52 protein-coding genes and 2 pseudogenes (2 of these 54 only partly in view) are annotated in these 57,671 nt (G+C 49.1%); 40 read left to right on the top strand and 14 right to left on the bottom strand.

All coding sequences use genetic code 11. The features are described 5' to 3' along the window. The 13 genes from C7W93_RS04630 to C7W93_RS04565 form a co-directional block, all read left to right on the top strand. Positions 1–464, top strand: the 3' end of a protein-coding gene (locus C7W93_RS04630; protein ID WP_108438968.1) for a DUF1329 domain-containing protein. 889 nt of this gene lie to the left of the window's left edge; 464 of the gene's 1,353 nt are visible here — the last part of the coding sequence; its start codon lies off the left edge, out of view; the stop codon is at positions 462–464. Next, entirely contained in the window at positions 436–1,644 is a 1,209-nt protein-coding gene (locus C7W93_RS04625; protein ID WP_108438967.1) for a YCF48-related protein, read from the top strand. The genes C7W93_RS04630 and C7W93_RS04625 overlap by 29 nt, the downstream gene beginning before the upstream one ends. Next, positions 1,644–4,109, top strand: a complete 2,466-nt coding sequence (locus tag C7W93_RS04620) for an RND family transporter (protein WP_108440479.1) — start codon at positions 1,644–1,646, stop codon at positions 4,107–4,109. The genes C7W93_RS04625 and C7W93_RS04620 overlap by 1 nt, the downstream gene beginning before the upstream one ends. Positions 4,110–4,321: 212 nt before the next feature. Beyond that, positions 4,322–5,299: a PDR/VanB family oxidoreductase gene (locus C7W93_RS04615; protein WP_108438966.1), complete on the top strand. Its 978-nt coding sequence runs from the start codon at positions 4,322–4,324 to the stop codon at positions 5,297–5,299. A gap of 100 nt (positions 5,300–5,399) precedes the next feature. Continuing rightward, positions 5,400–6,485 (top strand): aromatic ring-hydroxylating dioxygenase subunit alpha, encoded by a 1,086-nt coding sequence (locus tag C7W93_RS04610; protein WP_108438965.1) that lies wholly within the window; start codon positions 5,400–5,402, stop codon positions 6,483–6,485. A 220-nt stretch (positions 6,486–6,705) separates the two neighbouring features. Continuing rightward, positions 6,706–7,740, top strand: a complete 1,035-nt coding sequence (locus C7W93_RS04605; RefSeq protein WP_108440478.1) for an SMP-30/gluconolactonase/LRE family protein — start codon at positions 6,706–6,708, stop codon at positions 7,738–7,740. Between the two features lie 225 nt (positions 7,741–7,965). Next, positions 7,966–8,562: a nitroreductase family protein gene (locus C7W93_RS04600; protein ID WP_108438964.1), complete on the top strand. Its 597-nt coding sequence runs from the start codon at positions 7,966–7,968 to the stop codon at positions 8,560–8,562. A gap of 272 nt (positions 8,563–8,834) precedes the next feature. Further along, complete coding sequence (locus tag C7W93_RS04595; RefSeq protein WP_108438963.1) at positions 8,835–9,536, top strand: glutathione S-transferase family protein; 702 nt, start codon at positions 8,835–8,837, stop codon at positions 9,534–9,536. Positions 9,537–9,657: 121 nt separating this feature from the next. Continuing rightward, positions 9,658–10,437 carry an SDR family oxidoreductase gene (locus C7W93_RS04590; protein WP_108438962.1) on the top strand — a complete coding sequence of 260 codons (780 nt, stop codon included), beginning with the start codon at positions 9,658–9,660 and terminating at the stop codon, positions 10,435–10,437. A gap of 468 nt (positions 10,438–10,905) precedes the next feature. Then, positions 10,906–11,343, top strand: a complete 438-nt coding sequence (locus C7W93_RS04580; protein WP_108440477.1) for a MarR family winged helix-turn-helix transcriptional regulator — start codon at positions 10,906–10,908, stop codon at positions 11,341–11,343. Between the two features lie 49 nt (positions 11,344–11,392). Next, positions 11,393–12,889, top strand: coding sequence for an efflux transporter outer membrane subunit (locus tag C7W93_RS04575; RefSeq protein ID WP_108438960.1), 1,497 nt, complete (start codon positions 11,393–11,395; stop codon positions 12,887–12,889). Between the two features lie 41 nt (positions 12,890–12,930). After that, positions 12,931–14,124 (top strand): HlyD family efflux transporter periplasmic adaptor subunit, encoded by a 1,194-nt coding sequence (locus C7W93_RS04570; protein ID WP_108438959.1) that lies wholly within the window; start codon positions 12,931–12,933, stop codon positions 14,122–14,124. A 14-nt stretch (positions 14,125–14,138) separates the two neighbouring features. Further along, a complete protein-coding gene (locus C7W93_RS04565; RefSeq protein ID WP_108438958.1) occupies positions 14,139–15,698 on the top strand; it encodes a DHA2 family efflux MFS transporter permease subunit in 1,560 nt (519 codons plus the stop codon). Positions 15,699–16,050: 352 nt separating this feature from the next. Here C7W93_RS04565 and C7W93_RS04560 read toward each other — a convergent pair whose 3' ends face one another. Then, positions 16,051–16,659, bottom strand: a complete 609-nt coding sequence (locus tag C7W93_RS04560) for a hypothetical protein (RefSeq protein ID WP_108438957.1) — start codon at positions 16,657–16,659, stop codon at positions 16,051–16,053. A 507-nt stretch (positions 16,660–17,166) separates the two neighbouring features. Between C7W93_RS04560 and C7W93_RS04555 the strand changes: the two genes are divergently transcribed. Next, positions 17,167–18,417, top strand: a complete 1,251-nt coding sequence (locus tag C7W93_RS04555) for an IS256 family transposase (protein ID WP_108438557.1) — start codon at positions 17,167–17,169, stop codon at positions 18,415–18,417. 34 nt (positions 18,418–18,451) lie between these two features. On the opposite strand, the gene C7W93_RS04550 is transcribed toward C7W93_RS04555, so the two are convergent. Beyond that, the gene (locus tag C7W93_RS04550) at positions 18,452–19,378 is read right to left on the bottom strand and encodes a 3-keto-5-aminohexanoate cleavage protein (protein ID WP_108438956.1); all 927 of its coding nucleotides are present in this window, start codon (positions 19,376–19,378) and stop codon (positions 18,452–18,454) included. 70 nt (positions 19,379–19,448) lie between these two features. Then, positions 19,449–20,588 carry an FAD-dependent oxidoreductase gene (locus tag C7W93_RS04545; protein ID WP_108438955.1) on the bottom strand — a complete coding sequence of 380 codons (1,140 nt, stop codon included), beginning with the start codon at positions 20,586–20,588 and terminating at the stop codon, positions 19,449–19,451. 567 nt (positions 20,589–21,155) lie between these two features. Here C7W93_RS04545 and C7W93_RS24780 point away from each other — a divergent pair. Next, on the top strand, positions 21,156–21,314 hold the full coding sequence (locus tag C7W93_RS24780; protein ID WP_201747163.1) for a hypothetical protein: 159 nt from the start codon (positions 21,156–21,158) through the stop codon (positions 21,312–21,314). A 64-nt stretch (positions 21,315–21,378) separates the two neighbouring features. Continuing rightward, positions 21,379–21,909 (top strand): annotated as a pseudogene (locus C7W93_RS24935) (diguanylate cyclase). 778 nt (positions 21,910–22,687) lie between these two features. Here the strand turns inward: C7W93_RS24935 and C7W93_RS04535 are convergent. Continuing rightward, positions 22,688–24,013, bottom strand: coding sequence for a toxin-antitoxin system YwqK family antitoxin (locus C7W93_RS04535; protein ID WP_161539878.1), 1,326 nt, complete (start codon positions 24,011–24,013; stop codon positions 22,688–22,690). 87 nt (positions 24,014–24,100) lie between these two features. On the opposite strand from C7W93_RS04535, the gene C7W93_RS24570 reads away from it, so the two are divergent. Further along, complete coding sequence (locus C7W93_RS24570) at positions 24,101–24,523, top strand: hypothetical protein (RefSeq protein ID WP_161539877.1); 423 nt, start codon at positions 24,101–24,103, stop codon at positions 24,521–24,523. Here the strand turns inward: C7W93_RS24570 and C7W93_RS24765 are convergent. Next, a complete protein-coding gene (locus C7W93_RS24765; RefSeq protein ID WP_108438952.1) occupies positions 24,520–24,867 on the bottom strand; it encodes a hypothetical protein in 348 nt (115 codons plus the stop codon). The genes C7W93_RS24570 and C7W93_RS24765 overlap by 4 nt on opposite strands. 259 nt (positions 24,868–25,126) lie before the next feature. Between C7W93_RS24765 and C7W93_RS04520 the strand changes: the two genes are divergently transcribed. Then, complete coding sequence (locus C7W93_RS04520) at positions 25,127–25,345, top strand: helix-turn-helix domain-containing protein (protein ID WP_108438951.1); 219 nt, start codon at positions 25,127–25,129, stop codon at positions 25,343–25,345. A gap of 78 nt (positions 25,346–25,423) precedes the next feature. On the opposite strand, the gene C7W93_RS04515 is transcribed toward C7W93_RS04520, so the two are convergent. The 6 genes from C7W93_RS04515 to C7W93_RS24390 all read right to left on the bottom strand — a co-directional run bounded on the left by C7W93_RS04515 (position 25,424) and on the right by C7W93_RS24390 (position 29,707). Continuing rightward, positions 25,424–26,362 carry a hydrolase or metal-binding protein gene (locus C7W93_RS04515; protein ID WP_108438950.1) on the bottom strand — a complete coding sequence of 313 codons (939 nt, stop codon included), beginning with the start codon at positions 26,360–26,362 and terminating at the stop codon, positions 25,424–25,426. Positions 26,363–26,476: 114 nt separating this feature from the next. After that, positions 26,477–27,478, bottom strand: a complete 1,002-nt coding sequence (locus C7W93_RS04510; RefSeq protein ID WP_108438949.1) for a YqaJ viral recombinase family protein — start codon at positions 27,476–27,478, stop codon at positions 26,477–26,479. Positions 27,479–27,551: 73 nt separating this feature from the next. Then, positions 27,552–28,511 carry a DUF932 domain-containing protein gene (locus tag C7W93_RS04505; RefSeq protein ID WP_108438948.1) on the bottom strand — a complete coding sequence of 320 codons (960 nt, stop codon included), beginning with the start codon at positions 28,509–28,511 and terminating at the stop codon, positions 27,552–27,554. Positions 28,512–28,620: 109 nt separating this feature from the next. Next, a complete protein-coding gene (locus C7W93_RS04500) occupies positions 28,621–29,082 on the bottom strand; it encodes a hypothetical protein (protein WP_201747160.1) in 462 nt (153 codons plus the stop codon). A 59-nt stretch (positions 29,083–29,141) separates the two neighbouring features. After that, entirely contained in the window at positions 29,142–29,273 is a 132-nt protein-coding gene (locus C7W93_RS25230; protein WP_255419109.1) for a hypothetical protein, read from the bottom strand. A 77-nt stretch (positions 29,274–29,350) separates the two neighbouring features. Beyond that, the gene (locus C7W93_RS24390; RefSeq protein ID WP_146177518.1) at positions 29,351–29,707 is read right to left on the bottom strand and encodes a hypothetical protein; all 357 of its coding nucleotides are present in this window, start codon (positions 29,705–29,707) and stop codon (positions 29,351–29,353) included. Between the two features lie 328 nt (positions 29,708–30,035). Here C7W93_RS24390 and C7W93_RS04495 point away from each other — a divergent pair, with 328 nt between their 5' ends. The 9 genes and pseudogenes from C7W93_RS04495 to C7W93_RS04450 all read left to right on the top strand — a co-directional run bounded on the left by C7W93_RS04495 (position 30,036) and on the right by C7W93_RS04450 (position 39,323). Then, on the top strand, positions 30,036–31,343 hold the full coding sequence (locus C7W93_RS04495) for a phospholipase D-like domain-containing protein (protein WP_108438947.1): 1,308 nt from the start codon (positions 30,036–30,038) through the stop codon (positions 31,341–31,343). Between the two features lie 20 nt (positions 31,344–31,363). Then, a complete protein-coding gene (locus C7W93_RS04490; RefSeq protein WP_108438946.1) occupies positions 31,364–31,723 on the top strand; it encodes a hypothetical protein in 360 nt (119 codons plus the stop codon). 95 nt (positions 31,724–31,818) lie between these two features. After that, on the top strand, positions 31,819–32,064 hold the full coding sequence (locus C7W93_RS24760; protein ID WP_201747159.1) for a hypothetical protein: 246 nt from the start codon (positions 31,819–31,821) through the stop codon (positions 32,062–32,064). Beyond that, positions 32,061–33,827 carry a DUF262 domain-containing protein gene (locus tag C7W93_RS04480; RefSeq protein WP_108438945.1) on the top strand — a complete coding sequence of 589 codons (1,767 nt, stop codon included), beginning with the start codon at positions 32,061–32,063 and terminating at the stop codon, positions 33,825–33,827. The genes C7W93_RS24760 and C7W93_RS04480 overlap by 4 nt, the downstream gene beginning before the upstream one ends. Further along, entirely contained in the window at positions 33,820–36,243 is a 2,424-nt protein-coding gene (locus tag C7W93_RS04475) for a DUF262 domain-containing protein (protein ID WP_108438944.1), read from the top strand. The genes C7W93_RS04480 and C7W93_RS04475 overlap by 8 nt, the downstream gene beginning before the upstream one ends. A gap of 125 nt (positions 36,244–36,368) precedes the next feature. Then, a pseudogene (locus C7W93_RS04470) lies at positions 36,369–36,812 on the top strand (transposase); the annotation flags it as partial. Then, the gene (locus C7W93_RS24565) at positions 36,703–37,740 is read left to right on the top strand and encodes a type ISP restriction/modification enzyme (protein ID WP_201747158.1); all 1,038 of its coding nucleotides are present in this window, start codon (positions 36,703–36,705) and stop codon (positions 37,738–37,740) included. The pseudogene C7W93_RS04470 and the gene C7W93_RS24565, both read left to right, overlap by 110 nt. Positions 37,741–37,788: 48 nt before the next feature. After that, positions 37,789–38,751 carry a hypothetical protein gene (locus C7W93_RS04455; RefSeq protein WP_108438942.1) on the top strand — a complete coding sequence of 321 codons (963 nt, stop codon included), beginning with the start codon at positions 37,789–37,791 and terminating at the stop codon, positions 38,749–38,751. After that, entirely contained in the window at positions 38,751–39,323 is a 573-nt protein-coding gene (locus C7W93_RS04450; protein WP_108438941.1) for a hypothetical protein, read from the top strand. Before C7W93_RS04455 ends, C7W93_RS04450 begins: the two co-directional genes overlap by 1 nt. A 284-nt stretch (positions 39,324–39,607) precedes the next feature. On the opposite strand, the gene C7W93_RS04445 is transcribed toward C7W93_RS04450, so the two are convergent. Further along, positions 39,608–40,759 carry a hypothetical protein gene (locus C7W93_RS04445; RefSeq protein ID WP_108438940.1) on the bottom strand — a complete coding sequence of 384 codons (1,152 nt, stop codon included), beginning with the start codon at positions 40,757–40,759 and terminating at the stop codon, positions 39,608–39,610. After that, positions 40,756–41,313, bottom strand: a complete 558-nt coding sequence (locus C7W93_RS04440) for a DUF4365 domain-containing protein (RefSeq protein ID WP_108438939.1) — start codon at positions 41,311–41,313, stop codon at positions 40,756–40,758. The genes C7W93_RS04445 and C7W93_RS04440 overlap by 4 nt, the downstream gene beginning before the upstream one ends. A 470-nt stretch (positions 41,314–41,783) precedes the next feature. Here C7W93_RS04440 and C7W93_RS25225 point away from each other — a divergent pair, with 470 nt between their 5' ends. Then, a complete protein-coding gene (locus C7W93_RS25225) occupies positions 41,784–41,918 on the top strand; it encodes a hypothetical protein (protein ID WP_255419108.1) in 135 nt (44 codons plus the stop codon). Positions 41,919–41,976: 58 nt separating this feature from the next. Here the strand turns inward: C7W93_RS25225 and C7W93_RS04430 are convergent, their stop codons facing one another. After that, positions 41,977–43,182 carry a site-specific integrase gene (locus C7W93_RS04430; RefSeq protein ID WP_108438937.1) on the bottom strand — a complete coding sequence of 402 codons (1,206 nt, stop codon included), beginning with the start codon at positions 43,180–43,182 and terminating at the stop codon, positions 41,977–41,979. 687 nt (positions 43,183–43,869) lie between these two features. Here C7W93_RS04430 and C7W93_RS04425 point away from each other — a divergent pair. From C7W93_RS04425 to C7W93_RS04370, 12 genes are all read left to right on the top strand, one after another. Then, a complete protein-coding gene (locus C7W93_RS04425; RefSeq protein ID WP_108438936.1) occupies positions 43,870–46,074 on the top strand; it encodes an OsmC domain/YcaO domain-containing protein in 2,205 nt (734 codons plus the stop codon). Between the two features lie 407 nt (positions 46,075–46,481). Continuing rightward, entirely contained in the window at positions 46,482–47,423 is a 942-nt protein-coding gene (locus C7W93_RS04420) for a bestrophin family protein (RefSeq protein WP_108438935.1), read from the top strand. Between the two features lie 67 nt (positions 47,424–47,490). Continuing rightward, positions 47,491–49,041 (top strand): acetyl-CoA hydrolase/transferase family protein, encoded by a 1,551-nt coding sequence (locus C7W93_RS04415; RefSeq protein WP_108438934.1) that lies wholly within the window; start codon positions 47,491–47,493, stop codon positions 49,039–49,041. Positions 49,042–49,054: 13 nt separating this feature from the next. After that, the gene (gene hpaR, locus C7W93_RS04410) at positions 49,055–49,609 is read left to right on the top strand and encodes a homoprotocatechuate degradation operon regulator HpaR (protein WP_108438933.1); all 555 of its coding nucleotides are present in this window, start codon (positions 49,055–49,057) and stop codon (positions 49,607–49,609) included. 750 nt (positions 49,610–50,359) lie between these two features. Continuing rightward, a complete protein-coding gene (locus C7W93_RS04405; protein WP_161539876.1) occupies positions 50,360–51,241 on the top strand; it encodes a nickel transporter in 882 nt (293 codons plus the stop codon). Positions 51,242–51,251: 10 nt separating this feature from the next. Beyond that, on the top strand, positions 51,252–51,719 hold the full coding sequence (locus tag C7W93_RS24930; RefSeq protein ID WP_108438931.1) for a TonB-dependent receptor plug domain-containing protein: 468 nt from the start codon (positions 51,252–51,254) through the stop codon (positions 51,717–51,719). A 9-nt stretch (positions 51,720–51,728) separates the two neighbouring features. Then, positions 51,729–51,956, top strand: a complete 228-nt coding sequence (locus C7W93_RS04395; RefSeq protein ID WP_108438930.1) for a TonB-dependent receptor — start codon at positions 51,729–51,731, stop codon at positions 51,954–51,956. Between the two features lie 607 nt (positions 51,957–52,563). Continuing rightward, entirely contained in the window at positions 52,564–54,375 is a 1,812-nt protein-coding gene (locus C7W93_RS04390; RefSeq protein WP_148666471.1) for an NAD(P)H-dependent oxidoreductase subunit E, read from the top strand. Continuing rightward, positions 54,372–55,073, top strand: coding sequence for a 2Fe-2S iron-sulfur cluster-binding protein (locus tag C7W93_RS04385; protein ID WP_304598516.1), 702 nt, complete (start codon positions 54,372–54,374; stop codon positions 55,071–55,073). Before C7W93_RS04390 ends, C7W93_RS04385 begins: the two co-directional genes overlap by 4 nt. Beyond that, positions 55,070–55,720, top strand: coding sequence for an NADP oxidoreductase (locus C7W93_RS04380; RefSeq protein ID WP_108438927.1), 651 nt, complete (start codon positions 55,070–55,072; stop codon positions 55,718–55,720). Before C7W93_RS04385 ends, C7W93_RS04380 begins: the two co-directional genes overlap by 4 nt. Positions 55,721–55,733: 13 nt before the next feature. Next, positions 55,734–57,200: a Ni/Fe hydrogenase subunit alpha gene (locus C7W93_RS04375; RefSeq protein WP_108438926.1), complete on the top strand. Its 1,467-nt coding sequence runs from the start codon at positions 55,734–55,736 to the stop codon at positions 57,198–57,200. Beyond that, positions 57,184–57,671, top strand: partial view of a hydrogenase maturation protease gene (locus C7W93_RS04370; protein ID WP_108438925.1) — the 5' portion only. The gene runs 55 nt beyond the window's last position; the window shows 488 of its 543 coding nt (coding positions 1–488); it begins with the start codon at positions 57,184–57,186; its stop codon lies off the right edge, out of view. The genes C7W93_RS04375 and C7W93_RS04370 overlap by 17 nt, the downstream gene beginning before the upstream one ends.

Raw genomic sequence — 57,671 nt, 5'->3', positions numbered from 1 at the left:
ACTGGAAGATCATAGGTAAGAAGGAAATATATATCCCCTATAACGATAACAAGATGTTGCAGGCGAAGACGAGTGAACTGATAGGCAAAAACCATTTGAATCCGGATTACATCCGCTGGGAGCTTCATCGAGTGTGGGTGGTTGAAGCCACACTCGCTCCAGGCAAGCGTCACCAGGCACCCAAGGGGCGTTATTACCTCGATGAAGACACTTGGCTTGCTGTGTTGGCAGACCGCTGGGATGCAAATGGGCAGCTGTGGAAGACGATGTTTACGAATCCTATCGTTATGCCGGATTTGCCCGCCACTGCCCCGACTCAGCAATTCGGATTTTACGATTTGTTGTCTGGTGCGTGGTACGACAATGGCGTATTAAACGACAAGGCCGAGCAATATAAAATCATGCCGCGTTACGCCGATACGGTATTCACGCCGGATGCGATGGCTGGCGAAGGTCAGCGATAAAACTTATTCGCGCAACAATGAGAAGCCGGGGACACCGGCTCATCTGCAACATGACGGAGCACATCAGATGTTTGCAAGATATTCGATTTTTGTATTATTTGTAGCGACCACACTTTTCAACGTGCACTTTGTAATGGCACAGAGTAAAGGGTTGCTTTCTCCCCTTGATCGACCCGCGCTGATGGTGCGGCTGCCCGCCAAGTCGTATCTCTTAAGCGTAGCGGAAGCTGGTTATCGACTGGTTGCAGTCGGAGAGCGCGGGGTCATCGTCCTATCGGACGACGACGGCATGACTTGGCGACAAGCGAAGGTGCCGGTGAGCGTCACTCTAACTGCAGTCCAATTTCTTACGGCCCGGCTAGGATGGGCAGTTGGCCATTACGGCATCGTGCTGCACACCGAAGACGGCGGAGAAACTTGGGTACGTCAGTTTGAGGGCGTGACTGCCGCCAGGATCGTTCTGGAGGCAGCTAAGATAAAGTCTAAGGAAGCCGGATCTGATGGCCCCACCAATAAAAAAGCTTTGTCGGATGCAGAACTTCTAGTGAAGGATGGGGCGGACAAGCCGTTCTTAGATTTACATTTTGACAGTGCCAAGAGTGGTGTCATTGTAGGTGCCTACAATTTAATTCTTCACACCGAAGACGGCGGCAAAACATGGCTTCCCTGGCTTGATCGTTTAGATAATCCCCAAAATTTCCATCTCTATGCGATTGCCGCCTCGGGAAGTCAACTCTATATTGCCGGAGAAAAAGGGGTTTTGTTTCGATCGGATGATTGTGGCAAGAGCTTTACGCGATTAGACACCCCGTACAAGGGAAGCTACTTTGCGCTCTCCCTATTTCCATCAGGCGAGGTGGTCGTCGCAGGGCTGCGTGGGAATGCATTCCGCTCCGCAGATCAGGGAGCGAGCTGGAAGAAGATAGCGGTTGCGGCACCGATATCTTTCACCGCCGCAAAATTAACAAGGAAAGGCTCTCTCATTCTTGCTAATCAGGCTGGCCAGTTATTCATGAGCAACGACTTGGGGGTTTCATTGAAACCGATTCATACGTCACCATTGCCGCCGATAAATGACCTGCTGATCACACAAGATGGCGCGTTAGTTGTTGTCGGTGCAAATGGGGTAACGCGTTTGACTATCCCCGGGGATACAACTAGCACCGGAGTTAAAAAGTGATACCGTCAAGCAATCCAAGGCAACCAATTGTTCAGAATCTGGATGATTTTGACAAACAATCGGGGACCATCGTCGAGCGACTGTTATTTAATCATCGACTGATCGTCATTTTTCTGTGCATCATCGTCACCGCATTACTCGGCTTTCAAGCAAGCAAACTGCGTCTCAACGCAAGTTTCGAAAAGACGATACCGACCGGCCACCCTTATATCGTTAATTATCTAACGTATAAAAAAGAGCTGAGTGGACTTGGTAACGCCGTGCGCATCACCGTTGAAAATAAGCGAGGGTCGATCTACGACGCAACCTATCTGGATACGTTGCGCAAGATAAACGATCAAGTATTTTTACTTCCCGGTGTGGATCGTCCGTTCATGAAGTCTCTGTGGACGCCAAATACACGATGGGTAGGTGTCACTGAAGAGGGCCTTGAAGGCGGGCCGGTCATTCCCGAAGACTACGATGGCTCCTCCAAAAGCCTGGCGAAGCTGAACGCCAACATTGCCCGTTCGGGCGAAATTGGGCAGATCGTTTCGTTGAACGCCAAATCGAGTGCTCTCTACGTTCCTCTGCTTGATAAGGGTGCGCAAGGCAAGCCAATCGACTATGTCAAGTTATCCTCCGACCTTGAAAAAATTCGTACTAAATATCAAGCGGAAAACGTCAATATTCAGATTACCGGCTTCGCCAAGCTTGTCGGCGATCTGATCGACGGATTGAAGCAGATTCTGCTATTTTTTGGGATCGCCATCGCCATTGCGGCCGGTATGGTGTATTGGTACACCCGCTGTATACGCAGCACGGCTTTGGTTGTAGTCAGTTCGTTGATTGCTGTGGTATGGCAATTGGGACTTTTGCCGACGTTAGGGTATGCATTGGATCCTTACTCGATGTTGGTGCCGTTTCTGGTATTTGCCATTGGCATGAGTCATGGTGCGCAAAAGATGAACGGGATCATGCAAGACGTCGGACGAGGCACGCACAGGCTGGTCGCCGCACGCTACACATTCCGACGACTTTTTTTAGCGGGCCTGACGGCGCTGCTGGCCGATGCAGTGGGATTCGCGGTGCTATTGGTGATTCATATTCAAGTCATACAGGAACTCGCAATCGCGGCCAGTATCGGGGTAGCCGTTCTCATTTTTACCAATCTCATTCTGCTGCCGATTCTACTTTCGTACACCGGCGTAAGTGCCAAGGCTGCAGCACGAAGTCTGCGCGCGGAGAGTGCCGAGATGTCAGGTGAGGGCAAGCATCCCATGTGGTGCTTTCTCGATCTTTTCACGCAACGCAAATGGGCGACGGTTGCAGTCGTTGTGAGCGGAATACTTGGAGTGGCGGGATTTGCCATGAGTCTGAATCTGAAGATTGGTGATTTAGATCCTGGAGCACCCGAACTACGACCTGACTCGCGCTACAACCAAAGCGTAGCATTCATGAACGCGAACTATGGCGCCAGCAGCGATGTCTTTGCGGTCATGGTTAAGACGCCGGATAATGGTGGTTGCTCTTCCTATGATGTGTTGATGCGGGTTGATGCACTTGAATGGGAGCTGCGTCAACTTGAGGGCGTGGAATCGACGAATACACTGGCTCTTTTGAATCGTCGGGTATTAACGGGCCTAAACGAAGGCAACCCGAAGTGGTATGACCTTGTGCAAAACCAGGACATGCTAAACACCGTCACAGCCGGGGCGCCGCGCGGTCTTTACAATGATTCGTGCGGACTGCTCACCATGTATGTTTATCTCAAGGATCACAAGGCCGATACGCTCGCCCGTGTTGCGAACCGGGTTGAAGAATTTTCCGCTGCAAACAATACTAAGGACGTTCAATTTCTGCTGGCGGCGGGGAACGCCGGCATTGAAACGGCTACCAACATTGTCGTAAAACAGGCATGGCATGAAATGTTATTTCTGGTCTATGGTGCAGTGATCATACTTTGCTTCATTACGTTTCGCTCATGGCGTGCGGTGGTCGTTGCCGTGGTGCCGCTGATGCTTACTTCTGTGCTGGCAGAGGCCCTGATGGTAGCGCTTGGAATGGGAGTCAAGGTGGCCATGCTGCCAGTGATTGCGCTCGGAGTGGGCATCGGTGTGGATTATGCGCTCTACATCTTGTCGGTGATGCTGGCACGTATGCGTGAAGGGATGAGCTTGTCCGAGGCCTACTACCGTGCCTTGCTGTTCACCGGTAAAGTCGTCATGTTGACTGGCGTGACGCTGGCTATAGGCGTGATTACCTGGGTTGCCAGTCCCATCAAGTTCCAGGCAGACATGGGTTTATTGCTTGCCTTCATGTTCCTGTGGAATATGGTTGGTGCAATGGTATTACTGCCAGCGCTCGCACATTTTCTGCTCAAGCCTTCTACCAGTAATTTACGCGGCAAAAAGGCTACCTTGACGGCGCCTGCCACGACTTTTGAAAAAGTATCTGAGGTTCCTGTGTTAAGGCGAACAACGTGAGTGGACATATTTTTGAGAGTAGAAAATGTTTGAAATTTTCTGCGCTAACTATGTTTAAAACTTATCTACGCATCTGCCGTCGGGGATTTTTCCTCTGATAGGAAGTGTGCGTCCGTGAAAAGTGAGTCATGGAGTGAAGTGCATTTGGGGACAACATCGGCAACGTCGGTTCCACTGTTGTCGACATCAAATCCCCAGGGCAGGAAAGTTAAATGAAGGAAGTCAAAATGCGCGTTAAAGTTCAAGCAAAAGACGTCGAAGCAGAAGATGTATGTTCATTTTATCTGGTTGAACCTGACGGCGACCAGCTTCCTTCTTTCAGTGCAGGTTCGCATATTGACGTCTTTATTAAGGACGGACTGGTTCGGCAATATTCGCTGTGTAACAACCCGATAGAACAGCATCAGTACCAGATCGCAGTTTTAAAAGAAGCATCATCGCGTGGAGGTTCCATGCATATGCACGAACATATACAGGCAGGTGACTTTATAGAAATCAGCGAACCTCGAAATCACTTCGCTTTGCATCCGGGAAATCACTCTAGCCTGTTGATGGGCGGGGGTATCGGTATCACACCCATATTGTGTATGGCTGAAAGACTGGCGAACAGTGTTTCGGATTTCGAATTTCATTATTTCACCAGGAGCAGAAGTCGTACGGCGTTTTTAAATCGGATAGATCAATCTGGATTTTCCGCGAAAGCGCGCATTCATTTCAACGACGAGCCAGAGCAACCTCCTGCCGACCTTGAGAAAATCATTCAATCGCAAACTAAAGACACACATATTTATGTTTGCGGTCCACCTGGTTTCATTGATGCTGTCTTGAACGCGGCATCTAACATCGGTTGGCCTAACAGCCATTTGCATCGTGAATTTTTTAATGCAAGATTGCCCGAACACTCCGATCAAGAGGTTGCATCAGAACAATTTACGGTCAAGCTCGCAAGTACCGGTCGGGAATACCTGATCCCTTCCGATCAATCCGTACTTCAAGTACTTGCCGCCAACGGTATCAACATTTCGTCATCGTGCGAACAAGGCGTTTGTGGCTCATGTCTGACCAAAATTCTGGAAGGGGAGCCAGACCATCGTGACATGTTTCTCATGGCCGATGAACGCGCGCGTAACGACCAGTTCACGCCCTGTTGCTCGCGTTCCAAAAGCCCGGTGCTGGTGCTTGATATCTAAAAATTTGCTATTGATCAGCATGGGATTTTTAAAAAGAAATGCAGAGTCAAATCGGACTTGCGCATAATTTTCATTAATGCAATCTACGGAGACGCAAAAAATGTATCCTTTATCAGATGGACTATTTGCCGCCAAAAACCAGTGGTATATCGCGGCCTGGTCCGACGAGGTGAGTCGGGAGCCGATGGAGCGATGGATCCTGGAGGAACCAATTGCCCTTTATCGCAAAGAAAACGGGGAGGCTGTTGCGTTGGAAGGGCGGTGTCCGCATCGCGGCTTTCCGTTAGGTAAAAGTCGTGTGGCGGGAGACAACATTCAGTGCGGGTATCATGGCATCACTTTCCAACCTGATGGAAACTGTGCCGGGATCCCGACTCAACTGGCTATTCCACAAGCATGCAAAGTTAAATCCTATCCGCTGGTAGAACAATGGAAATGGCTATGGATTTGGATGGGCGACCCGACACTAGCCGACACGCGCTTAATTCCTACTGAGGAGGAATTGGGCGTTAGTGCAAATGAGCACTTAATGGCTATCGGCGGCTATACCCTTGTTTCTGGACGCTATATGCTGCTACACGACAATCTCTTTGATCTTACGCACATCGGCTATCTCCATATGCCGAATATCGGTGCCGGCGGTGGCGAGCAAAATACCGTGCCTGCCATCGAAACCGGCGAAAATTGGATTTCGAGCCTCTACACCCAGCGTGATGTCAACATTCCTCAATATTTCTCAGAAATGCTGAAATACACCGGCAAGGTTGATCGTATTCAAGGACTCAAATTGTTTCTTCCGTGTCTGCATGTCGGTGGCACCCAAATCTTTTTACCAAGAAATGAAGATGGGACGCAGGGCAAACCCTTAGGTTCTCTTCGCGTATTGCACGGTATAACGCCTGCGACCCATCACTGCGCCCATTACTTCTTCGCTAGTGGTCAGTCATGGAGCGATGATCCTGCCGTGTCGCGTCAGATATTCGACAATAACAGACGAACCACGGGCGCCGAGGACGTGATGGCGACGGAATATATTGAACAAATGATTCAAAAAAACGGAGGTCGCCTATCCGAAGTACTGGTTAAGGCCGACGTTGTCTGCATGACCGGGCGGCGCATGTTTGAAAAAATTATCCGAGCCGAAATGCGTCCTGAAACTGTGGCACGTGAGTCATTGGTGCTGTGACGCGGTAGTTACGTTGCAGGAAAATAAAACGATGCAGAACAGGCTAATCGCATAGTCGTTTCTGTTTAAAACTTGTCCACGAATCTTGCGATACAAATGGGTACGACGTTAGTTTAGCGACGGTTCCGCCAAGCGCCAGGGATTCCGCTGGCGGAACTGAACCGAAGTTCCGGCTCCCCCTCCTGGGGAATACTGGACAAAGAAATTTATGGTGAAAAAAATGAACGTAGATAAAGGTGTTAATCCCCTTAATGGTTGGAAAGTAGACAAGTCCAAGATAAAAACTGTTGGGCGAGACCTTCAACGGCCGGAGTGTATTCTTGCCGAACGTGACGGCACATTATGGGCCGCTGACGCACGTGGAGGGGTGACCAAGATAGCGCCCGACGGTCATCAAGAGTTGGTTGTTCAAAGCGCCAACAATCATTTCGATCTTGCCGAAAATCCAGAGAGCAGTCTCTTGACCGGTACATTGCCTAATGGCCTTGCATTTGCAAAAAACGGTGATCTTCTGATCGCAAATTTTGGAACGGATCGTCTGGAACGCATGACGCGCGATGGTATCAGTGAAATATTGTGCGACAGCATCAACGGTCTTCCGATGGGTAAAGTCAACTTTGTCCTGCGAGACAGTCTGGATCGCATATGGATCACTGTGTCCACTCGGATAAACCCATGGAGTGATGCAATCTGCTCCGGTCTGGCTGACGGCTATATTGCTCTGCTTGACGAGAAGGGTCTGCGCGTCGTTGCGGACAGCTTCCATTTCACCAACGAAATTCGTATGGATGCGAATAACGAATGGTTGTACGTTGCGGAAACGACTGCCAAACGAGTGACGCGCCTGCGTGTTCAGGCCGACGGCTCTTTAACTGATCGCGAGGTTTACGGACCTGACAACTTAGGTGATGGCGTGATTGACGGGATAGCTTTTGATAGTTATGGAAATCTTTGGGCTACGATGATCTTTGCCGACAGGATCGTGGCAATCACACCGGAAGGCGAGCTGCTAGAACTATTTTCCGATGGAGATCCCGTGCGCACTGCGCAGTTCGAGGCAGAATTTGCGACCGGCAATCCCGTCTCTCTTGAGACACTCCTGGCGACGGGTGGTCAAACGTGTCGCTGGCTGGCCAGCATCACGTTCGGCGGGCCGGATCTCAAAACTGTCTATCTTGGCGGGTTGCGCACCGATACCATTCCTTATTTCACCAGCCCTGTCGCGGGATTGCCAATGTCGCATTGGGAAGAGTGATTTTTATCTTTCGATTTTGAATGTTAGTAATGACGGCGCTTACCGAGCACGAAGAAAAGAAGGGTGGCAGCAGCGGTGTCTTGCCGAAATGTTACGCACAATTCGACGCCGTTGCGCTGGTGAAATACGTAGTCGACTGACATCAACTATTTTAAAAACGGCCACGGTATAAGTGCCCTGGTCGATTGCATTCTTAATGACATTATCTTATCTGGAGCTCTAAAAATGACCCAATTTATGCCCCGCGTAGCTGATCATGCTATCGATCCACAATTCCTGAATCGCTGGTCACCACGTGCGTATGCCGACGAAGATATTTCCGAAGCCACTGTGCATACTTTTATGGAGGCCGCGCGCTGGGCGCCATCCTCTTACAATTCGCAGCCATGGCGCTTCGTGTACGCGCGCAGAGGCACCGCACACTGGGACAGCCTGCTTAGTTTATTAAACGAATTCAATCAAAATTGGGCGAAGAACGCGTCTTTGCTAATCGTGGTGGTTTCCAAAGCCACGTTCTTGCCACTGGGCGGTAAGGACGAAGTACCCGCAGTCTCCCATAGCTTTGACGCAGGTTCAGCCTGGGCTTATTTAGCCCTGCAAGCAAGTTTGTCCGGATGGCACGCGCACGCGATGGTCGGCTTCGATAAGGAGAAATCGGTTCGGTTACTTGATATTCCCATCGGTTTCACCGTTGAAGCCGTTGTCGCAGTTGGAAAAATTGGTGATAAAGCCATGCTGCCGGAAGCGCTCCAGGCCCGAGAAACCCCGAGCACGCGCATGCCGATAACCGCATTCGCGTTTGAAGGAAAATTCAAAGCGTAATCAATATAAAGCCCCCATTCATTTATGCCGATGCTGGCACTGTTTTCAGTGGGAAAAATGTGTGATCGTTTCGTCGAAAAAAATTGATAAATGGGAACTTGAGGAATGGCCAGGATTCATCATTCGAATATTAAACCAGGTCAAATTTTAGCCAGAGCGACCGAAAGTTTACTGGAGGAGTATTCATCGTCGCGGCCGAACATTAGCGATTTTTTGTCGGCGCTAGTGATCGTGTCGCATGTACAAATGGAACTGAAATTTTAGGAATTGAAATGGACATTACACTGCATTTTGCTCCGAACACATGTGCCCGCGTTCCAATGATCGCGTTGGAAGAAATTGGTTGCGAGTATCACACAGAACTTGTCGCTTTTATGAGGGGTGATCATCAGTCACCGCAATACCTCGCTCTAAATCCTAAAGGAAGAGTGCCTCTGTTAGTCGTCGATGGCAAAGTATTGACGGAAAATGTAGCGATCCTCCATTGGCTTTCGAGTGAGTTTCCAGAGGCAAAATTACTGCCAGTCTATCAAAATAACTTCGATAACGCGCTTGTCATCGCTGACCTGGCATTCTGCGCATCGACCCTGCATGGACTTGTGACAAGGTTGCGCATTCCACATTTTTTCTGTGACACCGTCGAAGCAATACCACGTGTATTCCAGATGGCAGAACAAGCCATGCGGCCAAATTTTGCCTTGATGGATGAGCGGCTTTCGAAGGGCCTTTGGTGGTACGGAGATCAGTGGTCAATTGTAGATGTTTATATTAACTGGATATGGTTTCGTGTTGCGGGCACCGCTTTCGATACTTCACCCTATCCACATTTGGCACGGCATAGCATGACCTTGTCGCAACGTCCTTCGGTTCAACGCGTTTTGCGGCGCCACGAAGAGGCCGCCGAGTGGCTCGCTTCACGCGGACTTGAAGTCAAATTCGATGGTGCGGGAGCCGTAAAGGCCGCGGCTTCTTAATTTAGCCGGAAATAAAAAGTTTCATTTTTTAAAGGTCAAACGACCAAAATTCTGTGAATCCGTCGAAGTCGGGAAACAGGATTTTGAAAAAAGTTATATCAACATTAAGAGGAGTATATAAATGAATTTAGACATAAAAGGGCGTCATGCGCTTGTTTGCGCGGCTAGTCAGGGACTCGGGCGCGCTGTGGCGTTAGCGTTAGCTCGAGAAGGAGTTAACCTGACAATCGTGGCGCGACGCCAAAATATTCTTGAGGAAACGGCTCAAATGATTCGCGACGAGACTGGGGTATTGGTCACCACGGTGGCGACTGATATTACGTCAGAGGCAGGCCGTCTGCTGGCAGTCAATGCTAATCCGGTTGTAGATATTCTTGTGAATGGTGCGGGCGGCATTCCCCCAGGAGATTTTCGAAATTTTAATCGTGACGAGTGGATGACCGCCATTGAGGGACTTATGCTAACCCCCATCGAACTCATTAAAGCAACTATTGACGGCATGGTTGAACGTCGATTTGGCCGGATTATCAACATTACGTCGAAGGGTATGCGTGTGCCAAGTCAGTTACATCCATTGGCTAATGGCGCACGGGGAGGCCTCACCGCGTTCGTTTCGACAATTGCATCGGAGTATTCGCAACATAATGTGACGATCAATAATCTCCTTCCTGGGCCTTTTGATACGGATCGCATGAAGGTGATGACGCAAGTAAAAGCAGAAGCCAGCAACCGAACTTTTGAAGAGCAGTTTAAGATCGGAGTGGATGAAAATCCAGCGCGTCGATGGGGGCGGCCAGAGGAGTTCGGTGCAGTTTGTACGTTTTTATGTAGTGCATTCTCGGGCTTTATCACAGGGCAAAATATTTTGATCGACGGTGGCTCCGCACCAACAACATTCTAGAAAACTTCGTGTTGTGGATAGATGATTTTTTTCTCACCGTTTATTCAGCTGTATATATTTTGAAAGTAAGCCATATAAAAATGCTTCGGTTAATCTTGGGGGCTGGCCTGATTAACCTGGTTGTCAATTTTTCTCAAGCTTGGATATGGCTTGCCCTCCAAACAAGCCATATAACGGCTGCATCGAGATGAATAGATGCGAGGAAATTGCGGGCCGTTTTGTCGTGGCGTGTTGCAGTTGGTTGCGTCGCGAAGAAGGAAGGTGCCGCGACCAGCGGCGCGGCGCATCTTTAGCACCGGAAAGCGTTGAGCTTTGCGGGGATGGATCGGATTGCTGATCATCAAGAAGGCCGAAAGAACATTTTTTAACTCCTATTGACCTTTTAATAACAGCCAATAAATTCAATAATCTGCCTTGACAGTATCTGATATGTCAGATATATTGAATTCATCCAAAGCGAGGGTTCAATTGAAACACTATACCAAAGATAATTATCACCCAACTACCAGCGTTGGCTTTTCCTTGATGAGGGCCAGAAACGAATTGCAGATTGAAATGGATGCTGCGCTGAAAGATCTGGATATTACCGGGCAGCAAATGGGCGTCATTTTGGGCATGGCACGCGGTATGGCCAGCACACCATTCGAATTGAGCAAATTGCTCAAAATCGATACCGGCCTGATGACACGCATGCTCGATAAACTTGAAAAACAAAACATTCTGACGCGCTCCCCGAGCGTTGACGATCGCCGTAGCGTGAACTTGCAATTGACTGCCAAAGGCCAACTGATAGCGAAAGAAAGTTCGAAAATTGCGCCGGAAGTGCTGAACCAGAAGCTGAAAAATTTCACGTCGGCCGAATTTATCGAATTTCATCGCCTACTTGTCAAATTTCTTGCGACATAAGTCATTGCGTCATCGCTTTTTTTTAATAATTTAACTGACAAGTCAGATAATGAAAAATCAGATATATACCTACCAAAAAACGGTGCGCTTTACACGCCTTTTATTGCCCCTGCTGATGGCGGCCTTACTGTCTTCGTGCGCCAATTTTTCTGGAATCAGCAGTGAAAAGCACATCACAGAACTGTCCGGCAAGCAGGACGTGAAGAGCTTGCCTTCTGAGCATGGGAATTGGCCATCATCCGACTGGGCTAACCAATTCGGCGACCAGCAGCTTTCCGAATTGCTCGCCGAAGCGTTAAAGTCGAATCCTTCGCTCGACGAAGCGCGTGCACGTGTCGCTGCTGCATCGGCTTTCAGCGAAGAGGCGCGCGCCAATACTTTGCCTAAGGTCGGTGCAGACTATTCATTGACACGGCAGCAGTATTCAAAGTCCGCGCTTATTCCTCCTCCGTATGCGGGTTCTTGGACAACGGAAAATAAGGCGGTCCTGGGCGCGTCGTACGATCTCGATTTGTGGGGCAAAAACAGTCAGGCCTTGAGTGCATCGGTATCGAAGCTTTGGGCCACAGAAGCCGAAAGCGAACAAGTCAAACTCTCACTGAGTTCGTCGATTGCGAGTGTGTACAACGAATTGGCGCGCCTGTATGCGCTGCGGGATCTGGCACAAGAGGAAGTGCAGCAGTGGCAAGGTATTAGTCGTATTTCCGAGCATCGCGTCGCTTCCGGCCTGGATACCGAGGTGGAACGCCAGACCGCGATTAGTAAGCTGGCGGCGAGCAAAGCGGCGCTGACGGCGCTTAACGGGCAGATGCTCGACACGCGTTATCAATTGGGCGCGTTGCTCGGTCAAGGACCTGATCGCGGCCTGTCCATTCGTCGACCGGCGTTGCGTATCGGTGACGTCGTTCTACTGCCCGACCAATTGCCGGCAGATTTGGTGGCACGGCGCCCCGATATTGTTGCCGCGCGCTGGCGCGTTGACGTCACTACCCATGACATCAAAAGTGCAAAAGCCGATTTTTATCCAAACATTAATTTGAGTGCAGCGATAGGCCTGGACGCCTTTGGTTTCGGTCGATTTTTGAGCGCCGCCAGCCGCACCGTAACGGCCGGCCCGGCGATTCATCTGCCGATATTCGACGGCGGTGCCTTGCGTGCCAGCCTTAAGGTGAGTTATGCCGACTTTGATATTGCCGTGGCGAACTACAACCGGACATTGGTTACAGCGTTGTCCGACGTTGCAACACAACTGTCGAGAATTCGCTCAAACGACGCGCAACAAGTCGACGCACAAGCCGCCGCCCATGCCGCCGATCGGGCTTTTCAGTTGGCCACGAGTCAATATCAGGCCGGCTTGATCACCCAATTGGCGGTATATCAGGCACGCGTTAATGCACTTTCCAGCGAGCAAACCATGATCAATTTGCGCATGAATCGCCGTACTCAGCAAATCGTACTGGCGGCGGCGTTGGGAGGCGGCTTTATCGACACTCATAACGCGGTGTCGAATGCGGCGTCCGACAGCCAGCCGCGACATGCGCAGTAATTTCGAAACTTCACATTATTTAAATTCACATAGGTGCTCTTATGACCGATAAATTCACCCCTGACCGCGTCACCCCAGACCACGCAACGGTAGAAGCCTCTCAAAAACCAAATGGAAAGCGCAAAACAATGCTTGCTTTGCTCGGTGGCGGCGTCGTTGTTGCGGCAATCGGGTATGCAGCTTATTACCTCGTGGTTTCGCGTCATCACGAAGTAACTGATGATGCGTACGTAGCTGGTAATTTGGTGCAGATTACGCCGCAGGTTTCAGGTTCCGTCATTCAAATCAATGCGGACGAGACGCAAATTGTGCAGGCTGGCGATCCTGTCATCAAACTCGACCCGGCCGACGCTAAAGTCGAATTAACTAAAGCCGAAGCGGCGCTGGCCCAAGCAGTTCAGCAAGTCAGCACGCTCTACGTCAACAATGGCGTCTACCAGGCACAGATTGAACAGCGTCAGGCTGACCTGGCACGCGTAGAAGACGATCTGCGTCGCCGTACCTCGGTCGGCGACGCAGGCGCCGTCTCTGCCGAAGATGTTGCACATGCACGCGATGCGGTTAATGTAGCAAAAGCGGCACTTCAGATGGCTCAGCGTCAGTTGGTATCGAATCGTGCGCAAACAGGTAAGACCTCCGTAGCGGAACATCCCAACGTGGCAAGTGCCGGTGCCCGGGTCAGGGATGCCTATCTGGCCGATGCCCGCACCACCTTGCCAGCTCCGGTGACCGGTTACGTGGCCAAGCGCTCGGTACAACTAGGTCAACGCGTCGCACCGGGAACGCCGTTGATGGCTATCGTCCCCCTCGACGGGGTGTGGGTGGAAGCCAATCTCAAAGAAAACCAAATCAAATTTGTGCGCATTGGTCAACCGGTCATGCTGAATGCCGATGTGTACGGTTCCGGCATCGTTTATCACGGTAAAGTCATCGGCTTTTCAGCCGGTACGGGTAGCGCTTTTTCAGTGTTGCCCGCGCAGAACGCAACCGGCAACTGGATCAAGGTGGTGCAACGCCTGCCAGTCCGTATTCAACTGGATCCCGCTGAACTACGGGCCCATCCTTTAAGGATTGGTTTATCGATGCAAGTAGACGTCGACATTCGCGATCAAAGTGGTTCGCAACTGAGTACCGCAACACAGACGTCGTATCGGACGCATGTCTACGACGCCTATGCTAAACAAGCGGATCAGGAGATCGCACAAATAATTGACAAAAATCGTATCGGCAACTAATTACCCAGGCAGGCATGAATACCTCAAATACTCCCAAGGAATTGGCACCGCTTTCAGGCGGCAAGTTAGTTCTGGCAACTCTCGCCGTGGCGTTAGCCACGTTCATGAATGTGTTGGATTCATCGATTGCAAACGTAGCGATTCCAACTATTTCCGGTAATCTCGGCGTGTCAATTGACGAAGGGACCTGGGTCATAACGTTGTTTGCTGCCGCCAATGCGATCTCGATCCCATTGACCGGATGGTTGACCCAGCGCGTAGGACAAGTACGTCTGTTCGTGATTGCGATCTTGTTGTTCACATTGTCGTCGTGGCTGTGCGGTATGGCACCTACCTTGCCGATACTACTGGCCGCGCGTATTCTACAAGGTGCAGTCGCCGGCCCCTTGATTCCCTTATCGCAATCCCTCCTGTTAAGTTCCTACCCCAAGGCAAAGAGTTCGCTCGCGCTTTCCTTATGGGCAATGACCGCTACGGTCGGCCCGATCGCAGGGCCCGCTCTGGGCGGATGGATGACCGATCGTTACTCATGGTCCTGGATATTTTACGTCAACATCCCGGTTGGCATTTTTGCGGCAGCCGTTACCTGGTTCATTTACCGCTCGCGTGAAACGCCGGTCAAGGCTATTCCGATGGACAAGGTAGGATTGATATCGCTGATCGCTTGGGTCGCATCCTTACAAATCTTGCTGGACAAAGGCAAAGATCTGGATTGGTTCCAGTCGCCGGTAATCGTGGCGCTCGGTGCTTTTGCATTGATCAGTTTCATCTTTTTTGTGATATGGGAATTGACTGAAAAGAATCCAATTATTAATTTGCGACTGTTTGCCGGCCGCAATTTCTTCGGCGGCACAGTCGCCATGTCGGTGGCTTACGGAGTTTTCTTTGCCAATCTGGTGATACTGCCGCAATGGATACAGCAATTTCTCGGCTATCGTTCGGTTGACGCCGGGTTGGTCACCGCGCCACTGGGTATCTTTGCCGTTATCCTGGCACCCGTCTTGGGTAAGTTCCTTCCGCGCTCAGACACACGGATATTGGCAACGATGGCCTTCGTCGGCTTTGCAATCGTATTTTTTATGCGCTCCTTCTATACAACTGAGGTCGATACCTGGACGCTAATATTGCCGACGTTGTTACAAGGCATTCCGACCGCATTATTCATGGTACCGCTGACCGTCATTATTTTGTCGGGATTGTCGCCGGATAAAATTCCAGCCGCAGCGGGGTTGTCTAATTTTGTCCGGATTTTCTTTGGCGCTGCCGGTACGGCTATTGCCAGTACCGCTTGGAATGATCGGACAGTGCTGCATCATGCACGATTGGCTGAGCAAGCCAGTGTCAATAATCCTACCTTTGTCGAGAACATCGCTTCGCTGCACTCCACTCTCGGCTTGACCATGGACCAGGCTTATGCAAGCTTCGAAGCTACTTTGAACGCCCAAGCGACAATGCTCGGCCTCAACGATATTTTCTGGATATCAGCCGTCATCTTTGTCCTTATTATTCCGCTGATCTGGATTACAAAGCCAGTCAAAGGCGATGTATCGGCGGCGGCTGTAGCTGCACATTGATGCGTTACCGAGCTTTCCGGGCTTCATACTTTTGCGCGGTATGAGGCCCGGTTTTATGGGAAGGAGGTAGTTTTAAAGCGAAGGGGGGAGGGCTGAAGTCGGAAGAGTTCCTACTAAGCCTGGCGGCGTGCGTATGTGCGTATGCACGCCCCAAACCAGTCACAGGGTATCGATCAAAATCTTGAAACTGTTGTGTCAAATTTTGTGCTTACAGCCTGACCACAACCATCCAACCGTCGCGCAAGTGCAAATACTACCTAGACCGCTAGGGAGCGTATTGGCAAGTAAGATGACGTTGCTCTGCTTCACTACTGATAAACGCGCAGTGCCCGCGAGTGAGCATGGATACGTATCAGATACATGCCGCGCTTCCGCTGTAAATATTTTCGACTGTACGTTCCAGTGCAGCCCGAATCACGGTGATCGCTTGATGGCTCAACAGTACTTCATAATGATTGACCGCCACTTCGACCAGCCTGATATCGCTGCGGTGGCGCATCGATGCGGCAGTAACGACGCCGTCGTTGGCCGTCAGCATCAGCGACGAATGCCCTTTCGTGGTCACGATATTGGTCCACGGCAGCAGCAGCGGGATGCTATTAGCCTGCAGAATAGCCGCGCTGTAAGGTTGGATATCCTCCAGTAATTGGCTGAATGGCAGCAGCCATTTAATCCACTCGGCGGCCTTGCTGCCGCCATACGGTGTAGCCAGCGTCACGGCGCCCTGTACACGCCCGGCCAAGTGCTGCGCCAGGTGTGCGGCATAGATCCCGCCCAGGCTATGGGCAATAAAAAAGATATCCTCGATGCCATCTAGCTGTGCGCGCATCGACTTAAGGTTGTTGTGGAAGCCGTTGGCGCTGTCGTACTCTAGCACCAGGTCATTTCCGCCCAGGTTCATACGTATAAAATTGAAACTGTCTGGGCTGGCGTTGGCACCGTGGATATATACAAGATTCATTGAACAGGCTCTCTTTATATTGGGCGTGGGTGCTTCATCTTCTGCATCAGGGCTTTCAGCGCTTGCGGTTTGTGGGTGCTGTCTGGCGTCAAGCCCGTCATTCGCTATATAGGGGATGATAGGGGATGACCGCCGCATGTTCTCGCTGACGGTTTCGGCGCCGCCCCTCAGCTTCTCCGCGTCCGCGCTATTTATGCCTCGCTCGTAAGCATCGAAACCGCCAACGAGGGACGCAGCATACGAGGAACTTGAACTGGACGACCAAGTCTGGTTCAATCCAGAACGGATTCTATAAGAAGCATTAAAGCAAGCGCCTTGAGATGACGCGACAACTTATATGCGGTCGGAAAAACGGTGGATCAGCAATAACGACACTTTCAGGAAAAATCGAAAGGTCGATAGATTTCTTGGTAAAGACATGCTCCCAAAAAACTTAAAAGGCGGAGGGTGTATTAAGCTTTGTGTAAACGGTCATTTGGCAGGACACTGCCACCATAGAGGAAAAAAATGGCCTACATAAAACGAAGCGAGCGGGTTAAGCCCGATCCTGAACTGGTGAAGCTGGCGGATAGCCTGCTTGCCAATTACAAGAAACCTGAAGACCTGATTGGCGAAAACGGTTTGCTCAAACAGCTCACCAAGATGCTCGTTGAACGTGCTTTGGAAGTCGAAATGACTGATCATCTGGGTCACGACAAAAGTAGTTCAGTCACGAACGACACGTCCAACACCCGTAATGGTCACAGCCTCAAGACGCTCAAAGGCGATTTTGGTGCGCTCTCCCTGGATATTCCCCGGGACCGCCAAGGTGCCTTTGCCCCGCAAATCGTCAGCAAGCATCAGACCCGATGGACTGGCTTTGACGACAAGATCATCTCGCTTTACGCCCGTGGTCTGACGGTCAGAGAGATTCAGAGCCACCTGGAAGAAATTTATGGTGCCGAAGTATCGCCCAGTCTGATCTCGTCAGTGACCGATGCGGTAAGCGAAGAGGTCAAGATCTGGCAGGCCAGACCGCTCGATGCCTTGTATCCGATTCTGTATCTCGACTGTATTCACGTCAAAGTGCGCGACACCGGCACGGTACGTACCAAGGCCGTCTACCTTGCCATCGGCGTGAATAGAGAAGGCAACAAGGAAGTTCTGGGACTGTGGATTGCGCAGACGGAAGGTGCCAAGTTCTGGCTTAGTGTCGTGACGGAACTGAAGAATCGCGGCGTGCAGGATATTTTTATTGCGTGTGTCGATGGATTAAAAGGTTTCCCTGAAGCCATCGAAGTGGTGTATCCGAAGGCGACCGTTCAATTATGCATTGTGCATATGGTGCGCAACAGTTTGAATTTCGTCTCCTGGAAAATGCGCAAGGAAGTCGCTGCCGATCTCAAGCGTATTTACACCGCAGCGACCATCGATGAGGCCGACATCATGCTCACCGAATTTGAATCCAAATGGGATAAGGACTACCAGGCGATCAGTTTGTCATGGCGCCGTAACTGGGCGCGGATTACGCCGTTCTTCGACTACCCACCTGAAATCCGCAAGGTCATTTACACCACCAACGCCATCGAATCGATTAATATGAGTCTGCGCAAAATCATCAAAACCCGCAGTTCATTTCCCACTGATGAGGCCGTCAGCAAACTTTTTTATCTGGCGCTCAACAACATCAGCAAGAAATGGACGATGCCATTACGGGACTGGAAAGGGGCACTCAACCGCTTCACAATCCAGTTTGAAGAACGGATGACACCGATTTAAACAAAATTCCGTTTACACAAAATCCGGCACACCCTCAAAAGGCGACTTGGTCCGCGCCCTTCAATTGCAACATTGCTCTGGCTTCGCTTGGACTTGCGACTTCCAACGATAGTGCGTCCAGGACCGTACGAATGCGGCGCACTTGAACTGCACTGCTTTCCGCTAACACACCCGGCCTGTCCCATAGCGAATCTTCAAGCCCGACGCGTACGTTGCCGCCCATTGTTGCCGACATGGTTGCAATCGGAATCTGCCCTCGTCCTGCGCCCAGTACCGACCAGACATATGAGTCCCCAAACAATCTGTCGGCAGTCCGCTTCATGTGAGCAATGTCCTCCCAATACTGTCCAATTCCACCTCTTACACCAAACACCGACTGAATAAATAAAGGACCTTTGATGAGTCCACGGTCGAGAAAGTGTGCCGCAGTGTAGAGATGCCCAATGTCATAACACTCAATCTCGAATCTGGTGCCGTTATCACTACAGGATTCAAGGATGTATGCGATATCACGGAATGTATTTCTGAAAATAAGATCGTCACTGTTCTTCAGATAGGGTTCCTCCCAGTCGTATTTGAAATCCTTGAAACGGTTGAGCATTTCATACACTCCGAAATTCATCGACCCCATGTTCAGCGATGCGACTTCGGGCTTTAATTTAAGCGCTGGTTGCAATCGCTCCTCGACCAACATGGTTGGCGCGCCTCCAGTAGTGATATTGATTACGACGTCGGAGGCATCGCGAATGGCGGGGAGAAACTCACGAAATAAGGCCGGATCTTGAGACGGGCTACCATCCTTGGGATTTCTCGCATGCAAATGGACGATAGCGGCACCTGCCTGCGCAGCGCCAATGGCTGCATCGGCAATCTGCTGTGCAGTGACGGGCAGATACTGAGACATTGAAGGTGTATGGATCGCCCCCGTAATCGCGCACGTGATGATTACTTTCTTAGCCATAGCGGCTCCTTTGTATTAAGGTGTGGTGTGACGCCTAGCTTTTTACCAGGCGTCTACAATGGCCGATCTATTACGTAGGCTCGTTCAATTTATCCCAGGCATGTTGCATAAGGCCCGCGAAATCCGCTTCTGGCGAAGGATGTCCCGCCCACTCCTGAAGCTCCCATAGGCCAAGCTTATGCGAGCTATCCACGACGAATTTGCAGCGTGCATATCGTCGTTGCGTAAATGCTGTCAGAGCGTCCTCAACTGATGCATCCGTCGTCAACATTTCCGCCAGCAAGACAGCATCTTCGATAGCAATCGATGCGCCCTGCGCCAGATGCGGAACAGTTGCATGGACCGCATCCCCAATCAGAACGACACGCCCTTTATGCCACGGCTGCGGCACGATCAGGGACTCAATCGGCTTGTACACAACCTCTTTCGGTGATACAACTTGTGTGGCTAATTCCGCCACCAAGCCGCCGTATTCCGCCAATCGCTCACGAAGCAATGTGTGTAATTGATTTTCGGGTAACCAAGGATTTCCCGGCTCGGAGGTCACCAAAAACACATACATCGTGTCTTCGCTCATTGGGACTAACCCCGCTTTGGTTTTCTTGCCGTACCAAATTGAAGCCCATTTCATATCCTTCGGACGGGGAAAGTTGTAGCGCCACACTGCTTGACCGGTGAAAACGGGAGTGTGCTGGTTACCGAACAGAAGTGATCGGACCTTGGAATACACGCCATCAGCACCAACCACGAGGTCATACCGTGCGACGCCACCGTCGGTCATCTTGACGGTGACCCCATCGTCATCTGAGTCCAGAGTTTCGACACTCAAACCTAAACGAACTTTTGCGCCGCCGCGTGCCGCAGCCTCTACGAGAATATCGTGCAGTACACGGCGTCCAATGCCATTGTTAGGCAGAAATTGTGGGGCTGCGGTATTCAAATTGGGAACATCGGCGATCGCCACTCCCTGACTGTCGAAAAGACGCCAGCCGGGGAAAGCAAACCCCCTTGCAATACACTCTTCTGCCAAACCGAGCTGATGTAATGCCCTTAATGCATTCGAGGGCTGGATTATTCCCACGCCATAGACCGTCCATTCGGTTTTGATCTCGACAATATCGACGTCTACACCTTTACGTGCAAATGCAATCGCCGCAGTAAGTCCACCAATTCCGCCGCCGACAACCAGAACTTTTTTTACTTTTGACATTTTTTTCCTCTGAAAATATAGCGCTTCACGCACCACAACATTTACATCCCGACAACCACACTTGAGCCTTCGTTAAGTTCAAAGTGAGACTCCGTTTCTAATGTCACTTGCAACGGCAAACTAAAATTCAAAAAAGTTCTAGTTACGCGCCGTAAGTCTTCTACCCCACAAAAAAAAACGCAATTTCAGCTATTGCCATTTAACCCTCATAAAAAAGCATGGGAATCCCATGCCTCGAAAATAATGGTTTTAAAAAAGCATAGCCGCGCCAACATTTGCGGTGGCGCGAGCGAATTTGGCTAATGAAATTGAAGGTCGAAAGTAAGCATAGAAGTCTCGTGTCTTTTAGTTATGTACAGGATCGGTGATCTCTAATTTGTTCGATAATCTTAATCTCGTCCTATGCGTTTGAGAAGTTTATTGTTTAAAGTAAAATGCTTTATCTTATAAACGCAAAGGGGATTTGTGCGATTTAACCAGCAGAAAGAAGGTGCGGCACGGACTTGCCGACGAATTTAGGAAAGACTGTACATTCCCCTTCAACATCATCGAGCAGGTCGAATAAATATGCGTGAAGCGCGTCCACTTGAAACGTCGATTGAAGCTTTGCTGGCCGACAGTGCTTATGAGGGGCACCCTCTGCGGCAGCCGTTGGCCGATCTTTACGTACCAGCATTTCAGATCAATATCGGACCGCAGCGCGCGAGGTTAGTCTTCTTTGAGTGAGCGCTACAGCAAGCACTTGCGGCAGCTGAAAAAGTTGGTGCGGATCACCGATCGCTATCAATCGATGATGCGAGAACTTAACGTCGCATTGAAGGAAGCATCTGCAACTGACGCACTGACAGGCCTCGGTAACCGGCGCATGTTAATGGAGCAACTGAAATCCGAATTCGCAAGGTGGGAGCGGGTGCGACGCCCGTTTACGATTGCAATCGCTGATATTGACCATTTCAAGGAGGCTAACGATACCTTTGGTCATTAAGGGGGAGACAAAGTCTTGACCGAAATCGCACAAATCCTGAAGTCGGGCATGCGCGAATATGATTGCTGTGGACGTTGGGGCGGTGAGGAATTTCTGATCGTGTTACCGGAAGCGACGGCGAATGAAGCCGAGATGGTGATCGAGCGGCTGCGCTGCGCGATTGAAACCTCCGGCATTCAGCTAAAAAATAAATTGGTACCTTTGTCTGCCAGCTTTGGGATTGCGGAATACTCTCCGGGAGAAACTATTTCCGACATGGTCAATCGTGCTGATGCTGCAATGTATGCCGCCAAGCGTGCAGGGCGCAACCGCTACGAAACCACCCCTAACGTTTGACCGATCTTCGGCGGCACTCCGTCAAAGAAGTCAGTTACTCTTGGTGGCCGGTGACAAGCTGGCGAGACCGCTTTCTCTTCTAACGCGCGCAAATGGCGTAATGCCAGAGTAATGCCAACCATGCTGGCCCCTTGGGCGTTCAGATCGACCAGCAAGCGATTTGGCCCATCGAAGGAACGCCGACAGGAAAATTTGATCTTGTCGCTAATGCGTGACCGGCATCTCTGAAGTCTAATAACAAATTCGAGTGCCGTATTAATTCACACGTCTGATACGAAACCCTTTCCCCTCCATACATAAAGTAAGGAGTGTTGCTTGCTCAGTTGCAGGGGTTTTGTTGAGCCTAATTTGATACCGACATTCTGACATTGCATCAGTTTTTTGGTATTGAGAGGCACCCTCTTTTATATAGTCATATCGTGCCGGAGCGCAAGCAGAAAGGGCCAGAGCGATGCTCATGATAGTGAGTTGCTTTTTAATATTATCACCTTAAGTAAAAATGTTGATCAACAGGTAAAACCACAAAAAATGCAGTTTAGACTTAGATATATGGCAATATTTAATTTTATAACAAGTATTGCCTAAAATACACTTTTCAGCATATTTTTGAGGACACTGTATGTATGGTTGAGTCTAATGTACAGCAGCCATGCCGTGGACAACGCAAAAAAAAGCTCCCTGCATATCAGGAGCAAAGGCGACCATCGGTCGCCTGTTTGTTATTAATCTATGCTGAAGTTATTCCCTGTCGTTACATACAAAAGCAGGACTTGAACAATTAATGTGGCGTGGGGGTTTTCCCTTGTTCGCACCAGGTTTTAAATTCAATGAACTCGCTTCCTGAGATGTTGGCGAGACTGATTTCACTACCAGACTCAATGCGACGAGCTACTATCCAACTCTTTACACAATTTTCGTTATTGACGTCAAGACCCACAGGTATTGGCGTCATAATTTCAGCGCCATCCTTATAGGTTCTTTCTTCTTGTATTTTTCCATTTGAATCGAACCAGCGATAAAGTCCGTCTTTCAGGTCCTCTTTGTAACCCCCTTCATTCCATACCGTTCCATTTGCACTGAACTTTTGAAAATGACCGTCGAGTTTCCCATTTTTATAATTGTCTACTTCGGACGCGAACATGATATCTTTATCATTTAAGTATCCGTGTATATACTTTTTGTAAACGCCGTCAAAAAGATCGTCTTTGAGGTGGTATTCATCGTAGTCACTCACGATACCACTAGCGGTATGTATGACCGTTTTGAGTCCAGTTGCTTTCCCGCTTTCCCAAGTTAGATCAGTTAACAATTTAGTCCCAGTCGCATCCATCTCTTTTTCGAATCCAGACTCCTTTCTGTCGATTAGCCAATTAAGATCGGCTAATAATACCGAACCGTCATCACTCCATCGCTTTTCGGAGCCATTTTTTATACCATGATCCCAATCCGACTCGGCGATTAATTTGTGCGTGGTGGGATGGTAAGTTTTCTCTGTACCATCTTTTTTTCCATCCACATATCGCACTTCGAAGACGGGATATTCACCGTCTAACGTGTAACGAATAACATCACCGTCTGGCTTTCCTTCTTTCCATTTATTTTTGTAAATGAGTTTTCCGGTATCGGGATTAGATAAAAGCATTTTTCCATCCAGGTGACCGTTATCGTAATTGGCTTCGACAATTAACTTACCAGTCGTAACGCTGAAAACTTTGAAACGATCTTGTAGAGCGCCATTATCAAAGGAGAACTCATTGATCGGTTGGTCGCTCTGATAAGGATGGCAAATTCCTTTGCCGTTTAAGATGCCGTTTTCCACCGTCACGTCGCAAATACTCCCCAAGTAATTGAAATTCAACTTGACCAATGCACCTAATATTTGTCCGATGGGTTGCGTGCCTTCAATTAAGTTCGGTATTTTGTATGAACTTATATTTGTCAGGCGTCCTGAAAATGGCGAGTCGGCACCTTGGGAATAAATTTTCCCCTGTACGATTTCCGCATTACGGAAGTCCAATACTTTCTTTCCGCAACCGGCCAGCAGCAACGTAGCGCCAACCATACCTACCCATAGTGTTTGTCGTAAAACCGTTGAAATATTCATTCCATACTTTCTTTTGAGTTGCTCCTTCCGAGGCATTCGCCAAGAAGAGTTGTTCCTAATTCGGGAGCTCCACATCGGCAAACGTTATTGGCGGACTCAACGATTGCATCGTTGATGAATCGCCGCGTGGTGTTAGTCCCTCATGAGCCGGATGACTACAAAGAAGATACAAATGCCCAATACAAGGAATTTGGTATTTCTGGTCATGGTCTGCAGGCCGCCGTTTTTCTCGAAATAGATGTCTCCGGTAAAGGCGAGCGCAAAAAATGCTGGCGAGAAGAGGACGATGCACACGACAGCAAACCAGCGTTTTCTGAACCACGGTACGTCAGCGTAATGGTGTACTTCGGGTGCAATGAAGGTGGAGGAAGGCGTGGCTTCGATAGGGCTGGTTGCCGTGAGTTGTGGCGCACCACATTGCGGGCAAGTGGTTGCGGTTACATGGATTTGGTGTGCGCAACCGCGACAGAAGACGAGGGAGGTCATAGAGTTCTTTCTTTGAAAGGTTAGGAAATTTGGCCGAGACTAAGCAGTAATGTGATGCAGGCCAGAACAACGGAGACGATTGCGATTGTTTTTCCGCTTCGTCGTTGTTGGAGATTGATGCCACCTAATATCGCGCCCGTGATGGCGAATGCGGCGACGCCAAAAAGCGAATCTTTATCCCCCTCGCTTACAAGACAGGCTAAGAACGATAGGCAAGTAAGCATAAGCGCAGTAATTGCCACTCCACTAGGGGATTCCTTTTTTTGCTGGAGGCTGATATTTGTTGGCTGTGATGCCCCGCATTGCGGACAGAGCGGGGCGCTTTCATGAATTTCTTTTGCGCACCCGCGGCAAAATACCATTGTCATTTCGCCACTCCTCGCGACGTGCTATTGAGTAAATGAAGCATATTGAATGCCGCTTGATATTGATTTGACGAATTTAAATATGGGGAGGAAGTTTTATATTTGAATGCTGACATGCCGGATTTTCCACTTAATTGATTAGTATTTTAGTGAGAGTCATGGACTGCAATATTTATAATGTGACGATTAGACATCATTTTAAATAATATCATGTGACGATTAGTCCGTGTACGATTAGTCTGCGAGATGGGTTAATGTCGTTGTGCGACAACTACCCCTATCCGTGTGCTTCGGCGCTAAAATTAAAGAATTGAGAAAGGCCCATGGTCTCTCTCAAGAGGCGTTCGCCGATTTATGTGGATTTGACAGAACGTATATAAGTGGAATCGAGCGAGGGAAAAGAAATCCGTCCCTTTCGGCGATAGAAACCCTGGCCAAGGCATTGAATATCACTGTAGGTAATCTCTTTGATGGGCTTTAAGGATGCTTATATTCGTTGGGCATTTAGTGACGGGGTTTGTAACGTATCTATACAGTTGCAAAGTAATTCGTCAACCGTTTAGACGTCGCTAAACAACTTACTTTTGTGACCTGGTTTTTCTGCATTCACTGCCTTTCTATCCAGTTTGTCTTTTAGCGTCGGTTTGGTTTTCATAGCTGTCCCGTCTACATTCCCGTCGAGCTCACTTTCACCGGTCGGTGGATAGAATTCTTCGACAATTTCCAAGTTATCTTCGTCACTCTCCTCGAACGCCCCATTATTGAATCCCTGATAACCTGCAGCATCCAACGCAGATTGGTCATACCCGGTAACTAAGCGCTGGTCGTGGAGTTCCCTGGCGTTAGCGATTGCTTGCCCTAATGTATGCTCGTCTCGCACCGCAATATCCGCGTAGTAGATGGGGGTGCGATGGCTCATCGTCGTGCTCTTGGCGCGTAATCGGAGTGCCAATGGCAAGCACGCCAACAAGTTACCGGAGACGGCTTGGTAATAGCTAAGCCGTGCGGCAAGGGTGCGAATGCTATTGAACCCGGTGGTCCGAAAGATGAACGTCCCCAAGTCGTCTTCCTCTTCCCCTATGCGGACATTCAGCCGACCGTAAGGCTTACAACCAGCCTTGGCAAGCTCGCAACTATCCGGAGAAGGGCAAGGTAATGTCGCCATGCTCGATGCCGTGTAGCGCCTGCACGTTTCCCCATTGCCGGTGCAGATTGGTCTGCCGTTTTGACGATCGAATAAACAGTATTCCGCACGGAGATTGAGGTCCGGTGCATTGAACAGCAAGCGGATTGGGATGGCCCGGATCTTGTGATTGCTTTGTTCCTTGCGTAAGGCCTCATCGTAAGGATGGGGAATCCAGCCATCCCTGTTTTGTACCTGCGTTGTGATCGTAAATTGATCGTCCTTTTCCGGCAATCGCTTGCCGTTCTTTTCCACTATGCGACCAATGGAAATGCGCCCCAGTATCGGCGGCGTGATGGCGAGTCCTTTAATCATTGTTTTTATTCCTTTAAGTAGCACAGCCCACCCCACCCCAATTTCCGCGTGGGGCAGGCAGCACAAACAGCCCCAGCGGAAGGGGCGACAGAGTTCAGTTGAACGACAAGGGGATTACGTGTTGATGAGGAATCGACGACTGCCAGGCTTTACCACCGGATAGTGTTGGATCAGATCGGGCTGATCTACCAAGAGTGCATCCATATCGATCCCGAGACTGTCCTTGCTGCGCTTCCAGCTCACGTCCCCTGTTTCAAACAGGGCTTTACTAGCGTGACCCATGCGTTGTTGAATCCGTTGCTTCAGTTCTTCGGCAACTTTGGCGCGATGGGCAATCTCATCGCGTAGAGTGAGCAGGTCGGCAAAGGTCGCAGACATCGCACTATCGCGGGTTAGATCCAGCGTGTTGCCACCATCGCGGGGATACAGACAGCGCAATGCCACATCGGCGGAGTCACTGCCATCTGCTGGCGGGGCCGTGTCCGTTTCGACGTATTGCCAGAATTGCTGCTCCAGTTCGATCAGTCGGGCGATCAAGGCATCGTCCCGTTCGATCCGATAGATCCGGATTTCCTGACCGCACACCAGCACACAGACATCGGCAGCTGCTTTATTGGTCACCGCCAACTGGTGTTGTACCTGCAACTGAACGTATTCCGGCACACCATCTCGCCACAACCGCGCGCCGAACTCGCCTGCTGTCTTACATTCTAGGATCTGTACGTCAGGCACGCCCATGACTTCCCGGTCAATATTCGCCAGCATCCACGGAATCGTCGGATGCTGCAGAACCGCGTTGATTTTGCGGACGCGATGGCCGGTGCGCCGGGTGTAGTGTGCCGCGACAATCGGTTCCAGCAGGGTGCCCCAATACATCGGACTCGTTTCATCGTTGGGATCAATCTTCGGTAAATTGCCATCCCGACCTGTTTTGACCATCCACAGCTCCAGTGGAGATTGATATGGATTCAAGCCCACGGCAGCACCAGCGTCACTGCTACCGAGTCCACCTTTGCGCACCGTCAGCCAGTCCTCCCGGCTCAACTCATTGGTTTTCACCAGTTTCAAGGCGGGACGTCCGGTCCTTGTTGCTCGAATCTTTTCTGCAATACCCATGTTCAGCTCCTAAAAGAATACAGCCCGGCGAGTGAACACTCGGCCGGGCGGTTATGACGTTGGTGAAATGCGCCTAGGCGGCCATCTGCAAGGCCTGTTCCAGCGCCTTTTGTTTTAACGTGGCCCCGGGACCGAACCACGCCGCTTCCAGCCGATGATCAGCACTTCTGGCACGACGCTCATGATCGACATACTCCGTGACAGCATTGAGGAGGCCAAATGCAGTGCCTTTGGAAGAGCTCAATTCGGCTCCTTTTCCTTGGCCGTCATACAGTCCCTGTACTTTCTTGATCGCACGTTCGTTGCTCAGGCCGGTAGCGGTGTTGGCCGGATCCGTGAAGACCCGCAGGAAGTAATTCATCGCTTCGTGCGATTTCACCTTGCGTTCGGACAGGGTTTTCATGCGATACAGAAACGCCTCCCAGGCCGAGACCGAAATCCCCAATTGTCGTTTGACGGCCTGCGGATCAAAGCTGGTGCTGTGCGGTACCTTGACGGCCCCGCTGCCATTCGCCAGCGCGACCGCCAACGTGTTATTGCACACCACCCGGATGCTGGTGAATTGCGCAGTCGTCGCCAGCGTGCCATCACAAGCGGTAGCCAGCAGCAAGTACCCGTTGATGGTGTCATTCCCCTTTAATGTTCCTGATTGCCCGGTTTTGGCCAGTGCCCAGATTTTGCGGCCGAACTTTAAGACGCCCGCCGTTTCTAATTCGAAGCCGGAGATTTCGGTCAGGTCGCGGTAAAACTCCAGAATATCCCGCGGTTGCACGACCTGATAGCGATTGGAGACGACCGATAGTGGTGCTTTGGTATCGGACCGATACAGCACCTTTTGTTCGGGGAACGACATGATCACGCCAAGCGCACCGGCAGACTCTGATATATAGCGGACGGGTGTTTCCAGAATGTTGAATGCCATGCCAGCTTGTTCGGCCCAGACCTCCAGCGGTTGTTTGGCGGTGAGACGGTTGCCAAGGCCGTGCCAGGGCGTTGCGTTGACGTACGCCATTTGTTCGACGAGATGTGCCATTTGGTATTTTCCTTGAAGTGATTTACACGTGACGAGGCCGCTGCGCATAACAGCAGGACCAAGGGTGTGCGGGAGGTAAGTAGGTAGGGAAGAGAACTACAGTAATGGACTACGGATACGAAAAAGCTGAGGGAGCGACATCGTCTTGCAGATCGGACGCATGGTTATGGCCGTCCTGATAAAAGTCGGACGGGCGATCCCGTGGATAGTCATCACCATTTCCTTCCTTATCGTGAGCAGCAACAGGATGCGTACTAAACGTGTACTGGCAAGCCAGACAATGATAATTATTGAGGATATGGGCATCAATGATTTCGCCCAGCTGGACTCCCGCGGCGCAACCAGTGGCACCACCGAATAAGCCACCAATGATCGCCCCGGCAATGCCGCCAATTGCAGCGCCCGCAGGACCAGCCATTAAGCCCGTGAATGCCCCAATTTCTGCACCGCTGACAATGCCAACGGCACCGGCTGTTGCCCCTGCTACGGCTCCGATGGCACCACAGGTCTTCTTGGCGTAATTATGAAGGTGAATCCGTTCAGAATGACAGTGCGGGCAGGTAAGTGGCATGCAGTACTACTCCTTTCGAATCATGGGGGAGGGCGACTGTACTTGGCGAAAGTATTTGGTTAAGCGGCATATTTGCCATTCTTTTTTATTTTGGTGATGTACGCACCAAGACAAACAGTGGAGAAAACACTCACCACAACCACGATGGCAAATGCGGCGAGATTTTCGAGCGGGAAGTTAGTTGATGCCATGGGCACTCCTGAGAGGGAAGTTAGTGGATTAAGCAAGTCATCTGGGTTTGAGGATAGGAGTGAAAAAAATGTATTGTCTACGAATGGACAGGACGGTTTTCTGGTGAGTCAAGCAAGGCGCGTAATGGCGACATGTGGATGTGCGTGAGGGCAAACAAGATGATGAGTGAAGAGATCGCCAGATTGATATCGATTTCAACATCGTTGCCGATAGCGATGACGGCATATGCCACCAGCGCCATGCCCAAGTAAATGCAGCTCGGGGTATAGCTAGGTGAGTGTTGCGGAGGGATGGGAGTTGCCAATGCAGGATGGACGTTAAATGCTTCCTTTAAATCCTGTCGGCTCTTTGTACAAAGGAATGGATGAAATACGACGAGCGTTAAAGTCGCGAAGAGAGTGTAGAACGTCGGGACGACAATATATTGGTGCATGGAATTCCTTAAGCGTTATTGAGGTTAAAATTGCATTTTTTTGCGATCGTTGAGAGCGACGATATCTATGCTCAATAAGGTGATATGTGGCTGAAAATCTTTTGAATGGGATGGCGGCATAAAGAGAGCAAGGAGAAATCCTTTGCTCTCTTTATGTCGTTTTCGCGGAAGTAGAACTAAAGGTTTTACTTGCGACACATTATGGCGCACCGGTTTGCTATGCTGCAATCTTGGTTAACCCCGAACAACGCCGGGACTTCGCCACCCTATCAGGGTTTATTTGCTCAGGCTATACTTGCACCACATTCTTGATCAAAGGCCAACTGCTATGCCAGTCACTTCAATGGAGTCCGCGAATCTCGTCAGAACGGTAAAACTTCCAGTTGCGGGGGTGTCGACGACCCAGTTGCTTGTAAATTCGGCGCAGGCGGCGGATCACAGTGTGAGCGTTGAAGCGCTATTTCAAGCTGCCACGCAGCTAGATTGCATGGTTGCCTTTGCCCGTTCGTCTGGCTACGCGAAATTGGAGACGACGCTGTGTGCTGCGCTGGACGCCGGACTGTCAGCACGATTCGTCGTCGGCCTAGATTTCTATCACACCGAGCCGCCGGTTCTGGAAGCGCTTTTTGCGCTCGTGGACTGGTACCCCGATCAATTTGAATTTTTCATCAGCGGGCAGAACAGGATGCGGACCTTTCATCCTAAGGCCTACGCTTTTCAGTATGCAGACGCGTCCTGCAAGGTTGTGATTGGGTCGGCCAATCTCACAGCTGGGGGGCTATCGCTCAATCATGAATTTTCGTTGTTCACTGAATCGTCCGATTGCACGCTGGCCGATCAGGTGGCTTCAGAAATCGCAGATCTGCTCCAGAGTGGAGAAATCGAGGTGGCCACGCAAGAGCGTTTGGACGAATACGCGCGGTGCCACAAGATTTACGCATTGCACAACCGCGCCGCCAAGTTGAACGCCGAGGTTGACTGTAAGAGTTCAAAGATCACGCCGTCAAGCAAGGGGGCAGTCTACCTGCCGACACTCCTATCGATTCTGACGCTGATGAAAGCAGATCCAACTGCCTCCGGGTTCATCTCTCAACAGGGCGCGCGAGTCCGAAGGCACGCAAACGCGCGCGGTTATTTGGATGGACTTCGGACGCAACCTGTTTGCACTTCGGCGCAGTTCATGACGTATTACGAACCACTAGTGTCAGGATCGGGTTGGCATTCCGGTGGCCTTGAACGCGGCAAGAATATCGTTGCGCAGCAAGGCCTCGTCTTTCAAGCTGGGATGCGCGACTTGTACGCCCGATTACAGACCAATCCTAAACTCAGTGCCGAAGACGCTTACTCCCAGTTACACGGTTATTTGTCGCGTATTCCGAGAGCGGGAACCAACGTACTCACGGAGGCCTTGCACACCTTCGATCCGTTGCGTTTTGCGGTCATGAACCAGAACTCAGTTAATGGCATGACGCTTGCGGGATACCGAACCTTTCCAGCGAAGCCGAACAAAAGCAATGTCGATGCGACCCTCTACGCGGATTTTTGCGCCAAAGCGAAGCGGGTTTGCGCTGCCTTAGGGCTGGCGAATCTAGGCGAGCTTGATGCCCTGTTCAACTACGCGTACTGGGCGGACTGAGCGGAGAACAGGGTGTTATATTGGCTGGAGCGTGCTACCGAGGTGTCGGTATCAATTGCGCGCTCGTCTCACATGTGCCGCCGGGTGTTGATCTCTTCCTCTGGCTCACCCTCATTAAGCTCGCGCACCGCGTAGGCATTGCAAAGCGCCTGCCTACCCTCGCGTTTAACGTCGAGCCGGCCTTGGTTAGCGTCTCCTTGGCTCGCTGCTCGACGGGGCCAAGTGCACCTGACTTGATTTTGCTGGCGCGACGTTCCAGTCAGGTGATGCAGGCCTTCTACATCATGACCGGCCGAACAGAGCTGGCCGATTCTGCTCAATTTGAGCTTCGAGAAATGCTGACGCGGGCAATTGAGGAGCTGGACACGAAGCCCTACTGAAATCGTGAAATCAATTGCCTTCAGAAAAAAGCTGATGTATCTTCTTGTCGATTTGATTAGATATTGAGTAAGTAATGAGCAAAAGGTGGTTTGAATTGAATCCTTCCGTCGTTTACGTCCTGTTTCTGCTGTTGATCAAATACATCAGCGACAAGTACGGCAATAGCGATGACTTCGCTCCGCCGGCGACGATCCCCAAGGGTGCTAGCTTCAAGGACATGATCGCGCTCAAGGGCATGGACGCCGAACTTTCGGCGCTCATGGCGCGGCGCGACAAGACCCGCGATCTGAAGCACGCCATGATGCAGGAATTGCTCACCGGAAGGACACAATTATTATGAGCGAACAGCAAATTTCGCTGACAAAGGTGAACGATCTGCGCGTCGATGGTGATGATCAACCCATTCGTTATCGCATCCCGGCGTATCAACGGGGCTACCGCTGGGAGCCTCAGCAGGTAACGCAGTTGCTGGAAGATATTCGCGATTTCACGCAGCGTGAAAGCCCTCAGCCGGAAGAATTCTATTGCCTACAGCCACTGGTCCTGCGGCTTAATGAAGACGACGCCTTTGAGGTGGTCGATGGACAGCAGCGTCTAACCACATTGCTGCTCATCTTGCGACATTTTAATGACCGACTGGCCGTGCGCTATCAGCAAAAACTCTACACGTTGGAGTACGAGACGCGGCCCGGTCTGCTTGAATTTCTTAATATACCGTCGGATGAGCGAGCGCAAAGCAATATTGACTTCTTTCATGTTGACCAGGCTGTGAAGACGATAGAGGCGTGGTTTGAAAGCCACGATAGCGAGGTCGAGGCTATTAAGTCGGCGCTGCTAAATCAGGCCAAAGTGATCTGGTTTCAACTGGCAGCAGACGAGGATCCGGTGGATGCCTTCACCAGACTGAATGTGGGTAAGATACCACTAAGTAACGGTGAACTGATTAGGGCGCTGTTTTTACGTCGGTCCAAGCACGGAAAAGGCGCTGAATCGTCGCTGTTGCAGATTGCGTTGGAGTGGGATCAACTAGAGAAGGCGCTTCAGGACAATGAGTTCTGGTGTTTCCTGAGTAATGACACCCAGCTGCGCGGCAACCGAATTGGTTTCTTGTTCGACTTGATTGCACGCGAAGATGGCATGCGTGCGAGCGTTGATACCTACGCCACTTTTTACCATTTCAGTCAAAAGCTCAATGAAAAAGGAGCTGATATCGAGAAGGAATGGCTTGTCGTCAAGAGGGCGTTCATGCAGTTAGAAGAGTGGTTTAGGGATCGCCGGCTTTATCACTTGGTTGGCTTTCTGATCTGGTCGGGCATGGATGTCAACGAATTACGAAAGTTAGCAGAAAAGAGAGCAAAAAGGAGCTTTAAGGAAGCGCTCAGGGAGAAAATATTTGAACGTGCTATAAGGTCAAACCTCAACAACATCGCTGACGGCGAGGTGCTGCGCGAGCTCATTGCCAACAAGTTAGACATGCTGGAATACGGCCGTCACTCTGTGCAAATTCGCACGATCCTGCTGCTTTTCAATCTGGCCACACTGCTTCGCAATCCGGCGTCTAACTTGCGATTCCAGTTTGAAGGGTTCAAGACAGAACGTTGGGACATCGAGCATGTGCGTTCGATTGCCACAGCAAGGCCGGGTCGTTTGACCGGCCAACGTGAATGGCTGGCGCATTGCCAGGGATATCTTAAAGCTGCCGCAGAGGCGCCTGAATTATTGGCGGAGATCGGACAGTTCATGGGGCTGCCGCCCGTCGAAGCAATGGCACAGTTTGAAGTAATTTACGAGAGCGTGCTGAAACACTTTCAAGAACTTGACGAGGAAGAGCCCGACAACAGCATTGCCAATCTGGTACTTCTAGACGCGACTACTAACCGCAGTTACAAAAATGCCGTCTTTGCGGTCAAACGGCAACGTGTCTTGGCGCTGGATCGCGACGGTGTTTATGTGCCCTTGTGTACGCGCAATGTGTTCTTGAAATGCTATAGCTCACAGGTGGAGCATGCGATGTTCTGGACGCAAGCGGACAATGAAGGTTACCGCGTGGCGATGAACGAAACTCTGAAAAATTTCTTTGAGGGGGAATGGGTTCATGAGTGATATGAACAATGCGACAACGTTCGTTGGTCTGCTAGATCAATGTAGCAGGATTGAGGTGCCGCAGATTCAGCGCGACTACGCACAAGGGCGTGAAACGGAAGCAGAAGTCCGTCTTGATTTCCTAAATGCGCTGCACACCGCACTGGATCCTGAGTCTACGCACCGAGCGACGCCAATGAATCTGGATTTCATTTACGGTAGCATGGAAGAGGACGCCGACGGGTCTTACTTTCTCCCGCTGGATGGACAACAACGCCTGACGACACTCCTCTTGTTGCACTGGTACTTGGCGTGGCGAGATGGGGAATTGTCTGATTTTCAAGAGCGCTTATGGAATGGCCGGCATTCGCGCTTCAGCTACAAGGTAAGGCCAAGCAGCGCTGAATTCTTTGATGATTTGGTGCGTTTTGTTCCGGAAGTTCTTCCTGACGGAGTTTTGTCGATTAAAAAACTACTGGAGGACCAACACTGGTTTTTCTTGAGCTGGCGACTTGATCCGACGATTCAGTCAGCACTGACGATGTTGGACGCCATACATGGCCGTTTCGGGACAAGCACCGGATTGTATGTCCGGCTATTGGATGACAAGCAGCCAGCCATTACCTTTCAATTGCTTCAACTTGAGAACTTTGGCCTTTCTGATGACCTCTATATCAAGATGAATGCGCGTGGAAAGCCACTGACGTCGTTCGAAACTTTCAAGGCTCGCTTTGAAGAAGATCTGAAGACATTGTTTCCTACTGAGCGGCGACAAATAGGCGAGAAGAGCTGGAGTGTGCGTGATTTCTTTGCACAGCGGATGGATACACAGTGGACGGATTTCTTCTGGAGTTATCGGTCGAGGGGGAGCAAGGTATTTGACGCAGAGGTAATGAACTTGCTCTGGACCGTTGCCCAACTAAGCTTGGATCCTGAAAGCAAGACGTTCGCAAAAGATACTTCGGCGCTCCAGAATAAACAGGTTACCGTGAACTATTCTACTTTGCGCGATGGCGGCTGGCTGACGCGCGATTTCGCTATTCAGTTGATGGCACTATTGGATGCATGGAGTACGGGCGAAGGAAAATTAACCCGACAAATGGGTAGAAAGCGCTACTTCGATGAAGAAGCCTTGTTCCAGAAGGCGATCAAATCACCCGCAGCCCTTAACTACGCCGAACTGCTGCAATTCAATGCCTTTGTCCTGTATCTGACGCAATGGCCGACTGCGGTAACGGCTGATGAGCTTCAGGAATGGATGCGGGTAGTATCGAATTTGGCGGTTAACACCAGTTATGACCACGTTGACGTGTTCCAGCGCTGCATGGCAAGCCTGCGCAAGCTTTTGCCGGAGAGCAGACAAATTCTTGTCCATTTCGCTGAGATGGATGCAACGCGATTGGGTGGTTTTAGTCCGCAGCAGGTGCAAGAAGAAGTGCTTAAGGCGAAGCTGATGCTTGCAGATTCCGGCTGGCGTAACCGGATTGAACAGGCCGAGGGGCATGGCTATTTTGAAGGCCAGATCGAGTTTCTCTTGGACTTTTCCAGTTTGCTAGAGGTGATGATCGGTAGCTCCGCAGATGCTTGGTCAGAGCTCGAACATAAGGAAAAACAGGCGGTCTTCGACGACTTTTTCGCCAAAGCGACGTTGACCTTCGATAAAGATGGACTGACAGAGCCAATTGGTGCCGCAAGGAGTTTATATCTTTGGCAACGGGCCTTGTTGGTCGTTGGGGATTACCTGATGCCAATTGGAAGCAACCAGTCGTTTGGAACGAACAATGCTGACAACCCCGACAGTTGGAAACGATTCTTGAGAGGGGGTAAGGCCGATGCAGTCGGACGTAGATTGCATCTCAAGAGTTTATGGGAGCGCCTGGATGGTGCAGTACCAATCTTGCCGCAGCTAGAGCACATTATCGAGAGCGCGATTGACTTGGTTCCTTGGCGCGATGAGATCGTGAAACACTCTCAGGTGATCGATTATTGCCTCGAAAGAAAAATTCGCAAGGTCAATGACAACAAGGTTTACCTGCTGAAAAGGCTGCAAATGAACGGTGCTCACGCCGAATTATTCAGCTACGCGCTTTATCAGGATAAGACAACAATTTCTTTAGACGAGCAGTTGAAGCCATTGGAGATAGTCGGCTACAACACAGTGTCAGAATCATCAATTGAACCCCAAGTGCGGCTGTCCTTTGTTGGTGCCAAGTTTCGCGTCAATTTTGCCATTGAGTCTTGCCATGCTGGATTGAGGATTGTTGTCGATCGAAGTACGTCGCCTGGGATTACCGAAGTCGAAGTATCGCTCATGAGTGAAATGGGCTTTTATGAAGAACAAAAGAACTTGGTGCGGCCGGTCGGATACGGAAGCATCGTTCAGATATTGCGACGTCTGGTCAGTGTTTTATCCAAAAAGTCTGAAACGGAATTTTGACTGCTTGAACAACCACGCTCCGAACGCAAAACCGCGTCATCGAACTGTTCACCAACGAGACGCGGCCCGATTATCTGGGCTATCGCTATCTTGGTGAATGGAATAAGCGAGAGAGCAACCGTTCGATCGAGACGGGAATATGGCGCGACAATCTGACGCAGCAATTATTAAAAATGACGGTAGAAGCAGCGCTCAATGCCGAAATGCGCGAGCATCTTGGCTTCGAGAAACATCAACCCCGTGCACTGAGCAATGTCCGTAACGGCTCGTCGAGCAAGACCCTGAAGAGCCAGTACGGCGAAGTGGAAATCACCACGCCGCGGGATCGGGAAGGGTCGTTTGAACCGCAACTGGTTAAAAAGCAGCAGACCCGGCTCACCCATATGGACGATCAGATTCTGAGCCTGTACGCCAAGGGCATGACCACGCGTGAAATCGTCGCTACCTTCAAGGAAATGTATGACGCCGATGTGTCGCCCGCCCTCATTTCCAAAGTCACCGACAGCGTCAAAGAACGCATGGTTGCCTGGCAAAGCCGCCCACTTGATGGCCTTTATCCAATTTCTTTTGCTTTTTTCGGCGGCTACTATTGTCGGTAAGAACTGCATCTACCAAGTCCTCTTTTTCATAAAGAGCAAAAGTGTCAGTCAAACAAATTCCGTTGAATGGCACATAATCCCCACCCATGATGTCATGTTAGACCTGCTCAATATTGATGGCTGCAATGTAATAAGCAAGCAAAACGATTTCATTGGCGTGAATTTCTTGCTGGTATTTGTAAGCCAGTTGCTCTTTGCTGATAAGTCCACTTTGCAACAGCCGTGTAATGAATGTGCCAGTTCCTGTGAACGGGTCAATAATGTGGACATTTTTATCGCCCAAGGTTTGTCCGAACTCCATTTTCAAAGTATCGTTAATGCTATGAATAATGAAGACCTGTTTTACTATGTCTATGGCTTACTACATTCAGATGACTACAAAACCTGTTATGCCGACAACTTGACAAAGGAACTGCCCCGCATTCCCCGGGTGGCAAAGGCAGCAGACTTCTGGGCTTTTTCTAAAGCTGGAAGAACCTTAGCTGGCCTGCACATAGGCTATGAAGAGATGCAGCCTTACCCTACTCAGATTGAAGGTGGGGCCATGCTAATGAATGGCTTTAGCCCGCAAGACTTCAGAGTGGAGCAGATGAAATTTGCCAAGGGAAAGAATGGTGAGAAGCACGACAAAACCCGTGTGATTTACAACCATAAAATTACCATGTCAGGCATTCCGCTTGAAGCCTATGACTATGTGGTGAACGGCAAACCAGCGCTTGAGTGGGTGATGGAACGGCAGTCAGTGAGTGAGCACAAGGATAGCGGTATCGTCAACGATGCCAATCTGTGGGCAACCGAAACAATGCAGAATGCCAGCTACCCATTCAAGTTATTCCAACGGGTTATTACTGTGAGTTTAGAAACGATGAAAATTGTTCGGTCATTACCACGACTGTAATTCTTGTCTTGAATCAGAAAGAAGTCCTTTTTTTGGGAAATAGAAGCGGTGAAAAAAACTGAACGGCTAGTGTTTTATTACGATCTTTCGATTGTTGCTGAGTCTCGAACCTTCAAGGCTCCAAAGCCCATTTCTGTCAGGAAGGCATTTGAGTTGATGGAGCATGTTCCAATAGAACAACGCATTAAGCTAATGTCCAAAGGTCGAGAGGAGCTCTATGTGTCCGACTGGAAGTGGGATGGTGACATCATCAGCATCTTGGTCAACAAGTCAGACAAGGGAATGTCAGATCCAGTATTTACAATCCCGAAGGAAAAGAAACGTCGTACAGCAGAAAAGCTGGATCAAGAAGGTCAAGACTTCTCAGTTCATGTGGTGGTGCAACTGCCACAAGATGAGCTGCATCCAGCCTTAGTTCTGGTGGAATACTGCACAGGGCTCGGAATTTTTGTAGTTCAGAAGGGGCTAAACCAAATTCTTCACGATGCAAAGAGCCTAGTGCCTCAAGATTTTGAACAGTTCCATCCTGATGGTGCAGATGACGATAACGGAAGACCAAAAAAATACAATGTGGTGTTCAAGTGTGAGTTTGACGGACATATCTCTGATGATCTGAAATATGATCTTGATAATGGGAAAATTCAGTCCATTGAACTCATTACTGAAAAAGAAAAATACACCAACATAGATGAGGATGGCTACATTCAGGAAAAGTGCAAGACTTTGGTTTTGACGTTGAAAGATCAAGATAAACCTGTTAGAGATAAATTCAACAGACTTAAAGTGCTCTTCACGAATAAAAAGGATGACTACAGCCGGGCTCGTATTAAATTCAAGACTCCGACGGGTGTAGATAGAACGGTTGAGATGGATACGAATGATGCTTCGGCACAAGGCTATGTAAAAAAAGAGAAGTTGGATGACTTTCAATTTGACTTGAAATCTTCTTACGAAAAATTCTGTGAGGTCATTCTTGAAAAGATGAAAGCGCTTCTAAAACCGGAGGCATAATGTTTAGAAATTTGCTAAGACCACTGTCCTATCTATCTATTGAGTACAAGCAGAAATGGATAGTGGACTGGCTTTATCCTCTGATTCTTGCGGTTGTAACAATTGGGTTACTGTTCTATCTGAAAACATTCGGAATCATCGCACTTTATGCTGATGGTGCAGTGATTTCGAAGATTCTTGGTTTTGTTCAGTGCTTACCTGGTTTCTACATTGCTGCGTTAGCAGCGATTGCGACTTTCAATAAGGCTGATATAGACAAGACGATGCCTGCGCCAGCTCCAAAGTTAGATATTCTTGTACAAGGTCAGAGTGTGGCGATAGAACTAACAAGGAGACGATTCCTCTGCTCAATGTTCGCTTTTTTGACTGCTGAAAGCTTGATTTTGATTGTGTTGGCTATTTTTGGACAAGCAATTTACTTGCCAATGAAAGCGATTTTGAATGAGCAATACCGTATATGGGTATCAGGGATTTACCTGCTGGCCTTTATGTTTGCTTTTTGGCAGATGTTAATTACCAGCTTCTGGGGTTTATTCTATCTTGGTGATCGTCTGCATCAGCGAGATCAGTAAAGCTAGAGATAGGTCAAATTGCACCGTCCTTGGTACGCTTGACTAAGATAGCCAAATCGCTTGATTATGACATTAATGATTTGCTATAAATCAGCACATCTGATGTGAGTGATCAAACGCTTGCATTAATAAATGGTGTGTATGATTTGAGCGGGAGTCAGCAAATCATTTTGCTAAATTTATTCGGGATGGTTGTACTTGCGATAGGTAAGTTGAATCCCAAAGATAGGAAGTTAGTAGAGAAATTCCTTAGCGATATTTTGTAACTAATCGTAACTCTCTTGCTAGCCGATGCTCAGCTTAAATGACTTCACAGAATCGAATTGCCACACTCTTGCACGAGGATTCAGGATGCCTTCTATGGAGACGTATTGAGCTCCGCCAATATGGGCATGATCTGCAAGTTTATACTGTTCAATATTTAGATTTGCGGAAGCACGAATTTTCTGCCCATCTTTTAATAAAATAGAAAACTCAACAAGACCTTCTCGCTCGCCTGAAATTGAAACGTCTCCATTTAAAGCTTCAACAGTGCCAATAAATACGTTGTTTAATGCCGCTTGTTTAGGCTTCAGTGCTTCTGACAGAATATATAGATCTTCCGTCATTGTATGGTCAATAAATATTGATTTCCCTTTACGAATGTCTTTTGGCAACGCGATATATGGTGACCATTCAAAATCAAAATTTATGCCACCACCAGTGTCTTTTGCAACTAAGTCTGCTAACGCTTCGCAAAAATTTGATGACACCACCGGCTCCTTCGCAGTTAATAACTCCTCGGTAAAGCTGGAAATTTCCCCAGCTAAAATTGCGGTTGATAATTTTTCCACGCTCCGATATATGGCCACAAATGCTCTTCGGCACTTTGTCCAATCGTTGGAATCTTCTGAAAATCCTAATCCTAATTGCTCCCCAGCACCAGCGACTGTACATGATATTGACATAATGAAGCTTCCACGTCGGGTATGGTTGAAAACCGCACGATTATAGATTTCATTTGAAATTTTATTGTCAATTCGACGGAAGTAGCGTGACGGATTTTCTGCTGTACAGCTACCCGCTAGTAGCATTATTTCGGAGTTAGATATAGCTGCGTTTGCTAGTGACAACGGTATCGTCTCGGAATATTCAACGGTTTTTAATATTCGTAGGGACATGCTATCTGCTGAATTTGAAGCAATTTCAGAGTTATTTGATTCCAGTTGTGCAGCGATAAACGCGAAACTTTTGCTTTCAATGGATGCAAGCTTGTTAATTATAATTTCAACAGCGTCACTATAATCCTGAGCACTTTCATTTTCAGGCAAGAACAATTGCCTATCAGGGAATAAACGATGCGTGAATACAATCGTATTAGGGAATGCCGCGATTGAATTGCGTATCCAGCCGCGATTCAATAAGAACGAATTCACTTGGGATGGACTAATTCTCATGCTCCCTCCCGTGGATTTACATATTGTGGACAATTGCCATGGGATAAATCAACAAATAATTTCGAAAGGCTTTCGGAGGTCAGTACCTGATTTTTTGGTAAATAGACAGTTATGCCGCTTTTATTCGCCGACTCCTCCGCGCCAGCTAGACTCACCCAATATGCACATTTTTTGAGACTCAGTTCGGCATCAGAAGATAAAATCCAGTGTGCTTTGTTTTGGGGCAGGAACAAAACCACCAATATTCTAGGAACCGAATAGGTCAGTCCGCGTAAATCATTGTATCTCTCAATATCTTTGAGATGATACGAAAAATGTGTTCCTGTACTCGAAGGCATTGCCACCGTAGCTTTTAGTTGAACTTTTAGATCAACTTCTTGACGAGCGCCGCCACCAGGAAAGGGGCCCCATGCGGTCAATTGAGCGTCGATACCTCTATTGTCTGAATGACGAGAAGCTGATTGACAATTGGCCCCAGAAAATGATGCCACCGCATGTAAATATGCATAACTGAGCTCAGACTCAATATCGTTATCAGAAAGTTTCGAGGTCATCAGATATTCTTGGTTTGTAACAAAGGATTTGCTAGGGCAAGCCTATATAAATAATATTGTTTTTGCAATCTATTTATAGGAAAACCAAACAGGATATTTGAGCATCAAGAACTAAGTCGGTAGGTAGTAACACCATCCAAAGCTAAATCCACGGCATCTTCGCTTTTGCCCGCCAATCTATCTGCACCAATTTTTCCTCGTCTTGCCAAAAACGCCAAGATTTGCATGTCTGCGAATCAAAACAAGCATGTCCCTTCGGGATTTTCTGCAATCGGTTCTTACTGCGTTGCGACTGCGATTTTGATAAATTGCCTGGCTTGCTTCTTGTCCAGCCCTGCCATTCGTGGCTTAGGCGAAACGACTCAAAAATGATGCAGATAAACGAGTTGTGAAGTCTGCAAAAACAGAGAAAGTCTTCAATCAACTTGAGGCTCAACCAGCAAAAAAACGATACGAAATCAGAGAACAGCATGAGCACATTTTTCGCACAACCTTATAGCGTGGATGCAGTGGATTTTTACTTTGCTACCTTCGAGTCATACACCGAGCAAACGAAAAATATGCTGGACGCTTTTGGTAACGCCGTAGAAAAGGTTGAAATCTAGTTGATAGATAGTGACGACGCCGGGCTGTTTTACGATAGGGCGCAGGCTTGGTGGATCGTTAGATACTGCTCAGCGCTTCAACATAAATATTCCATTCAGCCATCATTGGACGACGCTGCTCGAGTAAATCGGTGCGATGGTAAGCCGCCTCGACTTTGTTCTGGACCATATGCGCAAGTGAGCGTTCTGCCAAATCACGAGGATAACCTTGTTCACTGCACCAATCACGAAAACTCGATCGAAATCCGTGCGCAGTCGCTACGCGCCCAGGCGTGTCGCTGTGCGCTTTTATACGCCGCAAAAAACTGGTGAGGACCATATCGGAAAGTTCAACTTGATCACGGGGCGATGGAAACACTAACTCGTCATGCAGTCCTTGCTGGTTCATTAGGATTTCAATAGCCCGCGCGGACAAGGGGACGCGATGCTGTAGTCTGGCTTTCATTCGCATAGGTGGAATCGTCCAGATCGCATTACCTAAATCTACTTCTGACCAGGTCATTCCTCTTACTTCACCGGATCGAGTCGCTGTCAGAATCAAAAATTCCAACATGGTGCGAGTGACATCATAGGGGGTGGCTCCTCGTAGATGCTTAGCAAAAAAGGCTGGAATGTCTTGCCAAGGCATAGCTGGCTGATGTTGCGTGCGGACAGACTTTGCTGGTTGTTGTGGTAATAGGTGATGCACCACGTCAACCGGGTTGGATTTGCAATGATCATGCGCCCATCCCCAAGCCATGACGGCATGGATTCGTTGTTTCAATCGGCTAGCGGTTTCTGCTTTTTCTAACCAGATTGGCCTTAAGGCATCGGCAATATGGCGAGGCTGAATTTGGTCGAGTGGTAATGCACCAATAATCGGAAAAGCGTATTGCGCCTGGGTGTTTAGCCATTGCTGTCCGTGTTTGGCATTTTTCCAGCCAGGAAGTAATTCAGCATGGACTAATTCCGCAGCATATTGAAAAGTAGGAATTTGGGGAAGTTCGGTTACTCGTTTTTTCTCATCTAACGGATCAACCTTATTGTTGATTTTCTCTCGCATTTGCAGCGCATGCTTAGCGGCTTCAGCAATACTGACTTCCGGATAACTGCCTAATCCGGCATTGCGACGCTTGCCAGTTAGGGGACTGACGAAGCGAAATACCCATTTTCCGCATCCTTTAGTGTTGGAGGGATGGAGTGCTAAACCAGTAATTCCACCGTGAGGAAGAATTCCTGAATCGGGTTTAATATTTCTTGCTTTAACATCTGTAAGGGTTGCCATGATCGTTATTTTGAGTTTAGTCAGTATGCCATCCAGTATGCCATTATTGATTGGTTTCAGATAGATCGATTTGGACTAGTATGGACAGTGTGACGGGCTTACCCTATGATTTACATGGGTAAATTGGATTTCATTGGAATCTATCGGATGAAACATAGGCGGACACCGCTTCCGCCAGTTTTAAACATAAAGCCTTGATCATTCAAGGCTTTTTTGTTTTTGTGGGTGGCTTGCTGAAAGGTGGATTTAGAATTTTTTTAGCAAAACGTCCGCCACTAATGCAATGCGTCCACAACCCAAACTGTTTCTAGCGATAAAGAACGTTTTAGAGTCAAAAAAACGCTCATTTTAAGAGCTATTTATCTATCAATAATTTGTAAAAACTTTAATTTCTTGTGTTGGTCTAAAGTTAATCTATCGTTGTTTGCATGTCCAAATCATCCGTTTTCGCCCCAAACCGAATATTAGCGGAACTCGTCGCGATTCCACTTGCTGCAACTGCACCTTGCGACGCCTTGGATATCGGCAGGGCGCATTGAAGCTCGCCCGTTCCAACCCTGTACTACACCATGGCGTTCGCCTGTCAAATTATCCGTATGCGGCAGTGTTTGAGGAAACCATCGATACATTACACGGTACCGGCGTGGCGACGGATAATAGCGGTTACATCATTTTTAGAGTTCCCCCATGGAAATTAAAGTCAACTTTCTCGATAAGCTACGTCTTGAGGCCAAGTTCGATGACTTCACGGTAGTGGCCGACCAGCCTATCCGTTATAAGGGCGATGGCTCAGCGCCTGGTCCTTTCGATTATTTTCTGGCCTCATCGGCCTTGTGTGCAGCTTACTTTGTGAAGTTGTATTGCGTAACTCGCAATATTCCTACCGAAAATATCCGCTTGTCGCAGAATAATATCGTTGATCCGGAAAACCGGTACCAGCAAATTTTTAAGATTCAGGTTGAGTTACCGTCGGATATATTGGAAGTAGACCGCCGAGGTATTTTGCGCTCCATTGAGCGCTGTACTGTGAAAAAAGTGGTGCAAGCCGGACCCGAGTTTGTCATTGAAGAGGTAGAAAGCTTAGATGCCGATGCTCAGTCGTTGCTGACGTTGAAGCCGGCTTCTGACGTTAGCACTTATATTTTGGGCAAGGATCTGCCGTTGGAGCAAACCATCGCCAATATGTCGGGCGTTTTGGCGAACTTGGGCATCAAGATTGAAATTGCTTCGTGGCGCAATATTATTCCGAATGTCTGGTCGCTGCATATCCGCGATGCGCACTCGCCGATGTGTTTTACCAATGGCAAGGGAGCGACCAAAGAAAGCGCGTTGGCGTCGGCGTTGGGCGAGTATATCGAGCGACTGAATTGCAACCATTTCTACGCCGGCACGTTTTGGGGCGAAGACATCGCCACCGCGGATTTTGTACATTACCCGAACGAGCGTTGGTTTAAGCCTGGCCGTAAAGATGCGCTGCCGACTGAAATTCTGGATGAATACTGTCTGCAAATTTACAATCCCGACGGCGAGTTATGTGGTTCGCATCTGATCGACACCAACTCCGGCAATACGCAGCGCGGTATCTGTTCGCTGCCGTATGTGCGACAGTCGGACGGCGAGGTGGTGTATTTTCCGTCCAATCTGGTCGAAAACCTCTACGTCAGCAATGGCATGAGTGCCGGTAACACGCTGGTCGAAGCGCAGGTGCAATGTCTGTCGGAAATTTTCGAACGGGCGGTAAAACGCGAAATTCTGGAAGGTGAAATCGCATTGCCTGATGTGCCGCAGGAAGTGCTGGCGAAATACCCTGGCATTCTGGCCGGCATTCAGGGGTTGGAAGAGCAGGGCTTTCCGGTGCTGGTGAAGGATGCGTCGCTGGGAGGGGTCTACCCAGTGATGTGTGTCACCTTGATGAACCCGCGGACAGGCGGTGTGTTTGCCTCGTTCGGCGCGCACCCAAGCCTGGAGGTGGCGCTGGAGCGTAGTCTGACGGAATTGTTACAGGGTCGCAGTTTTGAAGGCTTGAACGAATTACCTCGGCCCACTTTTGCCAGTGAAGCCGTGACTGAGCCGAATAACTTTGTCGAACACTTCATCGATTCCAGCGGTATTGTGTCATGGCGCTTTTTTAGTGCCAAAGCGGATTTCAATTTTGTTGAATGGGATTTTTCTGGCCAGGGTGAAAACTCGAATGCCGAGGAAGCCGCGACCTTGTTCGGTATTCTCGAAGACATGGGCAAAGAGGTGTACACGGCGGCGTATGACAATTTAGGCGCCGTAGCCTGCCGGATTTTGGTGCCCGGTTATTCAGAAGTTTACCCGATAGAAGATTTGATCTGGGATAACACCAACAAGGCGCTGTTGTTCCGCGCCGATATTTTGAATCTGCATCGCCTGGACGATGACAGCCTGGAAGCGCTGCTTGAGCGTTTGGATAACAGTGAGCTTGATGAATATTCCGATATCGCCACGTTGATCGGTATCGAATTTGACGAGAATACGGACTGGGGTCAACTAACAGTTCTCGAGTTGAAGCTACTGATTCATCTCGCCTTACAGCAGTTTGAGGCGGCGCATGAGCAGGTGGGAGCCTTCCTGCAGTACAACGACAATACGGTCGAACGCGGATTGTTTTATCAGGCCTTGAATGTGGTGCTGGAGGTGATGCTGGCTGACGACTTGGAGCTGGACGATTACCTGGTCAATTTCCGCCGGATGTTTGGCGACGCTCGGATGGACGCGGTAATGGGGTCAGTGAACGGCAGCGTGCGCTTCTTCGGGTTAACGCCAACGAGTATGAAACTGGAGGGTCTCGATAGACACCAGCGTCTGATCGACAGCTACAAAAAATTGCATAAGGCTCGGGCCGGTGTGGCGGTTACAGCCAGTTAGGGTTACGAGTCATTGCCGGATGCGCTGATGTGTAATAGTTCAGACTTGATCCGACAGTAAGGCCTTGCCAAAGGGTGGGGTTACCCGGTTTGATAGAGGTGCGAATCTTTATTAAACCAGCGCGTGAGCGCCAAGGAGTAACCCCATGCGTAGTTTTCCTCAGCAAGGGATTTGAGGATGGCGAATATAGCGTGTGGACAGTCTTTTGCAAGAAGCGCCGCTAGTCGCAGTACCTATTTTTTGAAAATCTCTCCAGCCGCTATTTTTGCCTAAAAATTCGGACAACCATCTATTCGTTTGTGCTACTCAGCACATTTCTTCCTACAAATTTTAGAGATTGACGCATGAATCTATTTGTTAATATAATCACTCACATGTTAGTGAAATATTGAAAATAGAGAATTAAAATGATTATCAGAGACCGGCCGTCCGGGTTCAGGCTGTTCTTATTACTTCGCGGATCCGTGATGCCGCGGATTCTGCCGTCGTTGATCGTCAACACATTGGTGGCGACTTTGGTGACTCTTACGCATGGTGATCTGTTTGACCTCAAGATCACACTGACGACGATTCCTTTTAGTTTAATCGGCTTGCCCATAGCGATTTTTCTGGGATTTCGCAACAATGCTGCCTATGATCGTTTTTGGGAGGGGCGCAAATTATGGGGGGAATTAGTCCACAAAAGCCGGAGTTTGTCGCGCCAGTGTCAAAGCTTAATTTCCTATCCAGAGCCTGCCGCAGCAAGTCGCGGCTTAGCGGACGTGCGGGTACGCATGATCTACCGCGCGATCGCTTTTGCGCATGCTTTGCGACACCATCTGCGTGATTGCCGTTCAGATGCTGAACTGAAAGGCTTGCTTCTTGCATCTGAATGGCAGCAGATCAGCAAGTCATCAAACAAGCCGGATTTCCTCATGCTGAAAATGGGTTTGGATTTACAGCAGTGCTTAAAAGAGAGGCGCATTGACGCATGCCTGGCCTCCGGAATTGACGCCACCTTATCTTCGATGACCGCTGCGGCAGCTGCCTGCGAGCGCATAAAAAGTACGCCCATCCCTTTTTCCTACACCTTGTTGTTACATCGCACGGCGTATATCTACTGCTTTCTTCTACCGTTCGGACTAGTCGATTCAATTGGCTTTATGACGCCGTTTGTGGTTGCCATCGTTGCTTATACTTTTTTTGGTTTGGACGCATTGGGCGATGAGATCGAAGAGCCATTTGGACTGGAGTCCAATGACCTGCCGTTAGATGCCATTTGCCGAACAATTGAAATTAATTTACGTGAATCGCTGGATGACGAATGTGTTCCGCCTCAGCTAGAGGTCGTCGATTTTTGCCTGACCTGAGTTCCACACCGCAGTTGATCTGCTGATGACTGCGCTCGCACGCTTGTAGACAAAAAAGGATTCAAAAATGTTTGACGATAATCGAAATCGTATCCAGGAGCGTATTCGCTTGCCGTACTTGAGAGAGCGCATCACTAGCGCTGATGCCGCTGCAGAATGGATACGCGACGGCATGATCGTGGGGATGAGTGGATTTACCCGAGCCGGCGATGCAAAGGTAGTTCCGCTGGCGCTGGCCGAACGCGCTCGTCATCAAAATTTGAAGATTACGCTAATGACAGGCGCTTCACTTGGCAGCGACGTCGACAAGACATTGACTGAAGCTGGCGTACTGTCGCGCCGTATGCCATTTCAGGCAGATCCGGTTTTGCGTGCAGCAATTAATCGCGGCGAGGTGATGTATGTCGATCAACATCTGTCCGAAACTGTTGAAATGTTGCGTACCGGGCAGATCGGGCCGATCGACATCGCAATTATTGAGGCCATTGCTATCACTGAGACCGGTGCCATCATTCCTACCACTTCGGTCGGTAACAGTGCCAGCTTCGCGATTCTGGCTGACAAGGTGATCGTCGAAATCAATCTGACTCAGTCGCTGGAGCTGGAAGGGCTGCACGACATATTTATTCCAAAGGGTCGCCCGCAACGCGAACCGATTCTAATTATGACGCCGAGCGACCGGGTAGGGACTACGGCAATTCACATTCCACCGGAAAAAATTGTCGCAATTGTTATTACCGAAAAACGCGATAGTTCCTCAACCATTTTGCCGCCCGATACGGAAACCGCCGCCATCGCTGCGCATTTGGTGGATTTCTTTAAGGAGGAAGTCAGGCTGGGACGTTTAACCGAGAGCCTTTTGCCGATTCAGGCAGGCATCGGCAGCATCGCTAATGCAGTGATGATGGGTTTTCTCGAAAGTCCGTTTAAGCACATGACAATGTATTCGGAGGTGCTGCAAGACTCAACTTTCGATCTGTTCGACGCGGGTAAGCTTGATTTTGCGTCCGGGTCTTCGATCACACTGTCGGCGCAAAAAAGCAAGGAAGTATTTGGCAATATAGCCCGTTACAAAGATCGTCTGGTGCTGCGCCCGCAAGAAGTCAGTAATCATCCGGAAGTTATCCGTCGTTTGGGCATTATCGCGATTAACACTGCGCTGGAAGCCGACATTTATGGCAATGTCAATTCAACCCATGTTTTGGGTACGCACATGATGAATGGCATCGGCGGTTCGGGTGATTTTGCGCGGAATGCTTATCTTGCAGTTTTTGCTACCAAATCCGTTGCCAAAGGTGGAAAAATCTCCAGCCTTGTGCCGATGGTGTCGCACGTGGACCATAACGAACACGACGTCGATATTATTGTCACTGAAGTCGGTCTGGCCGATCTGCGAGGCCTGGCGCCACGAGAACGCGCGCAAGTCATCATTAATCACTGTGTCGCGGAGCCGTATCGAAAAATGCTGCAAGACTATGTCGCCGAAGCCAATCAGCGAGGCGGACATACGCCCCACATATTGGAAAAAGCGTTGACGTGGCACACACGCTATCGTGAAACCGGCTCCATGTTGCCAGCGGAAGAGATCCCGGCTATCTTCCATACGCTGATCAATTGAAACGGAGTACGATTTGAAACATCGCATAGCCTATCGCAATCTGCCACAACTTTTTTTGAAAGCGCGAGAGCGCCTGATGTCTCATTTTCGGCCGATTCTCAATCACTTCGGCGTGACCGAACAGCAGTGGAGAATCTTGCGTTTGCTGGATGAGTATGGGCAGCTTGAGCCGCGAGAACTATGCGATATGTGCCAAATTCTTAGTTCCAGCATGGCGGGCGTGCTGGCCCGTATGGAAGAGGTGGGCTTGATCTGCCGCAACCGGGTGGCCGATGATCGGCGCCGCATACTGGTGCAGCTAGCCCCGAGTGGCGACCAGCTTATCAGAGAGATCGCGCCGTTAATCGACTTGCAGTACCTGCATATCGAGCAGGCTTTCGGCAAGCCAGTCATTGATGATCTGTTAAATGCATTTGAAGGATTCATCGCGGCGGAACCGGATGTCGTTTTGCATGTCGCGTTATCGACAAGGCCCGCTGCTTTCAGCGCCAGCAAGGGTGATCAGAACAAACAAGAAGCGGGAAACCAGGCGCAGTCTGCGAGTGGTCGTAAGGCGAGCAGAAAATAGTGATAGTCATCCTCCCAATATCGCTCGGTTTGGCACTCCTTCTCGTATGAAAAGAATAATAGGCAACACGTTTGATATTATTTTGATCTTATGTCTCGTGGCCTATCTTTATTTCCGTGCGTTCGGCAATGATGGTCATTGGCAGCTGATCCGATAACGACAAGATTTATCCATTTACGCATGATTCTTACGATCTTGGCGATAGTTGTATTGCCGTTTCGTATCAAGCGTTACCCCAAAATAAGTCGCTTTTTTTTGGGGGTGCAGTCCAGATGGCACGCCTAGAACAAATGTTAGCGTACCAGCTCTTGTCGTCATTGTATTTTTCTTCGTTTCGATTTCGATAGCCAGGATCGCGGTTCTCTTTTTGAGTTCGATGGGGGTAACAAAATGAATTATCTTGATCCGTCAGCACGGGTGTCCAATTAGGGGAAAGTAGCTAGTTCATGGCTAGTCCTACGAAAATACTGATAACCTCTACGCCTCACGGTGGCATGACTCTTTGCATTTTTGTTTAGCAGATGCAAATATGGTTACCACCTCCCTTGATTGAATCGACTAATCCAGTCCCTTTTTTCTATCATCTATTTACGCACTAAACACGGAGCAAACCATTGCTCCGCTTGCTCTGGCAACGTGCGGCTTCGCTTGAACGCCATTACATTGTCAATGAATGCATGACCGCTTTACTGGTGGCACAGTTTTTGTATGCAAGATATGAAAAACTTCATACGATCACCGGAGACCGACATGCCTGCATCTTCCCTAACGTTGACCAGCTTGATGGCATTTGCCATTTTGTTCGGTATTAAGCACGGCTTCGATGCCGATCATCTGGCCAGTATCGATGGCTTAGCACGGCTTCAGCTGCGGCATGGACGCACCGGTTTGGCACGGTTGAGCGGTACGCTGTTTTCTAGCGGACATGGACTGATGCTGCTGGCAGCGGCGTGGCTATTGGAATCCTACGGAATCGGCAAGCTACCTGTCTGGCTGGACCCGATAGGCACTTGGATTTCGATCATTTTTCTGCTAACGATTGGGATTGTTAATCTGCGCAATGTCTGGCGTCCAAGACCGGATCTATCTGCGCGGCCCATGTCGCCAATGGCGGCCTGGATTATGCGTCTGCCCCTTCCGCACGGTTTTATTGGCAGTCTTATTGTGGGAGCTTTGTTCGCGCTTTCACTTGATGCAATGACGATGGCGGCTTGGTTTGGGTTGGCTGGCAATTGGCATGGCGGCATGTCGGCCACACTTGTATTGGCGCTTTGTTTTGTGTTGGGAATGGTGATCACCGATACGATCAATGGACTGCTGGTTGCAAACTTAATCAGGCGCAGCGAACGCTTCGTTCAGCGTGCAGGGCGTCTGTTTTCTTTGCTGGTCGCTTGTAGCGCACTTTTGGTGGCCGGATTTGGGGCCGCAAAATTTTCTTCCGAGGTGGTGGATGCCTGGGCCGACGGTAAAGAGCTGGCTGCGGGCTTGTTTGTCCTGACCACCGTCCTGATTGGCTATGTCGCGGCACGGAGTATGCATCGTGCCAACGTTGAGACCCCGATTCAACTTGACACGATGATTACCGATCCTTGCGCGTCGCTTAACACTAGTTGCCCTGATAGTTACAGTTAAAATCAGTCCAATGACCAACATCAAAACGCTTAAATTTGTAGGTATACCGTCAGCGCTTTTATTGGTTTCAAATGCGTTTTCCAGCGACCTTCAGAGTGCCAGTCAATTATTGGCTCCCATCGTAGTAGAGGGGCATTACGATAATGCCGTCGGAACTTCGGATGCATCGTCGCTGGGCGTTATTCGCGGCGATTTATTGCAAGACCTGCCGCTATTAAGGCCCGGTGAGGTACTGGAGACCGTACCTGGCCTAGTCGTTACCCAGCATTCCGGCGATGGGAAGGCCAACCAATATTTTTTGCGCGGCTACAACCTTGATCATGGCACTGATTTCGCCACTAACGTCGATGGCGTTCCTCTGAATATGATTCCCAATGCGGCAAGCAAGGTCGCGCTGTTCCGGGCCACGGTACACAACTTCGGGCCTTGGTCCGTCGGCCTGGAAACGCGCTATATCGGACCTTATCCGCTTGCGTAAGACGGCAGTTTGACGGCGCCGTCAGCGATTGTGACCAATCTGCGCATGCAGCGCGAACTGTCTCGGAACGTGGCGGTATCGCTGGATATGCTCAATCTATTTAATCGACAATATTACGATATCGCTTATCAACAGGATTATCAGGTATCGCCTACCAGCCCTGCGGTGCCGGGTGGAATCACGGTGCATCCAGGAGAACCGCGCCAGTTGCGCCTGACTTTGCGATTCACTTATTAATCGTCCGATCCTTGCGGATTCATCCCTCGTGATTCCGCAGAGCTTCAACTAGCTTAATCCCCATAGCTTCCCATCTCAATAATTATTCCGCAATGCAGCATGGCCACAGGTGGTCAGCAGCTTTGCAGTTTGTGCGCTGTACTGCATAGCTGCATTAATCCTTACTCAATAAAAGCATCTTCGCGCGTTCCATTTTCCTCAAATCTCTTCTGATTTTAATTTTCCCTCTTTCTGGTCGTGGTGGCACGGAAGTTGCCACTTAGGTAGTGTCCTGCCCGATGGTTGTGCGGTTGCAGCATTCGTCAAACATACGGTTGGAAGTTGAATATTTTAAAAATACTAAGTACTGGAGGAGACCGCAATGATTGCAATTTTTTACGATGCTGTGCCATACACGGGCACGGCGTGTTCCCATTTTATGAAATGTTTCTCACTTAATTTATCTTATAGCGTTGGTTAGGTTTGGACTGTCTCCAGTGCATTAAATCGCATAGACGAGACTATCCAATAAATGACTACTGCAATGGATGCGTTACTTAAAAAGTTAAATAAGGTGATTTAGCCGTTCTCGCTTTATTTGGGACCAACTTAGATGGGACGAAAGATTATGAGAAATATTCACGAAATACTTGATCATTACCGCTCAGATAGAACCCGCTTAATGGACATTCTGTGGGATGTCCAGCATCAATGGGGTTACATCCCTAATACAGTTCTTCCAGAAATGGCGGAAAAATTAGGTTTGACTGAGTTGGATATAAAAGAGACCTATTCTTTTTATCATTTTTTTATTGATAAGCCGCCAGCAAAATTTCAGATTTATTTAAGCGATACCGTCATCGCCAAAATGCAGGGTTATCAGGCTGTCTATGATGCGCTTGAAGAAGAAACGGGATGCGTGTTCGGTAAAAAAGACGCTACGAATATTTTTGGGCTGGACACAACGTCTTGTATCGGACTAAGCGATCAAGAACCAGCAATGCTGATCGGTAAAGAGGTTTTTACACGATTAACGCCTGAAAAAATTGTGCAGATTATTCGGCGTTTAAAAAATGGGGAATCTCCTGCCGATATTCTTAATCCCGAAAATCTCGCCAGCGATAGTCTTGCTTACATTCATGCCATGGTGGATTCCGGTATTCGTAGCAAAGGTCCCCTATTTTTTCAGAATAAAACCGACTTCAAAGCGCTGTTACATAAAGTCATTAACAATCATCCAGAAGTTATTATAAAAAATGTTTCCGAATCAGGACTACGCGGGCGCGGTGGTGCTGGCTTTTCAACCGGATTGAAATGGCGTCTTTGTTCTGATAACGATCAGAAAACGCGATTTATTATTTGCAATGCTGACGAGGGGGAACCGGGCACTTTCAAAGACAGAGTGTTGTTAATGGAGTCGCCGAAAGAAGTTATTTTCGGGATGATCACAGCCGGTTATGCAATAGGCGCGCAGGAGGGAATTATTTATCTGCGTTCTGAGTATTACTACCTCAAAGATTATCTTGAGAAGCAGTTGGCCGAGTTCCGCACCGAGGGGTTGTTAGGTAAAAGCATTGGCGGAAAAACGGAATTTAATTTCGACATTCGCATACAAATGGGTGCCGGTGCTTATATTTGCGGTGATGAGACTGCTTTAATTGAATCCATGGAAGGTAAACGTGGAACACCGCGTGTAAAGCCGCCTTATCCCGTTAATGCAGGTTATCTGGGAAAGCCTACCAGCGCCAATAACGTAGAAACTTTTGTTGCTGTCACAAGCATTATGGAAGAGGGTGCGCTATGGTTTAAAAATATGGGCACAACGGAATCGGCAGGTACAAGATTGCTGAGTATTTCCGGTGATTGTGACAGACCAGGGATTTATGAAATTGAGTGGGGTATTACATTAAATGCCATGTTGGAAAAAGCCGGTGCCAGGATGCCATGGGCGGTGCAAGTCAGTGGACCGTCGGGAGACTGCATCTCGGTAGAGAAAGACGGGCACCGCAAGATTGCGCTGGAAGACCTGTCGTGCAACGGTTCATTCATGATATTCAATCGCTCGCGGGACCTCCTGGATATCGTTAAACACTTTACGCAGTTCTTTGTAAACGAATCTTGCGGAATTTGTGTTCCATGTCGCTCGGGTAATGTCGATTTATTTAAAAAAATAAACCGCGTCATCGACGGTAAAGCATGTCAACGAGATCTTGATGAAGTGGTGGTGTGGGGAAAGATGGTACGTAAAACCAGTCGTTGCGGTCTGGGCGGCACCTCACCTAAGCCTATCTTGACGTCATTAGAAAATTTCCCGGAAATATATCAAGAAAAATTGGTGAGGCAGGATGGTCCGTTATTGCCTTCATTTGATTTGAAAGAAAGTCGCAGAGGTTATCTGGAAGCGATCTCGACACTGAATGACAGGAGCTCACAATCATGATTCAAATCAAAATCGATGGAAAGAATATAAATACCCGAAAAGGTGCAAATCTGGTCGATGTCGCGCTGGAAAATGGTATTTATATTCCCACGCTTTGTTATATGAAAGGTGAGCCTTGTCTGGGCACCTGTCGCGTTTGTTCAGTGAAAGTGGGTGGTGCAACTGCGGCTGCCTGCACTGTTCCGGTCGCGCACGGTATGGAGGTGGAGGTAAATGAGCCTGAAGTAAAGGATATGCGCAAAGCGCTAGTCGAAAGCTTGTTCGCCGAAGGTACGCATAATTGTCCAAGCTGCGAAAAAAGTGGGCGTTGCGATTTACAGGCCGTGGGGTATGAAGTTGAGATGATGGTGTCGCGTTTCGAGTATCGATTTACACCCCGCAAAAAAGATTATGCCTCTGAAAAAATTCTTCTGGAACGGGACCGCTGTATTTTCTGTCAGCGTTGCGTAGAGTTTGTACGCGATGCAGAAACCGGCCAGAAAATATTCAGTATTAGTGGACGTGGTGCTAATTCGCGGATTGAAATTAATGTTGAACTAGCCAATAAAATGAGCGCCGAGCAAATCACGCGCGCGGTTGATCTTTGTCCGGTCGGTACGATTATTGAGAAAAAAATTGGTTTCAATGACCCGATCGGGAAAAGAAAATTCGATATTAAGTCGATACGAGAACGCGCTCTGGAAGGGGACGAAAAATGAGCCATCATTCTATTAAAAGCAGCGATGCGGCGTCGAACGTCATGTTCAGCCATGACCTACCCAGAACACCAGTCGATGCCGAATTCCTGGCCAGTCAGGCCGGGAAAATTAATGTTTCCATGATCGCCCTTGTTGGCTGCTGGGGCTGCACGCTTTCATTTCTGGATATGGATGAAAGGATTCTTACGCTGTTGGATAAGGTGACCATTTTGCGTTCATCCATGACCGACATCAAACGTATCCCACAGCGTTGCGTAGTTGGTTTCGTGGAAGGCGGTGTGGCCAGCGAGGAAAACATTGAAACCTTAGAGCATTATCGTGAAAACTGCGACATTCTAATTTCTGTTGGTGCCTGTGCCGTTTGGGGCGGTGTGCCATCGATGCGCAATCAGGTCTCGCTTACTGAGTGTCTTGAAGAGGCCTATATTAATTCTCCTACTGTCGTATCCGGCGTCATCCCCATTATTCCGAATCATCCCGACCTTACAAGAGTAACGACCAAAGTTTATCCATGTCACGAAGTAGTGAAGATGGATTATTTTATTCCGGGATGTCCACCTGATGGCGATGCCATTTTTAAGGTGCTGGATGATCTTGTAAATGGGCGTGAAGTTAATCTGCCAACGTCAATAAATCGATACGACTAAAAGGAAAATTATTATGAGCAGGAAACTGATTATCGACCCCGTTACGCGTATCGAAGGTCATGGCAAAGTCACTATCCAACTGGATGATGATAACAACGTCGTTGATGCAAAATTGCTTGTGGTGGAATTTCGGGGTTTTGAAAAGTTTATTCAAGGGCATCCTTATTGGGAAGCGCCGATGTTGTTACAGCGGATTTGCGGAATCTGCTTTGTTAGTCATCATCTGTGTGGTGCGAAAGTGCTCGACGATATGGTGGGTGTTGGTTATTCCACGAGTAATCTTATTACTCCCACGGCAGAGAAGATGCGGAGATTGGGGCATTACGCCCAGCAATTGCAATCGCACGCAACGGCTTATTTTTACCTGATCGTGCCGGAAATGCTGTTTGGAATGGATGCAGCGCCAGAAAAGCGCAATGTTTTAGGCTTAGCGGTTGCGAATCCGGAACTGGTGAAGCGCGTCGTGATGTTGCGTAAATGGGGGCAGGAACTTATCCAGGCAGTATTGGGCAAAAAAATGCATGGTATCAGTTCGATTCCGGGAGGCGTGAATAACAATCTGACGGCGGAAGTTAGGGATAGATTTATTAAAGGTGATGCGACCATTCCCAGTATTGATGACATGTTGGAATACGCGAAGGAAGGTCTGGAATTGTTTTATGACTTTCATGAAAAAAATCGCGTGATGGTCGATACCTTCGGGGATGCACCGGCATTGGACATGTGTCTAGTTGATAATAATGGCGATGTCGATTATTACCACGGCAAGATGCGCATTATTGATAACGATAAGAAGATTGTGCGTGAACTGGATTATCACGATTATCTGGGCCATTTTTCTGAAGCGACAGAAGAATGGAGTTATATGAAGTTTCCATTCTTGACGGAGTTGGGACGAGATAAAGGATCTGTGCGGGTTGGCCCGTTAGCGCGGGTGAATGTGACGAAATCTTATTCGACACCACTTGCGCAGATAGCGCTGGAAAAATTTCATGCTTATAACAAGGGTAAATCCAGTAATAAAACCTTGCATACCAATTGGGCGCGGGCGATAGAGATACTGCACTCAGCCGAACTTATTAAAGAGCTGCTAAATGATCCGGATTTGCAAAAGGATCAATTGGTTGTCACCGCAACAGACGCTATGTGGACCGGCGAAGGCGTAGGCGTCGTGGAAGCGCCGCGTGGCACATTGCTGCATCACTATAAAGCGAATAAGGAAGGCAATATTACTTTTGCCAATCTGGTTGTCGCTACAACCCAAAATAATCAGGTAATCAATCGCACAGTGCGCAGTGTGGCCGAAGAATATCTGGGTGGAAAGGCCGAGATCACCGAAGGCATGATGAATGCAATTGAAGTTGGTATCCGCGCTTATGACCCTTGTCTGAGTTGTGCAACCCATGCGCTTGGTGAAATGCCTTTGGAGGTGACGCTGCTTGATGCGAAAGGAAATCAAATTGATGAACGCAGAAAATGACCACATCGCGCTTGATGATATTACCCTGGCATATTTTAATCATGATTCGGCGCTGATTTATGGCATAGGCAATATTGGTCGCCAGGATGATGGACTTGGCTGGGAATTTATCGACAGTCTGGAAACGTCCAGTGCCTGTCCAAAAGCGGAGAAAGTAAAGTTTTATCAGCTTAATCTGGAGGATGCAGATTTAATCAAGGATAAACGTCGTGTGTTATTTGTTGATGCGTCAAAAGATGCGACGGTTGACACTTTTCGTTTGTATAAAGCCGAGCAAAAAATGGATTTTAGTTTTACCTCGCACGCGATGTCCATAGAAACGATTATGGCGACTTGCTGGCAGTGTTTTGGAAAAATACCTGAGGTCTATGTGTTGGCAATCAGGGGATACGAATGGGAATTGGAAATCGGCTTGACTACTCGGGCGACATCCAATCTTGCATTGGCTATTTCGCACGTTGCTCGCCCAGT

The sequence above is a fragment of the Glaciimonas sp. PCH181 genome, from assembly GCF_003056055.1.
Classification (GTDB): Bacteria; Pseudomonadota; Gammaproteobacteria; order Burkholderiales; family Burkholderiaceae_D; genus Glaciimonas.
The sequence above is the reverse complement of the archived record's forward strand: the minus strand, read 5'-3'. Positions and strand labels throughout refer to the sequence as shown.

Excerpts from the sequence above, each read along its gene's own strand:
- C7W93_RS04625 (WP_108438967.1), top strand. The coding sequence starts at position 436 with ATGCGATGGCTGGCGAAGGTCAGCGATAAAACTTATTCGCGCAACAAT.
- C7W93_RS04615 (WP_108438966.1), top strand. The coding sequence starts at position 4,322 with ATGAAGGAAGTCAAAATGCGCGTTAAAGTTCAAGCAAAAGACGTCGAA.
- C7W93_RS04610 (WP_108438965.1), top strand. The coding sequence starts at position 5,400 with ATGTATCCTTTATCAGATGGACTATTTGCCGCCAAAAACCAGTGGTAT.
- C7W93_RS04605 (WP_108440478.1), top strand. The coding sequence starts at position 6,706 with ATGAACGTAGATAAAGGTGTTAATCCCCTTAATGGTTGGAAAGTAGAC.
- C7W93_RS04600 (WP_108438964.1), top strand. The coding sequence starts at position 7,966 with ATGACCCAATTTATGCCCCGCGTAGCTGATCATGCTATCGATCCACAA.
- C7W93_RS04595 (WP_108438963.1), top strand. The coding sequence starts at position 8,835 with ATGGACATTACACTGCATTTTGCTCCGAACACATGTGCCCGCGTTCCA.
- C7W93_RS04590 (WP_108438962.1), top strand. The coding sequence starts at position 9,658 with ATGAATTTAGACATAAAAGGGCGTCATGCGCTTGTTTGCGCGGCTAGT.
- C7W93_RS04575 (WP_108438960.1), top strand. The coding sequence starts at position 11,393 with ATGAAAAATCAGATATATACCTACCAAAAAACGGTGCGCTTTACACGC.
- C7W93_RS04570 (WP_108438959.1), top strand. The coding sequence starts at position 12,931 with ATGACCGATAAATTCACCCCTGACCGCGTCACCCCAGACCACGCAACG.
- C7W93_RS04565 (WP_108438958.1), top strand. The coding sequence starts at position 14,139 with ATGAATACCTCAAATACTCCCAAGGAATTGGCACCGCTTTCAGGCGGC.
- C7W93_RS04560 (WP_108438957.1), bottom strand. The coding sequence starts at position 16,659 with ATGAATCTTGTATATATCCACGGTGCCAACGCCAGCCCAGACAGTTTC.
- C7W93_RS04555 (WP_108438557.1), top strand. The coding sequence starts at position 17,167 with ATGGCCTACATAAAACGAAGCGAGCGGGTTAAGCCCGATCCTGAACTG.
- C7W93_RS04550 (WP_108438956.1), bottom strand. The coding sequence starts at position 19,378 with ATGGCTAAGAAAGTAATCATCACGTGCGCGATTACGGGGGCGATCCAT.
- C7W93_RS04545 (WP_108438955.1), bottom strand. The coding sequence starts at position 20,588 with ATGTCAAAAGTAAAAAAAGTTCTGGTTGTCGGCGGCGGAATTGGTGGA.
- C7W93_RS24780 (WP_201747163.1), top strand. The coding sequence starts at position 21,156 with ATGCGTGAAGCGCGTCCACTTGAAACGTCGATTGAAGCTTTGCTGGCC.
- C7W93_RS04535 (WP_161539878.1), bottom strand. The coding sequence starts at position 24,013 with ATGAATATTTCAACGGTTTTACGACAAACACTATGGGTAGGTATGGTT.
- C7W93_RS24765 (WP_108438952.1), bottom strand. The coding sequence starts at position 24,867 with ATGACAATGGTATTTTGCCGCGGGTGCGCAAAAGAAATTCATGAAAGC.
- C7W93_RS04515 (WP_108438950.1), bottom strand. The coding sequence starts at position 26,362 with ATGATTAAAGGACTCGCCATCACGCCGCCGATACTGGGGCGCATTTCC.
- C7W93_RS04510 (WP_108438949.1), bottom strand. The coding sequence starts at position 27,478 with ATGGGTATTGCAGAAAAGATTCGAGCAACAAGGACCGGACGTCCCGCC.
- C7W93_RS04505 (WP_108438948.1), bottom strand. The coding sequence starts at position 28,511 with ATGGCACATCTCGTCGAACAAATGGCGTACGTCAACGCAACGCCCTGG.
- C7W93_RS04500 (WP_201747160.1), bottom strand. The coding sequence starts at position 29,082 with ATGCCACTTACCTGCCCGCACTGTCATTCTGAACGGATTCACCTTCAT.
- C7W93_RS25230 (WP_255419109.1), bottom strand. The coding sequence starts at position 29,273 with ATGGCATCAACTAACTTCCCGCTCGAAAATCTCGCCGCATTTGCCATC.
- C7W93_RS24390 (WP_146177518.1), bottom strand. The coding sequence starts at position 29,707 with ATGCACCAATATATTGTCGTCCCGACGTTCTACACTCTCTTCGCGACT.
- C7W93_RS04495 (WP_108438947.1), top strand. The coding sequence starts at position 30,036 with ATGCCAGTCACTTCAATGGAGTCCGCGAATCTCGTCAGAACGGTAAAA.
- C7W93_RS04480 (WP_108438945.1), top strand. The coding sequence starts at position 32,061 with ATGAGCGAACAGCAAATTTCGCTGACAAAGGTGAACGATCTGCGCGTC.
- C7W93_RS04475 (WP_108438944.1), top strand. The coding sequence starts at position 33,820 with ATGAGTGATATGAACAATGCGACAACGTTCGTTGGTCTGCTAGATCAA.
- C7W93_RS24565 (WP_201747158.1), top strand. The coding sequence starts at position 36,703 with ATGACGCCGATGTGTCGCCCGCCCTCATTTCCAAAGTCACCGACAGCG.
- C7W93_RS04450 (WP_108438941.1), top strand. The coding sequence starts at position 38,751 with ATGTTTAGAAATTTGCTAAGACCACTGTCCTATCTATCTATTGAGTAC.
- C7W93_RS04445 (WP_108438940.1), bottom strand. The coding sequence starts at position 40,759 with ATGAGAATTAGTCCATCCCAAGTGAATTCGTTCTTATTGAATCGCGGC.
- C7W93_RS04440 (WP_108438939.1), bottom strand. The coding sequence starts at position 41,313 with ATGACCTCGAAACTTTCTGATAACGATATTGAGTCTGAGCTCAGTTAT.
- C7W93_RS25225 (WP_255419108.1), top strand. The coding sequence starts at position 41,784 with ATGAGCACATTTTTCGCACAACCTTATAGCGTGGATGCAGTGGATTTT.
- C7W93_RS04430 (WP_108438937.1), bottom strand. The coding sequence starts at position 43,182 with ATGGCAACCCTTACAGATGTTAAAGCAAGAAATATTAAACCCGATTCA.
- C7W93_RS04425 (WP_108438936.1), top strand. The coding sequence starts at position 43,870 with ATGGAAATTAAAGTCAACTTTCTCGATAAGCTACGTCTTGAGGCCAAG.
- C7W93_RS04420 (WP_108438935.1), top strand. The coding sequence starts at position 46,482 with ATGATTATCAGAGACCGGCCGTCCGGGTTCAGGCTGTTCTTATTACTT.
- C7W93_RS04415 (WP_108438934.1), top strand. The coding sequence starts at position 47,491 with ATGTTTGACGATAATCGAAATCGTATCCAGGAGCGTATTCGCTTGCCG.
- C7W93_RS04405 (WP_161539876.1), top strand. The coding sequence starts at position 50,360 with ATGCCTGCATCTTCCCTAACGTTGACCAGCTTGATGGCATTTGCCATT.
- C7W93_RS24930 (WP_108438931.1), top strand. The coding sequence starts at position 51,252 with ATGACCAACATCAAAACGCTTAAATTTGTAGGTATACCGTCAGCGCTT.
- C7W93_RS04390 (WP_148666471.1), top strand. The coding sequence starts at position 52,564 with ATGAGAAATATTCACGAAATACTTGATCATTACCGCTCAGATAGAACC.
- C7W93_RS04385 (WP_304598516.1), top strand. The coding sequence starts at position 54,372 with ATGATTCAAATCAAAATCGATGGAAAGAATATAAATACCCGAAAAGGT.
- C7W93_RS04380 (WP_108438927.1), top strand. The coding sequence starts at position 55,070 with ATGAGCCATCATTCTATTAAAAGCAGCGATGCGGCGTCGAACGTCATG.
- C7W93_RS04375 (WP_108438926.1), top strand. The coding sequence starts at position 55,734 with ATGAGCAGGAAACTGATTATCGACCCCGTTACGCGTATCGAAGGTCAT.